Here is a 57,671-nt window from a genome sequence, read left to right as displayed (position 1 = left end):
AGGGGCTAGGATTGTATGAAAATCTGTACATAGCCGCAGTCATTGAAAATTGCGGCACTCGAATAGAAGCCTACAGCGATATGAGGGAAGCCCTGGAAAAATACGGTTCTTCCATTGATGCCATTTTTGCCCATAATGACCGGCTAGGACTGGGGGTCCAGGATGCCTTGCTGGAAGTAGGGTATAAGATTCCCATTATTTCAATTGGCGGATCAACGGATGCAGCCAAAGCCATTTTATCCACTTCCTATTACGGAACGGTTTATAGAGAAGACGGTATTTCCCCTCTTTTCAGTATGATTCGGAAGCATATAGAGAATAAGAGTGATTTTGATTCTATAGTTCTGAAGAGCACTTTCATTTCAGCAGAGAATGCCCGGGATCTGATACCATGAAAATGGGAAGAGTCTCCAGGCACTTTAAAATCTCAAAGCTGGCGAACAGGGTTTTAAAGTATTTTTCAGCCTTCTCTATCATCCCTATTTTACTTTTCGGAATCCCTTTGTGTATTTATCTATTGAACAATACAGTCCGCGGTCTGAGAGTTGATACAGTTTCAATGATAGAACAGGTTTCCACTGAAATGGATCTTCTCCTGGAAGATGCCTATCAAATCGGAAACACCATCAGCAGAAATCCATTGATCAATGAAATCCTGTCTCATACCTATGACAGTCCGACTGAACAGTACCTGGATGAAACCATTTTGAACTCTGAACTGACTCAAATGCTCCAATATACATCCAATATGATTGAAGTCTACATCATTGCTGAAAACGGAGGGCTCTTTAAGAGTGCGGATAAGATGTTCATAGACAGTGCATTTAAAGAGGAAGAGTGGTACAGGAATGGCAGAAAACAGAGTCGTTTCAGTTGGTACCGTCCCCAGTCAGGATCTCTTGTGGTAGAAACCCTTCCCGAGAATCATGTTCCTCTTCTCATTCCTATCCGACAAGTCCTGAATAAGGAAGTTCTGGGTCTTATCGTTGTGGACATCAGGCTTCCTTCTCATCTGAACCAATCTGAAGAGGAGAAATTCTCCACTTTGTATCTGGTGGATGAAGAGGATACCTATGTCTTCGAAAAAACAGGGATCAGCCGCTATCAGGAAAAAGATCTTCTTCCCGAACTTGTCCGTGTCAGCCGTCCGGGAATCAAATATTGGGATACCGCAGCAGGTGCAGGAAAAATTAATATCAAGGAGGGGAGATCATCCATCACTGCCTATAAACGCTCAACAATCAGCGACTGGATCTACTGCAGCACCGTGTCCAAGAAAAGCCTGTTTAAGAATCTGATCATCATCCTGGTATTCTCTTTTTTTATTTTGCTGGTACTGATATTAATTTCCTCTCTTATGGCTTACCGTGTTTCGAGGTCTCTCACAAATCCGATCATAGAACTCTCCCAGACAATGGCGCTGGTTCGAAAAGGCGATTTCTCGGCCAGGGTCCACAATTCGGCGGAGGATGAAATCGGAGTCCTGGGTAGAGATTTCAATAAAATGATCTTTGATATTACCAAACTAATGGATAAAATCTATGAGGAGCAGAATAAGCTGAAACAGTATGAATTGATGCTGCTTCAGGCTCAGATCAACCCTCACTTTCTGTATAATACCCTGGATTCCATCATCTGGCTTATCAGGATGAAAGAGTCTGAGGATTCTATCAGGATGATTCAGGCGTTGACAGTCTTTCTTAGAACCGGTCTAAGCAAAGGAAAAGACATCATCAGTCTGCAGCAGGAGATTGAGAATGTTACCAGTTATCTGACTATCCAGCAGTTGCGGTACAAGAACAAATTGTCCTATGAGATAGATCTTCCCGATGATATAATGACCCAGCCCCTTCCCAAGCTTATTTTGCAGCCTCTGGTGGAGAATGCCATCTACCATGGCATCAAAAACCTCCAGGAGGGCGGGTTCATCCATATATACGGTTATGAAGAAAAGAAAGATGTGGTCATCATCATCTCTGACAACGGTGCCGGGATGAGTCCTGAACAGCTGGAACCACTGTGTGGAGGCGATCCGGTGATGGACGACCAGGACGATTTAAGTTCTTACGGGTTTAAGAATGTGAAGGAGAGGCTGTCTCTTTTTTTTAAGGACAAGTGCTCCCTGGGTATAGAGAGCCAGATCGGAGAAGGAACAAAAATCACTTTGAGAATCAGGGGAGATCTTTGATTTGTATACAATAGTTATTGCCGATGATGATGAAATCCTGTTACGGGGGTTATCTGAGAATTTTGACTGGGTTCGGCTGGGCATTGAGATTGCGGCTACGGCAGATGATGGGAAGATCGCATTGGATGCTGTGAAAACATTTCACCCGGATATCCTTTTGACGGATATCAGAATGCCCCACCTGGATGGCCTGGAACTGATCAGCAAGGTGAAAAACTTTGATTCTGAAATCGCCACTGTCATCATCAGTGCCCATGATGATTTTTCTTATGCCCATAAGGCCATAAAACAGGGTGCGGAAGATTATATTCTAAAACCCATCAATCTGGAGAGCCTTGAATCTGTTATGCAGAAAATTGTGAAGGACAAGGATCTGAAGAGTCATATGTCCCGGAAAATCAGCAGTATTGACAGGCTTGAGGATGAAAAGAGGAGTCATGATACAATCAGTATGTACAATCAGGTTCTATCGGGTATTCCGGGGTATCCTGATCTGCTTCGGGAGTATAAGACTCTTCTTCCTGTTGAAAAGTACAAGGCTTTTTCTGTCACAATAATCAGGACAAGGTCAGAGAATCTGAATCAGATCCGCCAGGCCCTTCACAAAAAACCGGTTCCGGGAATTGAAATTCTTTCTCACTTTGGAAAAATCCTGATCCTCTCCATCTCTGAAAGCCGAGTGACTCTTAAAGAGAATTTGGACCAGGTTAAAAAGAATCTGCTGGATGATTTCTCCGATTTAAACGGGTCATCTCTGTTCTTTGAAAATGGAAGTACGGTCAATCAATTTCTCAACTTGTCACAGTCCTACCAGGAGGCTCTCCGGGTTGAAGATTTGTTTTTTATACATGGACCCAAAAGAGACCTTTATCTGAGTGATTTTAAAGCAGAGAGTGACGGGTATGATTTCAGGTCAGAAGCGGCTGCGGATAAACTGGCCCAGCTGACAATGCTGGGAAATTTTAAAGCTGTGCCACAGTGTATGGATGAGTACGGGCTTTGTATCCGGAATTGCGGTCAGAAAGCCAGAATCGTATTTATTTTTACTTTGAGCAAAATATTTGCTGCTATAGAACGTGAAGCATTGAAACTGTCCATACATACTGCGGATGTAATGGGAGATAGTAAGGATCTTCTTGATAAAATCCTGGCAGCAGAAACCTGTTCTGAGAGCCTGGATCTTCTCAAGGAGAAACTCTGTCCTCTCTCAGAGTTTCTTAATCTGAAAAGTGACCACTCCCTGGATCAGCTGATGATCAACGCCTTCACCTTCATTGAGGAAAACTATACAAATCCGGAGCTGAGGATCAATATGGTGGCCTCAGAGGTCGGGTTGAGTAAAAGCTATTTCAGCATTGTTTTCAAAGAGGCTGCAGGTTCGAGTTTTACTGATTATCTGACAGACTTCAGAATTGAAAAAGCCAAAACTCTGCTGTCCAATACTAATTACCGCAGTTATGAGATCAGCTATATGGTGGGGTACAATAATCCGACCTATTTCTCATCAGCCTTTAAAAAGCAAACCGGAATGACTCCCTCGGGATATATTAAAACTGTCCGGTAAATCAGATCATATTTAAAGATTATAGATTCATATTGTATTCACGTTTGAAAATTTGGGTGCTAAAGTCTTCATAGATCTTGTACTGATTTATGATTTTTTGGACTAATCCGGCGCCGGATTAATCCCGGGAACAGTCTCAGTCAATGATAAATATCAGGAGGACTTTTAAATGAGAAAATTACTATTGGTTTTATTATGTACCCTTATGACTTTCAGTGTTATGGCAAATGGACAGTCTGATGCATCTGCTTCGGGTGAGAAAAAACTGAAGATCGGTTATACCGTTCAGAGCATGGAAAATGCCTATTTCGTATCCGTTGTGGAAGGCATGAAAGTTGCCGCGAAAGATATGGGGATTGATCTTATAGTCGCCGATGCGGCAGCTGATGCTTCCAAGCATGTGGCTCATATTGAAAACTTTATTGCCCAGCAGGTTGATGTTATTCTCATCAGCCCTGTAGATGAAAAAGCACCCGAAGACGCCGTTGCAAATGCACAGGCTCAGGGCATTCCAGTTATCGGTATTAATCAGACAGTCAAGGGATCTTCTGCTTTTATCGGTACAAGTGAATATGACTTTGGGTACAATGGCGGGATCATTGCCGGACAGTGGCTCAATGAGAAAGAAGCTGCTGGAACAATTTCAGATGTTCTCAATAAGAAAGGTGAAATCGAAGTTGTTGTCATCCGCTATGATGTGATTGCCTCCCTAATAGATCGCGGTGACGGTCTGAAAGCCGGAATGGAAGAAACATATACAGGTTCTGCAAAGTTTGACTACGTATTTGAGCAGGATGCTGCCGATGCAGATACGGGTTATAAAGTGGCCGAAACTGCTCTGACTGCCAATCCAAATGTAGCTATCTTCCTGGGAATCAATGATTCATCTGCCCTTGGTGTGTACGAAGCCTGTCTGGCCCGTAAAAATCATACTATTAACAATACCTGTATCACAGGTCTGGATGCACTTCCCCAGGCCCTTGAGCTTATTGCCGGAGATACCATGTATCAGGGAACTGTCGATATTCAGCCTGCAAAACTGGGCCGGGACGCCCTTGAAATTGCAATGAAAGTTCTTGCTGACGGACCTATAAAAGAAAAAATCCTCATTGACATGAAAATTGTAACTGATGCCAATATCGGCGAATACATCAAATAATCTGTAATGAAGAGAGCAGGAGTGATCCCTTCCCCGGGCTCTATCCTCTCTCTCTCTTTTTATAATTGATCGTATGAAAGGACAAAGCATGGATGACTATTTATTAGAGCTCAAAGGGATTAGAAAAGAGTACCCCGGAGTTGTTGCGCTGAAGGGTGTTTCCCTGGGGTTCAGAGAAGGTGAAGTTCATGCCATTGTGGGAGAGAATGGAGCCGGGAAATCTACATTTATAAAAATAATTACAGGTGCTATCGAAGCCACTTCAGGGGATGTCTATTTTGAGGGGCAGAAGCTGAAAGACAGCAGCCCTGCAGAGAGGCTGCACCTGGGAATCACTGCCATCTACCAGGAGTTTAATCTATTTGATCATCTCTCTGTTGCAGAGAACATTTATTACAATCGATATGACAAAAAAAGAGGATTTATCGATTATAAATCCATAGAAAAGAAATCAAAAAAAGTCCTGGACAGTCTTGGTGTTCTGATCGATCCCAAAATGCTGGTCAAAGATTTGACTGTTGGATACCAGCAGCTGGTGGAGATTGCAAAATCTGTTTCCAGAACAGTCAAAATCATGATCATGGATGAACCCTCTGCCCCTCTGACCAACAATGAACTTGAATACTTATTCCGGATTGTTGAAAAACTGAAAATTGACGGCATCGCCATCATATACATTTCTCATAGACTGGAAGAGATCTTTGAAATCTGTGACAAGGTTTCCGTTTTCAGAGACGGTGAGTACATTTCTACATCCCTTGTGAAAGATACAAATAAAAATGAGCTGATCAAGCTGATGGTGAACCGGGATCTGGATCATTCTTTTCCGCAGATCGAAATGGAGAGAGGAGAAAAAGTCCTTGAGGTTAAAAACCTGAATACTTCTGTTTTGAAGGATGTTTCTTTCTCTGCATTTAAGGGTGAGAAACTGGGTTTTGCCGGTCTGGTGGGAGCAGGGAGAACCGAAGTGGCTAGAGTCCTCTTCGGAGCCGATCGTCTGACCAGCGGTGAGATCCTGATCGATGGAAAGAAGGTGGGGATTCACTCTCCAAAAGACGGTGTACAGAACGGGATCGGCTTGATTCCCGAGGATAGAAAACAGCAGGGTACCTTGCTGCATATGAATATAAAAGAGAATATCTCCTTTGCCTATATGAAGAATCTGACTGGAACCCTGGGCATCATCTCTGATGCAAAAGAGAACAAACTCAGTGCTGAACAGATCCGGTCTCTTAAAATAAAAACACCCTCCAGCGATCAACTTGTCAAAAACCTGTCCGGGGGAAACCAACAGAAGGTTGTGCTGGCTAAATGGCTTCTTATGGAGAGCAAAATCCTGATTTTTGATGAACCCACCAGGGGAATTGATGTAGGTGCCAAGCAGGAGATTTACAACCTGATCAATGAACTTGCTCTCATGGGAAAAGTCATCATTATGATCTCTTCCGAAATGCCTGAACTGATTGGTATGAGTGACAGAATCCTCGTCATGGCCGGCGGAAAAATCACCGGTGAATTATCTAAAGAAGAAACAACACAGGAAAAGATCCTGGAATTAGCATCGGTTGCCAGGGAGGTGGAAAATGCAAAATATTAATAAAAAGAATATAGATTGGTCCAGTGTGGGGATATTGCTATCCCTTTTGCTTATGTTTACCTTTTTTTCAATCAGGTCGGAAAATTTTTTAAGCACCAATAATATGCTCAATATACTCAGGCAAATCTCAATTACCGGAATCTGCGCCGTCGGTATGACCACGGTGATCCTGACCGGAGGGATTGACCTCTCCGTGGGGTCTGTCATTGGATTATCAGCCGTTTCCTGTGCCCTGATGCTCAGTAGTGGAGTTCCCATACTACTGGCTCTGCTTATTACTTTCATTATTGCCCTTGGTATCGGTGCCGTGATTGCGACTTTCATCAATTATGTCACCATACCCCCCCTCATCACGACCCTGGCTATGATGACCACTCTCCGAGGGGCCATATACCTCATCTGCGGGGGAATGCCTGTCTATGGTTTGCCTGTCTCTTTCAAGTTTCTGGGCCAGGGAAATCTTTTGGGAATCCCCGTGTCTGTCATCATAATGGTGTTCTTTTTCATTGCCGGTATTATTCTTCTCAATAAAACGGTCTTTGGACGCTGTGTGTATGGAATCGGTGGGAATGAGGAAGCTACCAGACTCTCCGGGGTCAACATCAAGGCTGTCATCTATAAGGTCTATATGCTGGAAGCCTTTCTGGCAGCCATGTCAGGACTTGTCCTTATGTCCCGTGTCAACAGTGGTCAGCCCAGTGCCGGAGACGGATACGAAATGGATATCATTACGGCGGTTGTATTGGGTGGTGTCAGTGTCAGCGGTGGAGAAGGGAAACTCTTCAAGGTTATCATAGGTGTTCTGTTTATGGGTGTTCTCGCCAATGGAATGCTGATGCTGAATATCAGCGAGTACTGGCAGCGGGTCGTGAAAGGACTTGTCCTGCTGCTGGCTGTTTCCATTGATATCCTCTCTAAAAAACAGAAAATCAAGGCATAGGAGATTTTTTATGAATCAGGATTTTTATGATCTGGACCTGGAATATAAACCGGACTTTGTAGAGTCTATGAAAAGGATTTATGCCTGGTATGAATGCGAAATAATAGACCGGGTACCCGTTCGATTTACGGCTCATAATCAAGAATACGAAACTGTTGAAGATACGGAGAACTGGAAGAGCCTCAAAGACCGGTGGTACGATGTTGAATATCAGATCAAGCATTTTGAAGCTTCATTGGATGGACCTTGTCTGGGAGAAACTTTCCCGGTTTATTGGCCGAATCTTGGACCTAATGTCTATGCTGCCATGCTGGGGGGAGAAATTGAGTTTGGGGATGTTACCTCCTGGGTCCATCCCATCCTTCATTCCCAGGGGGATGCAGATAAGATCAAATTTGATGAGGACAACGAGTCTCTGGCAAAGCTCATGGAGCTGACTGATCATTCCCTGGAAAGGTGTGAAAACAGATACATGGTGGGATACACCGACATGCACCCCAGCCTTGACTGTCTGGATGCTCTGAGAGGGACAACGGGATTATGCATGGATATGTACGATGATCCTGACAGGCTGCACAGGATGATTGAAAACTGTTACAAGCCCTTTGTGGGCATCATGGATATGATGCACAGGAAATTGAAAGCGAAGAAACAGCTCTCCGTTTCCTGGATGAATATTCCCTCTTTCAAGACCATGCATATCCCAAGCTGTGACTTGGGGTCCATGATCTCAAAGCCTAGTTTTGATGAGTTCTCATTGCCATATATCAAGAGGGAAGTGAAACACTTCGAGCACAATATCTTCCATCTGGACGGGAAGGGTGTTGCTAACCATATTGACTCTATCCTAGAGTTGGATGAGATCAATGCCATCCAATGGGTTCAAGGTGTCGGTAATGAAAAACCCATTATGCAGTGGCTGCCTCTGATCAAGAAGATTCAGAACGCCGGCAAGGGTGTCATCGTGGATCTGGAGCTGTCCGAACTGGAAGAGTTTATTTCCCAGATGTCTCCCAAAGGGATCTATCTCTGTATTTCTGAATCGGACAGGGGGATGCAGAAGACAATTCTGGACAGGCTTTTGAAGTGGTCCTGATGTTCTAATCAATGTGTGTCATACCGGCATGGCACACAATGAATAACCGTTTTTATAGAATATCATTATTTCCCTGTAGCATTGCAAAAAGCTTGAAAGACCTCATCAGATACTGCTGCTGGAATTTCGTAACCACCACTCAGGATGTATGGTAAACCTTTGGTTTCATTACATAGCATCTGTACTTTTTGAATAACAGTCTCGGGTTCGCTTTGCAATAATTCAGAAACGGGATACAGACTCCATTTGAAGGCAAGATCTTTTAAACAGATTACAGGTGGTTTGCCTGTCAATTACAGGGAGAAAAAGAATTATTTTTGAAATCACAAAATACACAAAGGACTTCTTTATAGTTGACATTCCGGTGAAAATCATGACCCAGTCACTTTCCTCAACTACTATTTTTTTACATCCTGGATGCAGGACTTAAAGTACCGCTGTGTATTGATTCAGATCTTATCATGTTTACTATCAATTCTTTTCCAGGTTGCAGATATCTTTCGATATCTTATGTCCTATAGATGTGATTTCATCAAGTAATTCTGCCTTCCTTTTCTGGGTAAATCGAACACCAGGAACGGTGATGCTGATGGCTGCAACTGTTTTCCCCTCTTTATCGACCAGAGGAACTGAAATACAGCAAACACCCTCCTCGTGTTCCTCATTATCATAAGATGTGCCTCTTTTCTGAATCGTCAGCAGTTCATGTCTAAAAGTATCCAATTCTGAAATCGTATTTTTTGTGAACCGTATCAATGTAAGCCTGGGAAGGATTTCCTTCAATTCCTGGCTATCCAGCCCTGATAGAAGCATTTTTCCTAAGCCTGTGCAGTGCAGAGGAGCAAAACCACCTGCTTTTGATTGGATGACGACTCTGAGGCTACGACTCGATTCCCATTTATTCAGATAGCAAAGCTCATTATTTTTAAGAACTGCCAGATGCAGTGTTTCATTCACCTTGCTGTGGAACTCTTCCATGTATGGACTCACAATCTCTGACAGCCAGGTGTAGGAGGATTTTGGGTGGAGAAGGTCTCCCATTTTTGAGGATAGACTATAGAAACCGCTCTCCTCCTGATGGTCCACAAACCCCAGCTGAACCAGAGATTTCAGCATCCGATAGGTGGTGCTTCTATGTACTTCCAGAGCCCTGGTTACTTCTGCGGCTGTACTTCGTTCATTTTCTGCAAGTGTCTGCAGCAGGAGCATTGTCTTTTCTATGGTCTGGGACGTTTCCATTATTTTATCCAATCCTATTTGTGTCTCTCTCAGAGAGACTGATGTCTCATATTATTGACAGGTTTTTGTTGTATGTCTATAGTGATCTTACAGAAAGGGAGGTTTTATTATGAAAACTATATTTACATCAGAATTGAAGGGGAAACTTTTTGCGTCAGGTGTTATCGCTGTGATTACAATCAATGATGCCGATCAGGCTGTTCCTCTGGCCAGGCTCCTTGTTGATGAAGGAATCAGAGCCATGGAGCTGACCTTGCGGACAGAGTGTGCCCTGAATGCTCTTGAAAGGATAACAAAGGAAGTACCGGAAATGAATGCCGGGGTAGGAACGGTCCTTCAGGCGTCTCAGCTTGATGAGATTATTAAAAGAAGGGCTCTTTTTGCAGTGGCCCCCGGGTGTAATCCCGATGTGATCGACGGAGCCCTGGAGAGACAGTTTCCTTTCGGCCCCGGAATCAGTACCGCATCAGATGTTGAGACGGCTGTATCAAAGGGATGTCAGGTCTTAAAAATATTCCCGGCGGAGCAGCTGGGCGGCATTAATTATCTGAAAGCCCTCAATGGACCCTATGGATTTCTTGATTTGCAATATATTCCCCTGGGAGGAGTGAATGCGGGGAATATGGCTTCCTGGCTTGAACGCCCGGAGATCCTGGCAATCGGTGGTTCCTGGATTGCTCCTCCTGGAATGATAGATAAAAAAGACTGGACCGGCATCGCTGCCAATGCCCGGGAGGCGGTCAAAATCACAAGAGAGGTAAGAGGATGAAAGACGTTATCGTAAGCTATGGAGAAATCATGGGACGTTTTTCTCCGGATAACAACAGACGGTTCAGGCAGACTATGCCTGGAAATCTGAATGTCACCTTTGCCGGGGCTGAATCCAGCGTTGTTGTCTCCCTCCAGCTGCTCGGCTGCCAAACCCGGTATGTAACAGCACTTCCCAAACATAGCATCGCCGATGCCTGTGAAGATTCAGTGAGACGTTTTGGTGTAGACACATCCTACATCCTCAGGACCGACAAGGGCCGTCTCGGTCTGTATTTCATGGAAACGGGAGCCAACCAGAGACCCAGCCAGGTTATTTATGACAGAGCCGACTCTTCTGTTTCCCTTACTCCAGGAGATTCTTACGACTGGAAAAATATATTCGCCGATGCCAAATGGTTTCATATCAGCGGTATTACCCAGGCCATCTCCAGAGAAGCTGCCGAAGCTTCCATTCTGGCGGCGAGACATGCAAAGGACGCCGGTGTGACTGTCTCTTGTGACTTGAACTTCAGAAAAAAATTATGGAACTGGGAGGCCGGGACCAATTCCAGGGATCTGGCAGAAAAAACCATGCGCCGTCTTTTGAAATACGTGGATGTTGTCATCGGAAATGAAGAAGATGCCCATGATGTTCTTGGCATCCAAGCGGGAGACACTGATGTGGAAGCAGGAGATCTGGATATCAACCGGTATCCAGATGTAGCCAGGCAGATTCAACAGCAGTTTTCCCATGTCAGCCATGTAGCGATCACACTGAGAGAAAGCATCTCTGCCAATCATAACAACTGGGGAGCCATGCTCTATACATGCAAAGACGGCTCTGCCCATTTCGCCCCCATGGATGGGGATGGGTACAAACCCTATGAGATTCGCAACATAGTAGACCGCCTGGGCGGGGGAGACTCCTTTTCTGCAGGTTTGATTTATGGACTCAGTGGAGAGTTCAAAGATTCTCCCGGGGATGCACTGGAATTCGCAGTTGCTTCTTCCTGCCTCTGCCACTCCATTGAAGGAGATTTCAATTACTCCAGTTATGAAGAAGTGACGGCCTTGAAGAACGGAAGCACTACGGGTCGGGTTAAGAGATAAGTTTACACTGTGAATATTAAAAAAGGGGGGGGCTTCCTCCCCTTTACCAGATTCTTCTGTAGCTGAACCAGTCATAGGCCTTTTGTTTTTCATCCAAATTATTCCCATTCTCTTTTCTCTATTTATATCTCATCATAAAAGCAATTATTACTATCGTTTGATCTTTCTATACCGGCAAATCTGTAAAGTGGTTCTACCAATTGTTGACAAGTCCACAAAGACAATGTATATTTAATTGGTCTAACCAATGGTTGGCTATAAGATGAAATAAGATAATGATAATTCAAAGATCTCCCAAATATTCCATTGGCTGGAGAGGGAGATCTGGAGGTCCGAATGGATTTAAAACTGAAAGGTAAAACGGCTCTCATTACAGGGGCCAGCGGAGGAATCGGTTCTGCTATTGCAGAAGGTTTAGCCGCAGAAGGGGTTCATACCTGTTTGAATTACAACAGTAATGACAAGGAAGTTCTTCGACTCAAAGATAAATTTACAGGAATGGGTTTGAAATCCGAGGTCTTCAAGGCTAATGTCAGTCAGGAAGAGGAAGTCAGGAATCTTGTGGATTTCACCATTGAGAAATTGGGCCACATTGATATCCTCATCAACAATGCAGGGATTTCCTATCATAAAAAATTCCTGGATATGGACATGTCCGACTGGGATACAGTCATTGACATCAACCTCAAGAGCTATTTTATGGTTTCTCAACTCTGTGCCCGTCATATGGCGGATCGGGGAGAAAGGGGCAAGATTATAAATAATTCATCCATGGTTGAAGCCATTGCCCGTCCAAACCTGACAACCTACTGTGTCTCTAAGGGTGGAATCGGTGCTCTGGCCCGATCTCTGGCGGTGGAGCTGGCCCCTTATAATATCCAGGTGAACAATGTAAACCCGGGAATTATTGAGACTAAAATCCTGGGAGATAAACTGGAGAAAGAGCCGGAATTTAAACAGCATCTAATCGATTTAATTCCTATGGGGCGCCTGGGGCAGGCTGATGAATGCGCAGATCTCTTTGTATTTCTGGCCAGTCAGAGGGCCAATTACATCACCGGAGCTTCCTACTATATTGACGGTGGTGTGACCATCGCTCAATTGTGACGAATAAATATTTTGGAGAACACTATGAGTAAAGAAATCAAGGGGATCTTACCGATTGCCCCTGCTGTGTATAATAATAAAGGGCAGGTGGACTATGAAGATTATGCCTCTGCTCTGAGCTGTATGTTTGACGAAGGCAGCCATGGGATTACCCTCTTCGGCATTGCCGGAGAGTATTATAAATTATCTTATGAAGAAGAATTAAAACTTATTGATGTGACTGTGGAATCTTCCAGGAAGCACGGTAAACCCTGTATCATTTCAAATACAAGACACTCCACAGAGGTTGCTATCGAGTGGGCTAAGCACATTGAGGCCAGCGGTGCCGACTGTATGATGGTTCTTCCCCCATTCTTTTTAAAGCCTGGTGGAGCCTCTCTGTATGAGCATATGAAGGCGGTTGGAAAGGCTGTGAAAATCCCGGTGATGGTGCAATATGCCCCTGAACAGACCGGTGTGGCCATCAGTCCTGATGTTCTTCTTAGGCTCAACGAAGAGTGCCCCAATATCATTTACTACAAGATTGAGTGCAAGCCCCCGGGACTCTATATCGACAATGTTGTCAAAAAGGCCCGGCCGGGAACCGAGGTCTTTGTCGGCAATGCGGGATACCAGATGATCGAAGGACTGGATAGAGGTGCCGCCGGTGTAATGCCCGGTCCCTCCATGTTTGATGTGTACAGGAGCATTTACGACCTGTATATGGATGGCAAACGCCAGGAAGCTTTCAAAGTTCATAAAGAACTGGTTTATTTTCTGAATCATATCCGGCAGAATGTGGAAATGATCATTGCCTTTGAGAAGAAAGTTATGAAGAAAAGAGGCTTTATCAAGTCGGATTACTGCCGCTCTCCCGGCTTTACCAGTGATAAAATATTTGATGATACATTTGAAGAACTCTATGAGGTTATTTCAGAGTATTTCACCGTATAATTAAGGAGACGCAAGTGAGTATGATTAAATCGGTAGAACCGATCATTATTTCAATACCCCGGGATACCCCTTATCTGGGGCCTCTTGAGGATGGAAACAAACCGACACCTCAGGGCTATTTTATCCGCCCCGGGAACAAGAGCATCTATCACCTGACTGATCAGAGCGTTCTTGTGAAGGTTACGATAGAAGACGGCACTGTCGGTTGGGGTGAATGTGTTGCTTTCTATGCGCCGGAGATTGTGAAAACCATAATTGAAGAACTGGTGGGACCGCTCCTGATTGGAAAGGATCCCCAGGATGTACTGATGATCTATGAAGATCTCTATGATGCCATGAGGGTTCGTGGTTTCTTCGGCGGCTTTTATCATGATGCTCTGGCGGGAATCGACATTGCCCTCTGGGACCTGAAAGGAAAAGAACTGAGGCAGCCTGTTGCGGCTCTTTTGGGATCAAAAAGATACAAGAAACTGCCGGGTTATGTTTCCGGTTTGCCAGAAAACACGATAGATAAAAGAGCCGATCTGGCAAAAAAGTGGATTGATAGCGGCTTTGATGCCTTTAAATTTGCTTCCGCCGTGTCCGCAGACGGCATCATGCCTGAAATGGAAGCCCTGAGAACTGCTGTGGGGTCCAAGCCGAAAATTCTCATAGACATGCACTGGAAATTCAACGCGGCCGAGGCGATTGCCATGATTCATAAACTGAATCAGTTTGATTTGTATGTGGCGGAAGCCCCGGTTAAACCTGAAGACATAGCTGGTCAGGCTCTTGTGGTCCGATCTGTACCAGTGCAAGTGGCAATAGGGGAGGAATTGAGAACCATATATGAGTATAGGCCACGATTTGAACAGCTTTGCATGCATGTGATTCAACCGGAGATGGGCCGAACTGGACTGACATCCATGTGGAATATCTGCCAGATGAGTCAGGCATTCAATATGACTGTTATGCCCCATGCCAGCATTGGTGTAGGTATTTTCCAGGCTGCCAGCCTGCAGGTTGCCGCAGCTTTGAACAATCTGGTTTACCATGAGTATCAACACTCCATTTTCGACAAGAATCTGAAGTATCTGAATACGACCATGAGCTGCTCTGAAGGATTCTTTATGGTTCCACAGGAACCAGGAATAGGGGCAGAACCCAATGAATCACTCTTTCAGTTTGTGAAGAAGTAGGCTGTATGCTCCATAAAAAACCCCACCGGGAAGGCGGGGTTTTTTTCTATAAAGAAGCAGTCAAAAGTTTAAAAGAACTGAAGCAGTCCCTTTTCAACACTCCTGAGGTGCTGTTTCATTGCCTTCTCAGCTTCTTTCTCATCATGATTGGCAATGGCATTGACAAGCATTTCATGCTCATCAATATGAGGACCAAGGTGATGGAGTAATCCTGTCGTTTTTTCCTTGGCAAAGCGCCAGAAATTATCAGACTTCATTCTGTCTGTAATGACTTTCATCACATCATAAAGGGATTTGTTCTGAGACATCTCAGCAATATAGAGGTGGAAATCTCCATCCAGGTCATAATTGATCTCTTTTTCCCCAGCGGGTATGTCATAACCTGAATAAAAATCCTTGAGATGAAGTATTTCGGATTCACCGGCATTTTTTGCCGCCAGTTTTGCCGAAAGGGGTTCAATTGTTTTACGGACAATGATCAGATTCAGGGGATTGTCATCTCTTTCCATCATTTTTGAAAGGTCTGTGGTCTTTTCGATAGGACCATTTACCTTGATGAAGCTGCCTGAACCGGTTTTTGTTTCAATAATTCCAATCATCTCCAGAGCGCGGAGGGCTTCTCTCAGAGCTCCTCTGCTGACACCCATCGTTTCCGACAGGTATCTCTCTGAGGGAAGTTTGTCTCCCCGTGTCAGATCCCTGGAGTTAATGAGACCGACGATTTGCTCACTGATAGCTTCTGTCTTTTTTTTAAAGCTTATCCGGCTGAAAGTGTCTTCCATTCTTATACTTTATGTTCTATTTTATGCATCTGTCAACTGGTTTAGCCAGTAAACCTGAATCCATAGAAGAAAGACGGCTATTTAATGAAATAATTTCATTTTTATGGAATACTATTTAAAGTATTTCCATGTAATAAAATATTGAAATAATTTCCCTCCATCTGATACTTGATCAGCATTCGGAATTGCTTTTAAAAAGAATTGAATTGGTTTGATTATAAATTGGTACTACCACTTGACAGCTGGGCAAACCAGGGTTACAATTTTTATATCTTATAGCCAATGGAAATCAAATTACTTCATGTCGAAAAATAAAGAGAGGAGATTTTATTTTATGAAAAAACTAATGTTATTGTCACTTGCATTACTAGTATCTTTATCCCTATATGCCGCCGGTCAGGGAGAAAAGTCTGCAGCAGCAGATGGTCCTGTAAATCTGGATTTTGTATCCTGGGGTGCCGCAGAGGGTCAGGGAAAAGCGGCTTTTGAAGCCATGGCAGATGCTTTTGCTGCAACAAAACCGGGACTGACCATCACGCATGTTCCTTTTCCCTATAACAATGTGAAAGACCAGCTTCTTATTATGTCAGCTGCCGGAAGTGCACCGGATCTGGCTCAGGTTAAAACAGAATGGGTTCCTGCGCTGCATAAAGCCGGTGTATTGGCTCCACTAAATGACTTGCTTCCCCAGAGCACAATCGATGACTTTCTTCCTGCCGCACTGGAAGGCACCACCTATGATGGACAGATCATGGCCGCTCCCTGGTGTCCCAGCCCCATCGGACTATGGTACAACAAAGAACTTGTGGCTAAAGCCGGATTCGACGGGCCGCCCGCAACCTGGGCGGAACTTCAGGAACAGTCCAGAGCCATTGCTTCTTTAGGTAAGGATGCCAGAGGCAATACGATCTATGGTCTGGGTATTTCATCGAAAAAACTGACCGGTACAGGTTACTTTTTTCTCCTTTACTTCTGGAATTACGGTGGGCAGTTTGTGGACAGCAAAGGGAATGTCATGTTGAACTCTGCTGAAAATATCAAAACCTTTGAAGATACAAGAGCCCTCTTTGAGGAAGGTGTTTCACCATTGGGTGTCGAAATTAAGGACCTGAGAAACCTGTTTGCACAGGGACAGCTGGGGTTCCACCTTGATATTGAAGCCGGTCCCGCAATTTTTGGCGGAGCCGCTCCCGAAGGCGCAGCCTTCAATGAAAAAGTTGGATTGGCAGAGATTCCTGGAATGAACGGTCGAAAGGGTGTAACTGCTTTTGTTGAACATGATCTGGTTGTTTTTAAGGATTCTAAGGATCCCAAATTAGCCGCTGAATTTGTTGATTTTATGTCAGGTCCTGAGGGGATGGCTATTTACACTAAAATCCTACCCAAATACACAGCTCGAAAATCATCATCACAGATTGATTTCTACAAAGCATCAACGGATCCTTACATGGCAACATTTCTAAAGATTCTTGATAATGCCCTGCCTCTGCCCTGTAAAAACCCAAGCTTCCTTGAAGCCATGGAATCAGTGGCTGTTGGTATTCAGAAAGTTGCCCTGACAGATGAGCCCATTAAGCAAATCGTTGCGGAAATGGATAAAGAAGTTAAAGCAATCTATGCAGAATAATTAGAATATATTCAATCCGGTATGTTAAAATCAATATGCCGGATTAATTATTTCCGGGGCTGGTTATTGGCTGTCAGTCTTAATTAAACAGATTTAAATAGGTAAGTAATTATGATTTCAACTAGAGAAAAAAGAGACCGGATCTTCGCTATCAATTTATTGGTCCCTGCATTTCTTGTCTTTTCCATTGTGATATTTGTTCCCATTATTAAGGGAATAATAATGAGTTTTATGGATCACACCATATACAATATGGCCCATCCTGTTTTTAACGGGTTGGATAACTATATCAAGCTCTTCAAGAGCGGGATCATCCTCACATATTTTAAAAATACTTTTTTTTATGTATTTTTTGAAGTGGGAATACAGTTCCTGCTGGCTTTTATGCTGGCTTTAGCCTTGAGCTTTAATCTGAAGGGTCGGGAAGTTTACAGGGGATTGTTTCTGATTGCCTGGACGATACCGTCTGTAGCTGTTGCTATGCTCTGGACGCTGATGTTCCAGTCTCAGTACGGTATTATAAACTATCTGCTAAGCAGCGTCGGATGGATCAGCGATTCCAATTTGTTATGGACTCAGAGTCCTGAGAGGGCCATGATTACAGTGATAGTGGCTGTCATGTGGCGCCAGTTGCCTTATATGGTAACAATGCTGGTTGCCGGTTTATTATCCGTTTCCAGAGAATTGATAGAAGCGGCTACCATTGATGGCTGTAATAGACTGAGAGTACTGCAGCATGTTATTTTCCCCTCAATTTCCACGGTGCTGGTAACGACAATCACCATCTCAATCATCAACAACTTCCAGATGTTTACGATCATCTACAATATGACTGGCGGCGGCCCCATGGATAAAACCATGACCCTTTCTGTCGGAGCCTATCACGCTGCGTTCGTACAGCATGATTTAGGAAGCGGTTCTGCAATCGGTGTCTTATGGCTGATCGTTCTCAGTGTTTTTTCAGTGATTAATATTAGAGCTTCTGAAAAGAAGAACTCCGGTTATATTTAAGGACTCCAGGAATGAAACAATTTTTAAATAGACATGGTTTGAATATTACCAAATATGCCTTTGTGAATCTGATGCTAGTCATCGTTCTCTTTCCCATTTACTGGATGCTTCTGTCATCTTTTAAAACAAATAATCAGTTGCTGACACTGCCTCCAGAGTTTATACCAAGCTCTGTCACATTGGCAAATTACATTGAAATCCTGGGAACCCCCAAGTATCTGATCTATTATAAAAACAGTCTAATAGTCACTTCAATCACTGTCGTACTGACCATTATCATCTCCATTCTGGCGGGTTACTCTTTCTCCAGGTATACCTTCAAGGGAAAGAAAGTTGCCATGCTTCTTGTGCTTTCCGTGCAGATGTTTCCCCTGGTGGCCATTCTGATCTCTCTGTATACCTTCTATGCCAAGCTTCACCTGTTGAATACATTCACGGGGCTGATCCTCACGGATATTACCCTGTCTCTTCCCTTTGCTATCTGGTTTTTATGGGCCTATTTCAATACGGTACCCCGTTCTCTGGATGAAGCGGCCTATATTGATGGATGCAGCAGGATGAGAACTCTTTTTACAATTATTGTTCCCCTTGTTAAGCCCGGTCTGCTCTCTGTGGCTATCTATACCACCTTGAAAACCTGGGATGACTTTCTATTCTCTCTCGTCATTATCACAAGAGATGCCATGAGAACCCTTCCTGTCGGAATTGCCGTCAGTTTCCTGGGAGAATATGTGCATAATTATGTGGGTATGATGACTGTCTCCGTTGCCGCATCTGCCCCTTTGGTTATTCTCTTTATTCTTCTTCAGAAGAATATGGTTTCCGGTCTGACCACCGGATCTGTAAAGGGTTAATTCTAATGCTGGAAAAAAAACAGAACATACTGGTTTTGTTTCCTGATCAGCTGAGAGCTGATGCGCTCAGCTGTAATGGATGTAAGGCCATATCTACTCCCCACTTAGACCGTCTGGCTGCGGAAGGTGTTAACTATAAAAGGGCCCTCAGTCCCACTCCTCTTTGTGTTCCCGCCAGGGCTTCCATGCTGACAGGACAGAATGCTTTAGTGACAGGAGTTCTGAATAACGGGTCCTGGCTCCGTACGGACCGTGAGGTTCTGGGTATGAAGTCCTGGCCGGAAATCCTGAATAAAGCAGGGTATAGAACAGCTGCCATTGGTAAGATGCACTTTTATCCCTGGGACAGTCCTGAAGGGTTTCAGGACCGTATCATCAGTGAAGATAAACGGCACACCCATATTCAGGATGACTACCAGAACTATCTTAAATCAAAAGGGATGCACAAATATCACGGGATGGATCACAAAGACTATCTGGTACAGAAAGGAGCGGTCGTCAGCCGTATTCCTCTGGAAGATCAAGTGGATACCTGGGTGGCTGATCAGACGATATCTTACCTGGCTGCCCTTGACCAGGATCAGTCCTTTGCGGTGATTGCAGGATTTCCGGGACCTCATTGTCCTTATGATCCTCCAGCGGAACACCTGGATCAGGTTGATCTCTCTCAAATCAAAGCTCCCGTCGGGAATCCTGTTGATTGGATGAAATCCGATGCAGACCGCATCAACAGGATGCCCTGGAATGGTGTGGATTATTCTGATGCTTCCCAGGAAGACTATCTCCGCATTCGTCATCACTATCTGGCTCTTGTGAAACAGATCGATGATGCGGTGGGACTCATTTTGAACTATCTGGATCAGAGCGGTCTTGCAGAGACAACCACCGTTCTTTTCACATCAGATCATGGTGATTTTCTGGGAGATCATGATCTCATCGGTAAACGTTACTTTTTGGATCAGGCTGTGTCAGTTCCTCTTCTTATCAGAGGAGCCGGTTTTACACCCGGCACTCAGGTGGACAGTCTGGTCAATCTGACGGATGTATACAACACTATTTTTAGCATTGCCGGAATAGAATCATCCCCTTCAGAAGACTGTCAGATTCTTGACGGGTCTGAAAATCCGGAAAGGTACATTTTCGGAGCCTTGGATACGGGATTTTTTGCAGCCTGGAAAAATTGGCGGTTGTCACGGTATTACAATGGGGAAGCCTACCTTTTTAACCTAGAGGCTGATCCTCTGGAGAATAACAATCTGATACTTGATAAGACCTGTTCGGAGATCCTGAACCAGCTGGACCGCCGGCTGAGTGTCTGGATTCTGGAGTCCTCCAGGACAGCTCATCTGGATAAGAAAGTTGTTCCAGCTACGGATAATGCCGAAGACCCTTTCAATCAGGCGGGATGGACACGGCCCTATCCTTTTCCGCATCAGGGATAGTCATTATGCATATCAATAATAAGACTCCCTACTTTTCCGAAGGATTATCCGGAGCCGCTCTGGGGGGACCTGAGGGTGTGGTACTCAGACTTCCTGTACCTCTAAATTGTGAAGACATCTGCCGGTGCAGGGTCTTCGCCGGTTCGGAATTCCATTCCAGGGGAAGCCTGGTTTTGAAGGATGTGAAATCCGGCCTGGAATTGGGCCGTTGTGAAGTCAGTTATACCTGTCAGTTCCAGCCATTCTATATCGATTTTAAAAATGCTCCCTCTGGAGACATCGAGGTCAGCCTGGTTCTGAAGGAGGATTCTGATCGTCTCTCATCTCAATCCTCCTTCTGGGTTTTTACGGGAGATCCCTTTGAGAACTGCTTTGCCCCTGCCTTTTTAACCGGTGCAGAAGAAACGCGTTCTGAACAAAACCTTCTGGAAGCTCATACCGGCCCTTGGGGACTTCAGCCCTTCAATTGGATTTACGGTTGTGTTGTTGACGGGCTGAGTGATCAAATGCTGGTTCAGCCATCGGAAAGCCTGTTTTCCGGAATCAGGAAACAAATTTCCTGGTTTTTCAGTGAAAAGGGGAGTTTAGAGTATACGGGACCTCACAGTGAAAAGCGGGAAAATGAGCTTTTCGGTATTGAACAGCTCCTCTGTTTCATCCCTCTTCTTCGCTTTATTCCCGACCATCCGGGAATCAGGATTTTTGATGAATTCTGCAAGAAACATCTGGGTCCAGATGGATTGATCATGGATAGGGGAGTGGATGCTGAGGGACTGATTCTGGAGGATTATTTTGTTTCTGTAGAGGGGTTCTATACCCTGGCTTATCCGCTTGCTCTGCGAGCTGGACAGTTGAATGATCTCTCTTTAATGAAAACCGCCGTGGATCAGATCCGCCTCAGGCTTCCCTATGTGCTGAAGGAGGGAATTGTGTATCAAAAATCCTCCATTTCCGGACACTTTTATCAACCATACTGGGCCAGGGCGTATTGCTGGTTCCTTTTAGGCTTAGTGAAAACCATTGCACTTGCCCGGAAAGACATGGGTTGTCAGTATTTGATTGAAGCCTTCCAGTCAGTTGCCGCATCAGTTTTGGATACCTTCAAGGAGGATGGCCTTTTTCCGGTGTATTTTTATGAACCTGAGACTCTTGCAGATACCTCCGGCTGTGCCGGAATCGGAGCGGCCTTTGCACTGGGATACAGGGAAGGACTCTTGGGCAAAGAATATCTTGATTGTGCCCGGCTGGTAGAGAGGGCATTATCAAAACAAATTAATCAAGATGGTTTTTTATGCGGTGCTTCCCAGCTGAACAGAGGGACGCCGGATTTTCAAAAAGAAGAGTTTCGGGTTTGTGCCCAGTTTGGGGGCGGATTGTATCTGCAGCTTACTGCCGCCTTAAGCGGAATTAGAATAAAGGAGAATCAGAATGACGGGACGTGAAAGGTTTCTAAAAGTAATTAACAAGGAGTTGCCTGATGCTCCCCCGGCCACTCTATTCAGCAGCTCTATCCGGAGATTTCTCCTTTAGACGGTGCCGCTCTGGATAAAGCGGTTGCCGCATTTCAGAGAGAGATGGGGCTTGATATATTTGTCCGTATTCTTTTTGATATGGAAGAATTTTCGGCAATGCCCCGGCAAGGAGTTGAATTCCACAAGGAAACTGACTCCCGGAAAGAGACTGTCACAAAAACCAGGTATACCATCCAGACCCCGGATGGAGAATTGACTCAGGAACTCTCTGTCAATGAGCCTTATCCGGGGACTTTCCTCCATGCCTGTACCGAGAAACCGATCAAATCGATGAAAGACCTGAAAATGGCGGTTGCCTATGAACCGGGGTGTTCCTCTGAGTTTTTTGATCCTGTAAAACAAAGGGTGACATCCGCCCAGGCTTCCGTGGGTGAAGACGGGATTGTCGGTGTCTGGTGTCCTAATGGCGTGTTTAATAATGCCTCTCGTCTGTTAGAACTGGAAGAATTATATTGTCTGTTTCTGACGGAACCTGATTTCTTCAGTGAACTAATGGAATTTTCACTGAAAAGGATCTCCACATACGCCAGGGCCATCGCAGAATCCGGAGCGGATGTCATGATTGTCGGTGGTAATGTAGCCGGTGGATTTCTGGGTAAAGAGATGTTTGACAAGTACATCCTGCCCTATGAAAAACGTTTTTTTGCTTCCTGCCGTGAGATCGGAATCAAGACGCTTTATCACAATTGCGGTGAGATCATGAATCTGGTGGAATCCTATGTGGCAGCAGAAGCAGATTGGGTGGAACCTTTTTCTCCGCCCCCACTGGGTGATGCTGCTCTGGCTGACGCCCTGGCAACAGTAAAGGGCCGTTATACCATCACCGGAGGTGTGGACCAGATCAATGTGCTGCAGAATGGAAGGGTGGAGGATGTGATCAAGGCTACCGAGGCCGCCCTGAAAACTGGGATGGACTCGGGATTTCCTTTTGTGCTCCAGTCAGCGGACTTTCTGGAGAGGGATACCCCCCTTGAGAATATCAGGGCCTATGCACGGACGGTGAGGCGGATTATATCATAGTAAAAAGATGGAGTAGAATCATTTTTTTACCCTTTCGTTTGATCGTGAATTTTCAACCTTGAAGATCTGAAATACTTTGCATTCCCAATATTATGGTTTATCATGTGAACATGCAATTTCAATTTGATTATGCCACTCTCAGTTTTATAATCATACCTATATCAATTGTATATAGCATCTTAATACTTTTAATAAAAATCCATTTTAGAAATCAGTTTCAGGGGACTATGCTCTGGTTTCTATCTATGATTCTACCAGTCGTCGCCTATAATTATATTTTTCTAAAATATTCTATGATTCCCATAATACCCTTAGTACAGCCGGAATCCTTGTCTATGCCTGCCGTCATCACTATTGTAAGCTTTTTCCTGGGGAATCTTTTCCTTGAAGTGGGGTGGCGACGTTTCTTCGAGGTACCTGCACAAATTATTTACAAAGCAATACTGTTTCTAATGGCTCTTGTCTTTGCAGTAACCTCAAAGCATCTGAATGTCTCTCCCTTGCTCATTTTCGGTTTTTTTAATTGTCTTGTCTTGTTTCTGCTTCTAATTTTTTTGATAAGAATGAAATTGCAAAATCATAAATATGCTTCCATTTCTCTTGTTTTTTTAATTTTTCTGGGACTTGTTGCCACTGCCCTTCCTATCTTCACGGGGAACATGATGGAGGCCGATTCCATTTCCCAGTCTTTACGAGTTGATTTATCTTTTTCACTGATCTGGAGAAATACCTTTGTCCTTTTTTCCATCTATGTTGCTGTCATGCACAAGTTCAAAGTTGATCTGATGGACGAAATGGTGGAAAAGGAGCGCCTGATGAAAGAATTGGAGAGGCTTTCCCTGACGGATGCTTTGACTAATCTTCAAAACCGGAGAGGATTCAACCAATTTATGGAGTATGAATTTAAACAGATCCAACGGAGTGGAGAGTCCTTTGCCGTTACCCTTTGCGATATCGATTTCTTCAAGAAGGTAAATGACCGTTACGGTCATGATTGTGGGGATCTTGTTCTTAAAGAAATCGCTGCTGCACTCCGCAGGAATGTGAGAGATCAGGATTGCCTGGCCCGATGGGGTGGAGAAGAATTTATACTTCTCCAAAAGATGGATCTCTCACAGGCGGCGCTTTCAGCAGATCGTATCAGAAAGGAAATTGAGGGGTTGAATTTTGATTATGAAAATGAAGGTTTTTCAATTACCATGAGTTTCGGAATTGCCGGTATGCTACCCAGAGATAAAGACTTTGAAGAGTCTATCCTTGCTGCAGATCGGAATCTTTATAAGGCGAAGGACGCGGGAAGAAACTGTGTTGTTGTATAGCCGTTGTCTGGAATATCATCTTTACCATACTAATTTAACGGCTATACAACCCAGAAAAGGTCTAGATCAGGAATTGAATTCCCTCACCGTCTCAAATTGAGGACAATGGCTGCGGTATTGACGATGCCATTAAAGAGCGAATTCTAAATCCTTTCTTCAGCACTAAAATTACAAAGAGTAATATAGGATTGGGCCTGACAATCTCCAATAAAATCATAGAAGAATTCAATGGAACCCTCAGCTTTATGAGTGAGACGTGTAAAGGTACTACCTTTATCGTTGATTTGCCAGAGAAAGATCCTCCCCGGGTTTGAGGCTTTTTTTTCATTCAATGGTTCTATGATTTCTATGCCTTTGTGTGGTCTTACCAGTTGACAAGTAAGATATCTGTGGTATAGTTTCATAATGCCCGGGATGAGGGCTCTGAATCATATGATTAACACAAGGAATAATAATCTATGGATATAACAGTCTGTATAAAACAGGTTCCTGGTACCTCTGAAGTCAAGGTCGATCCTGAAACTGGAGTGCTCCAGAGAGATGGAATCGACTCCAAGATGAACCCTTACGATTTATATGCCATCGAAACAGCCTTGAGGCTGAAAGAATCCAAAGGCGGGAAGGTGAGAGCTGTTACAATGGGCCCTCCCCAGGCAGAACAGATTCTTCGGGAAGCCTTTATGATGGGCGCTGATGAGGCTTTTCTCATCTCTGACAGGCAGTTTGCCGGCTCTGATGTTCTGGCTACAGCCTACACCCTGAGTCAGGGAATCATGAAATCAGGATCTTCCGATCTGATTATCTGCGGCAAGCAGACCACCGATGGTGATACCGCTCAGGTGGGTGCGGAAATCGCCGAGTTCCTGAATATCCCTCATGTAACCAATGTCCGCTCTATTCTGAAAACGGATGAAGAATCCATCACTGTCGAGATGGACATGCCCCATACCGTAGAAATTGCCAGAGTCCTCTATCCCTGCCTTATCTCTGTTGAAAAGGGTATCTACCAGTCCAGGCTTCCCTCCTATGTAAAAAAGAAAGAAACAGTGGGCAAACCCATTACTGTACTGTCTCTGAAGGACCTTCCTGATCAGGGCGTCTCCCGCTATGGTCTCAAAGGTTCTCCCACTCAGGTGGAGAGGATCTTCCCCCCGGAAACCCGTGATGATCATGAAGTATGGTCCGGCAGTTCTAAAGAATTGACCCGGAGACTTTTTGAGAAGCTCCGGGATGAAAAGCTTTTGGTTCAATAGGAGGACCGCAATATGAAAGAATTAGTAATACATCAGAGCATGTCAAAAGGCTTGAATAAACAAACACTGGAAGACCTCTGTCCCTTTGCTGCTATAGCCTGCGGTCCAGCTTCCGAAGATTACATTGAAATAACCGCTGCCTGTAAAATGTGTGGTCTCTGCGTGAAAAACGGACCTGCGGGTGTTTTTGAACTGATCGAGATAGATGACTCTCACCCAGGGAAAAAGCCGCTGAACAAAGAGGATTGGAAGGGCATCGCCGTCTATATAGACCAGGTGGAGGGAGAAGTCCATCCTGTCAGCTTTGAACTCATCGGCAAGGCCCGGGAGCTGGCGGCCAAGGTGAATGCTCCTGTTTATGCCCTCTGCATGGGTTCCGGGATAGCTTCCATGGCCCGGCAGACCCTGCTTTACGGTGTGGATAAAGTCTTTGTGTATGATCAGAAAGAGCTGGAGCATTTCAGGATTGAGCCCTACACAGCAGTCTTTGAAGATTTTATTAATGAAGTCAAACCCTCTGTCTGTCTGGTAGGAGGTACTACTGTGGGACGCTCCCTGGCTCCGAGGACCGCCGCCCGGTTCCGAACAGGACTGACCGCCGACTGCACTTTCCTGGATATCAAAGAGAATACAGATCTGGATCAGATCAGGCCGGCCTTCGGCGGGAATATCATGGCACACATCCATACCCCCGCTCACAGACCCCAGTTTGCCACGGTCCGGTATAAGATCTTTTCCGCTCCCGAGGCTCTTCTGGAGTCAGAGGTCAGGGGAGTGGTTGAGGAGAGACAGCTCCCTGTAGAAAAACTGTCTTCCAGGATTGAAGTCCTGGAGGTAAAACCCAAGGTTCTGGATGTGGGTATTGAAGAAGCCGAGGTCATTGTTGTGGCCGGACGGGGTGTCAAAAAACAGGAAGACCTTAAGATGCTGGAAGAACTCGCTTCTTCCCTGGGAGGACAACTGGCGGCAACCCGTTCCCTGATTGAAGCCGGCTGGGCGGACCCCCGCAAGCAGATCGGTCTTTCGGGAAGAACCGTCAAGCCGAGACTGATCATCACCTGCGGTGTTTCCGGGGCCATACAGTTTGTGGCCGGGATGAATTCTTCCGAGCTCATCATCGCCATTAATACCGATGCGGCGGCGCCCATCATGAAGGTGGCCCATATTGCTCTTGAAGGGGACCTGTATGAGATACTGCCCTTCCTTTTGGAAGATATTAAATCCAGGGCCGATGCCGCTGTTTTGCAGGTTTAAAGGAGAGAATGAAAATGACGACGACAGATGCAAAAATATACAAAAAGATAAGTTCTGAGGATATCCGGGCTCTTATCGGCATGACCGAAGAGAGCCGGGTTTTTACAGGAACGTCAATTCATGAAGACTACAGCCATGATGAACTGGCGGGGATACATGCCTATCCTGAGGTCCTGATTGAAGCCCTCAGCAGCCGTGAAGTTTCTGCCATTTTACAGTATGCCTATGAACGGGATATCCCTGTGACTCCCCGGGGGCAGGGAACCGGACTTGTAGGCGGTTCTGTGAGTATTCACGGGGGCATCATGCTGAGCCTCCAGAAGATGAATAAGATCATCGAACTGGATGAGGATAACCTGACCCTGACGGTGGAACCGGGTGTACTCCTGATGGAAATCTCCAAATATGTGGAAGATCACGACCTGTTCTATCCGCCCGACCCGGGAGAGAAGAGTGCCACCATCGGCGGGAATATCAATACCAATGCCGGGGGAATGAGGGCCGTAAAATACGGGGTCACCCGGGATTTTGTCCGGGGCCTGGAAGTGGTGCTGCCTGACGGCCGTATTATTGAAACCGGCGGTAAAGTGGTGAAAAACTCCTCAGGATACAGCATCAAGGATCTGATTGTCGGTTCCGAGGGGACTCTGGGAATCGTGACCCGGGCCATCCTTCGCCTTTTGCCTCTGCCCCCTGTAGCCGTGAGTCTGCTGATTCCCTTCCGGGATATCCGCTCTGCCATTGAAACGGTTCCTACCATCATCAAGTCAAAAAGCACACCCACAGCCATCGAGTTTATGGAACGGGATGTTATTGTTTCCTCTGAAGAATTTCTGGGAAAGCACTTTCCCGATAAGTCGGCCGACGCCTATCTGCTTCTGACCTTTGACGGAAACAGCAGGGAAGACATCGAAAAAGCCTATGAACCGGTGGCGGAGATCTGCCTGGCCAACGGTGCCAGCGATGTATTTATATCGGATACCCAGGAGAGGCAGGAGTCCATCTGGTCGGCCCGGGGGGCTTTTCTGGAGGCCATCAAAGCCTCTACCACAGAAATGGATGAGTGCGATGTGGTGGTTCCCCGCAAGAGTGTGGCCGATTTTATCCTCTATACCCATGAGCTGAAGGAAAAGCACAATATCCGCATCAAGAGTTTTGGCCATGCGGGAGACGGGAACCTTCATATCTACGTCCTGAAGGACGATCTGGATGAAGAGACCTGGAATCTGAAGCTGGAAGCTGTTTTTGAAGATATGTATAACAAGGCCGAAGAGTTCGGTGGGAAGGTTTCTGGAGAGCATGGTATCGGATTTGCTAAACGGCCTTACCTTCAAAAAAGCATGGGAGATGACTCGATGGAGCTGATCTACAGGATCAAGCAGGCATTTGATCCCAAGATGCTCCTGAATCCCGGAAAAGTAGTGAACAGCTGATTAAAGGTTTTTCTGGTAGATCTCTTTGACATTCATCAGGTGGCGGCTCATAGATTCCCGGGCCCCTGCGGGATCATTAGCCTTGATGGCGTCAAAGATATTTCTGTGTTCTTTGTAGAGGAGGCTGACATTTCCTTTATTCTGAAGGACCAGGGCCCGGCCTCCTTTGATGGAAATTTCCAGGAGAGAGTTTACGAACTCCGAAGCTTTTTTCAGGATGTAATTGCCGGATTTTTCAGAGATTCGTTTGTGAAACAGAAGGTCTCCCGCCAAACCTTCGGCACCGTCTCCGCTTTGTATGGAGGCTTCCATCCGGAGGATGGGCTCTTCCAGGTAGTCCGCAATTTCGGGAGTGCAGTGTTCTGCAGCCAGTTCGGCAGAGCGGATCTCCAGGAGTTCTCTTAAATCAAGGAGTTCCAGCTCAAAGTTTTCGTGTTTTGTGAGGAGTGGTGCAAAGGTATTGAAAAAGGGTGCCAGATTGAGGTCGGTCACATAGGCACCCCCACCGGCTCTGATTTCAACCATTCCGATGGTTTCCATAGCCCTGAGGGCTTCTCTTACCGAAGGCCGGGAAACCTGAAACATTTCTGCCAGTATCCGTTCGGCCGGTAGTTTTTCTCCGGCTTTAATTCTATCGGTGCGGATCATCTCTACAAATTGAGAAATGATTTCCTGGTAGACTCTCTTCGTAACAATCGGTTTCACATCCATGATGGAGTATTATAGGCTGTGATGGCCTTCAGAGACAAGATAAATAATAACTTATTATACTGGTAAGACCAATAAGAGCTGAAAGAGAATCGGAAAGTATTCTGAAAAAAGCCAGACTGAGATTCTAATTGATGGCGTTTATGATTATGATATCTTAAACGTTGAGGAGGAATGAAATGTCATTAAAAGTAGCGAATAAACTGGTTGTAACCATACACTATAAATTATCAGATGATGAAGGAAATCTACTGGACAGCACAGAAGGGGATGAAACTCTGGCTTATATTCATGGAACAGATAGTCTGGTTCCGGGATTGGAAAAGGTCCTGAATGATAAAAGTATCGGGGATTCACTGAAAGTAAGAGTGGATGCTGCTGATGCCTATGGAGATATTCTCCCTGATCTTGTCGAGGAAGTGGATAGAAAAGAACTTGCAGAATTGGAACCAATTGAAGTGGGCATGGAATTTGAATCCGAGGATGAAGAGGGGGAATTGACTCTCGTCGAAATAAAAAAAATAGAAAAAGATAAGGTGACGATTGATGCCAATCATCCCTTAGCAGGAATGAATCTTAATTTTGAAGTTGATATAGTTGATATCCGTAAAGCCACTAAAGAAGAGCTCAGTCATGGTCATGTTCATGAGGGGGGCCATCATCATCATTAGATCAGAACGTCCCTGAAGGGGTTGGGTGTGTTTTGGAACAGGAGAGCTGAACATAATGAATAAGATAATATTTGCATCCGGTTGCTACACGGAGAAGTCCGTAAATATCCCCGGCGCCTGCGGTGAGGGCATTGTACTGCTGACTTTTGAAGAAGAGACGGGTGTACTGTCAAAATTGACAGTAACAGGAGGAGTTACAAATCCTTCTTATCTGGACTGGGATGGTGATCTACAGAAGCTTTATGCCATCACAGAGAATCCCCGGGGGGAAGGGGAGGTTCGCTCTTTCACTCTTGAATCTAATTTTACTTTGACTCTAGGGTCACTTCAAACCGGACCCGGCCCCGCAGGATGTCATATCCGAGCTGTGAAGGATATGGAGAGGATCTTTGCTGCTTCCTACCGGGGCGGCTGTTTAAAGTCCTATGGTCTTGAAGAGGGCGATGTTGGCAAGTCCATCAAATCCTTTGAATATTCAGGAAGCGGGCCCAATGCTGTCCGTCAGGAGTCGCCCCATGCTCATCAGGTTCTTCCCGGCACTGATAAAAAACACATCTATGTCTGCGACCTGGGGAGTGACAAGGTCTGGATTCACGATGCTGCGGATGATGAACTGCCTGTTGTTTCATCCCTCTCGGTCCCACCCGGGTACGGTCCCCGGCATCTGGCATTCGACCCGGAAGGGAAGTCTGTGTATATCCTCTGTGAGCTTGTGCCCCGATTGCTGGTAGCCCGGTTAAACCGTAACGACGGCAGTCTGACCCTGGAACAGGATCTACCCTCAGTGGGAGACAATTCTCCCGGCGGAGCGGCTCCCGCCGCCGTCAAGGTACATCCTTCCGGGCGGAGCCTTGTCGTTTCCAACCGCTTTGACGATACGGTCACCGTTTTCTGTATTCACCGGAATGGGAAGGATGGTTCTGTGTCTTTAGAGGCTTTTGATACATTCAGCACCAGGGGGAAGGTACCCCGGGATATCTGTTTTTCACCATCGGGGAAATGGCTTCTTATGGCTCATCAGGACTCGGATGATGTGCAGATCAGGGCATTCGATCCGGCAACTGGTTTACCTGGGGAAAAGTGGGCAGAACCACTGAACTTGGGGTCTCCTGTCTGTCTGATTACTTTGGTATAAAGATATTCTGAGAACAATTTACCCAGTCCTGTAGTTTTTTTCGTGGAACTCCATTTCATGCACTGCAACGGAAATAATGATGAATACCTCCTAATATTATCTTCTTTTTGATTACACCATGTCTTCAAACAATGAATCCGTTTGGTATGAGATCTTTCAGTGATTGAGATATTGCTTTTGGGGTAAAACTATGAGTAATAATTTAAGTAGATCTCTACTGAAAATGAATATGATATAGTCTCTCATAACCGATCTGACTCTCAGAAACTGCATAAAACGCAAATCAACCGAATTAAAACATCGGCTCCTTCCGCTTGATCAGCTGCAGACCCAGTCCGAAGGGATCACGCATCATGATCAATTCATCCCCTGCTCCTGTGATTTTGTAGGGATCTACAGTCACAGCTCCAGCTTTCTGAAGTTGAGCTTCCGTTTCTTTAGGAGTTTCAGTCAGAACCGCCAGGTGGAGGGTCAGAAAGTGTGTGGCACCCAGATCCAGCATGGGTGCTGATTCGTTCGAGTATATTTCCAGAATGACACGACCCGTGGGGTCTGCCAGAAAGTGCATGGCACCAGGGACACTGCGGACGATCCTCATATTCAGGTTCTTTTCATACCAGGCGGCCGTTGCGTCTCTGTCTTTTACATTCAGCCCGGTGTGGGCAAAGGTGAATTCAGGTTGTTTACTCATATTATTTCTCCATGTACTATTCTATTTCATCCAGGACTGCCCACAGTTGGGCAAAAAGACCCAGGGCAAAAGGTTCCACTGTTCTGAGATGTGTGTGTTGTTCTTTTTCTCCGCGCTTGTTGTTCGGGGCTACCGAGGATAACCAGCCGTCGGGTTCTAGTAGAGAACAAAGACCGTCGAAACATCTTTTCGCCGCCTCCAGTGCCTCTTCACCGAGTAGGCCCTTCCTGTAAGCCCCCGCCAGTGCCGCGGCAATCCCTGCTGATCCTGAGCTGTCTGGTGGGAACCCCTCTTCATCCAGAAAGTTATCCCAGAGTCCGTCGGGTCTCTGCTTAGAAATAATCCAGCTGCACCTTTCCTTGAAATGATTCATCAGATCATCCGGATAGGAATCCCCCAGAAGAGACAGGCATCTGTAGTTGCCAAGGATATACCAGCAGATTCCCCGGGTCCAATTTTCAAAACTCAGGGTCTCTTCTTTGTTCCTCAGGTACAGCTTGCCCTTTCGAAAGAGCTTCTCTTTTCTCGTCCTCAGCTGAGTGAGAACAGAATCGATCAGGGCTTTATTTCCCTCTCTGACAGCCAGAGTCGCCATGGGGTAGGCGATAGTGTAGCACCCTTCTGCCGTGCTTTCTCCGTCTGTCACGGCTCCATCCTCTCCAGTTCTTTCATCCCACATCTGGCGTGCATAGAATCCGATTGCCTCGAACCCGGGCTGACCTGCAAGACTGGCAACAGGGAGTGTGGATTCGATATTTATAAATTTGTTTCTGACTTCTGTGCCTCTGGGATTTTGATAGAGCAGCTGGCCTTCGGGGCCGATGAAATGGGATGCCCAGCTTGTCAGCGCTATTTTCCAGCCCTGATCCGGGTACACACGGTGCATCTCTGATAAACCGTTCAGCACGCATCCCCCCATCCAGCTGAACTGTGCCAGGGCGTTCTCTTTCAGCCTGGTTTCGGCTTCCTCCAGGCGGGTGTTTCTATCGGCAGAATAGGGGCAGAAGGACGGGGCAATGGGTGCTTCTAATGCGATCCAGAGCTCTCCGTCTCCCTCTGCCGCAGTCACAACAAAACTGCTAATGCGGTTACCCATTGGGATTCTGAGCTTCTGACCATGTGAGGCGAAGGATGCATCCAGCTGCATTTTCCAGTCTCCTGATGTGAGGGTGAGCACACAGTTCTGTCTCAAATCGCAGGCGACGGTCAGACTGAGAAGGGCCTTCTCATTTCCCGGCTCCCAGGAAACCCGGACTCCCTTCTGTATTCTGAAAGCCCTCATCCCTCCCAGAGGAATCTGGCCGGGGGTACCCCCTTGGATGAGAGGATTTACTTCTATGTTCATATTATGTCTTTATCCTCAGGATTCACTCATGTATTGGAGCCGTTCCGCGTTGAGGGCTGATTCAGGCCGGTTTCCCCCGGCAAATAGCTCCAGTTCGTCAGCCAGGCACTGCCAGCGTTCCTCAAATTCCATAGAATTGTTGGCTCTATGAGGTGTCATAAGGACCTTGTCCGACTGCCTTAAGGGGCTGTCATCAGGGAGTGGTTCTTCTTCATAAACATCCAGGGCCAGATAAAAGTCATCCCGCTCTTTAAGGGCTTTAACCATCCCTTTTTCATCAACCATTTTTCCTCTGGCAATATTTATAAAGTGAGCATCACTCTGCATCTTCATAAAATGTTCATACCGGATCATATGATGGGTCTTTTCGGTGTACCCTCCCGCCAGGATGATGATATCACAACTTTCGAATACCTGATCAACACTCTTCAATTGTACTCCCAGATCCTGTGCTTCTTGAGGGGACATGTGTCCTGACTGGATGCTGATTTCGGATGTAAACAAGCGAAAGATGTCGAATATCCCTCTGCCGATTCGCCCAAATCCGATTATCCCGACCTTTCTATCCTGTAGTATCCGGCTTCTTCCCAGACGGAAACGGGGCCAGGGATCTTCCCCTTTCATGTAATGATGATAGCTGTGTATCTGCAACAGGGAGGAAAGAGCCAGTCCCAGTGTATATTCCGCCATAGGCCTGGGGCGTGTGGCACCGGTATGAATGACTGTCAATCTTTTTGCCACAGCATAGGCATCGGCTATTCCCTGGCGGGTTCCTCCATAGGTTGTCCCTATGATTTTAAGGTTTTTGCCTTTATCGATGACTTTTTCTGTCAGGATGACATCTTTCGTGAAGGGGATGATGATTCCCTCTACCTGGTCTGCGTACTGGAGGAGGGCCGCTTCATCGGCTGTCTCGATTTCGATCAGATCAAATGTTTCTTCTATTCTGGCTTTGGCCTGTTCATCTGCAATTTTGCAGGCAAAGAGGATTTTCATTTTATCGCTCATTCACTTCTCCTATGCTGAGGTTTCGCAGGCCGCCCTTATACCAGGAGACCTGATTCTGCCTGACTCCCAAAGAGAGTCCGGGAAAGGGCAGGGGGCGGAAAGGGACTTCTTCGCTCCTGCACTCTATCTTACCATCGATATATCCGCTGATCCCCTTCTCTGTTACATCAATTTCAAGGGTATACCACTGACCATGGGGATAAAGCCTGTTTTCATCAATCAGAGCCTGCCCTTTTTCTCCGTTGGAGTAATACACATCCAGGTACCAGAATCCGTCTGTCTTGCTTCGCAGTTCTATCATCAGCCTTGAGTTGGCTGCACCATCGCCGGGATGACCCAGATGAAAGAATCTCTGTTCGAATCCTCCTCCACTTTCGGGCTTTATATCCAGTTGAATCTTGATGGATCTTTTACAGTTCGGACTGTACTCAGCCTGGAATAATCCATCCCTGAAACCGTCAAAAAGGGCTTCACACTTTGTCACATCCGGGAATCCGATCTTGTTGAACTCTGTTAAATCCATTTTTTTCATGTTCTGATCATCCTGATAATTCATATTACGGAGATTGTTTCCCCCTGAATTAAAAAGGAAAAACGGAAAGAGGAATAGAGGGCCCTCAATCCGTTTTTCCAGGAAATAATTATTTGATTAGAAATATCCGCCCTTGTCGATGACTTCTTTTGCGGTCATGCCGCTGTCCACCCATTTAGCAATTTCTACTTCTTCTTTTTGTATCTCCTCGGCCCTGAGCAGGGATTCCCAGGCTTGCTCCCGGGGGATGATGAGGACACCGTCAATATCTGCCAGCACCACATCTCCCGGATAGCAGAAGGCTGTTCCAATTTTAATGGGAACCTGCCAGTCGATAATCCGGAAACGGCCCATCATGGCATTGGATGTCTTATATTTTGTCCAGAGAGGAAAATTCAGACCCTTAACCTGTCTGGTGTCGCGCAGGCCACCATCCACCGCGGCACCGCGGCAGCCTTTCTGTTTGGCTGCTTTGGTCATCATTTCTCCCCACTGGGCAGATTCTGTATCTCCGGAAGTGTCCCAGACTATGAAAGAGTTTTTAGGAATTTCATCCAGCATGACGCCCCGGCGGGCCATGTCGTTGGGATCGACCTGGATGTCTGCCAATCCTTTAATCGTAAAAGCGATACCGCAGCTTACTTTCTCATCATCCAAGGGAGTTATGTTTGAGGGCAGAGACTGATAGAGGAACATGTTTTCTCTCAGCACATCATTCACCGCGGCAGTCCATAATTTTTCATAGCGTTGGATTAACTCTTCATCAGATACAGGAAAGGGTTTGATCTCCCTTCCGTCTTTTTTCCGCTGGGCAACCAGCTTCTCTACTTTCATGGGCATAAGCATTTTTCCTTTTCAAATTATTAAACCAATCATACGCTCCCATCCCTGAAGCGGGCCATGTCGGATGTGAGTAAAATTTACATGAAACGGTTCCCATCATGTCAGTATGAAGTCAGGATGAGGGTAGTAAGCAGGGAGGATGATCGAATCGTTTAAATTTTTAACCCTTTTGAAAATTGCGGGATCATGGAACCTGCCATTAAGATGGACTCATGAGCATATTACTGACTGACAAAGAATACGAATCCCTGAGAGTATTGGAAGATCCGGGGTATAAGAAACTGGAAGCCGCCCTCCTGCGGCGCTGTTTGAAAAGAAGCCGGACTCCCGGTCTCGGAGACGACGAAACAACAACCGAGTGGTATTACCATGTCTGTGAGTATCTGAGTGATGGTGCCATGGCGTACCGTTTGACTGGAAATGAACAGATCGGTCGTTGGGTGAAGGCCATCACCTTGGACCTTATTGCCAAGACTGAGGATGAATGGATCGGCCCCTGGTACAGGGATCATCTGACAAAACCATCTCTGGGACATCTGGAAACGGCCCATCTCTCCATCGGAGTTGTGGCCGCCGCCGACCTGGGAGCCGATCTGTTTTCAGAGGATGAAATGAAAAGCATACGTGCTTTTTTGAAAAATACGGCCATGCCCCTCTGTTTGAACTGGCTGAACTTTGCAGAAAGGCTGAACAACTGGCGCTGTATCCTCAGCGGTGGCCTCGCCTTCTGTGCCGCTTATCTGGATGACCGGGACATGATGGAACGGGCCTGTCTGGAATTCAATGTCTGCATCGAGCAGTTCCAGCCCGATGGGACTTCCGCAGAGTCCTTGCAGTATGGAAATTATGCCGCCTGGGGATTGATGATGGTCTATGAAGCCCTTGTTCGGAAGGATCCGGCCTATAAAACAAGAATGTCTCCCGACCGTTATGGAAAAAAAGTAAAATGGGATGCCTACAGCCATCTTTATCACAAACCACTATCGGGATTTGGCCCTTATGACCGTCCTCGTGCTGTCAATTTCAACGATTGTGCTTCTACCTACAGACCCACTGGGGACATGCTCCTGCATATCTCCACCAGGTGCGGTGAGTCCATGCCTGTGGAAGCAGCTTTGGCTTCCAGTCTGTTTGATCTTCACTATAGAAATATTGAAAACCTGGATCTGGCACCCCATGATCTGGCCTGCTTTGGTATGTATAATGATTTTGGATTCCTCAGCTTTCCTCTCTATCTGGGAAAAGCATCCGCCAGGGCTCTGAAAGACTGCGGCTGGGAGAGCGATATGTACTTTTCCAATGGGGATATGATTGTCAGAGAGTCCTTTGACAGCCCCACGGTTCTGGCTATCCGATCTTCGGGAGAAGAGTTGTACGGACCCTCCCATATCCATGCAGATCTGAATCATTTCATGCTGGTCTATGGCAAGGAGCGTTTCCTGGCCGATCCCGGGCACAGCTGTTACCGCAATACTATCCACGAACTGGATATTGCCACCGCTTTTCATAATACCTGTACCTTCCTGGTTCCTGATGCCGCATTTGATAATCAAAAGGATGTACGCCAGGAAGACATGTTTAAACTCAAGATCTTAAGCCAGGATGCATCATTGCTGCGAGGATTCTCCAAGGGAAAACCCGAGCCTCCGGTTAAACGCCCTGGTGGAAAACTGGTGCAGGAACGCCGCGGGAATACCTTTGTTTATACAAGTGAAGCCGGGGGTGTTTACGGAGCCCCCATAAAGAGTTTTAAACGGACCTGGATCCTCTGTGGAACTCAAATGCTGTTTGTTGTTGATGATATCGAGAGCGTCAGTCCTGTGAAAACCATCTGGAACTGGCAGTTCAACAACCGAGACGGAGCCCTTGATTTTACAGTGGATACGCCCAACAGCTTTACTGCCTATAGGGGTGACAGCGGAATGCGGATGTTTCACTGCTCCGAAGATGCGGGATTGATGGGACCCTATTATGCCCACATTCATGATTTTTATCACCCTTCTCCTGCTCAGGAAGCTGAGGGGAAATCCGGGTCGGGTCAGCTTTACCGCTGGACCGAAAAGTCATCAAAGACCAGCCGTCGCAGAGTGCATGCCATAGCCATGGCTCCTGCCGGAGAAGTGACGGACTGGTCTCTGGACGTTAAGGGAGACCAGTTTTCTCTTCTAGAGAAAGGGGCGGTCCGTTCCTCCCTTCAGCTCTCAGGAGGCAGCATGCTGTTCAGATGGGATAGGGAGGAGTGGTCTCTTTAATTCGTTCTCTGAAGATCATAGAGGAATCGGCATGGGACTGGTTCCTTTTTTTGACTTTGAACCATCCATGATATAATCTGATTTCAAAAGCAACTTTCAGGAGGACGGTCTGATTATTGATTTTTCCATTGATTCTTTTGATTTTGTCGTTTCCCGTGAACCCGATAGGGAATGGAAGATTGAAAGCCTGTCTCATTCGGAACTCTGGGTCATCGCCTATGCCATCGAAGGGAAAGCCCATTACCGTGTCGGTGATGAAGCTTTTACCGTGAGTCAAGGTGATATGGTCTGTTTTGCTCCCGGCTGTCTGCATGATGCCTGGAGTGATCCGGAAGATCCCTGGCGCTTCAGTTCCGTCGGGTTCAGCCTGAAAGGAATGAATGAAGAAAGTGCCGCCTACCTGGCGGGGATTCCCCATTTCTTCCGGCTGCCCAATCCCTTTCAGGTTGCCGCCCTGATGGAAGAACTTTCCCATGAATGGTCCGGAAAACGCCTGGCCTATACCCTCCGCTGCCGCTCCATTGTTGAAGAGATTCTCTTCTCCATGATCCGGTCCCTGGATCAGGAGGTTCAACAGAAATCAGTCCCTCATGTGCATGCTATTCAGGAGATTTGCCGTCTCATCGAAAACCGGCCTGAGAAAAGCTGGGCCGTCAGTGACCTCTCCGGCAGGGCCGGTCTCAGCGCTCCCTATTTCCGCCGGCTCTTCAAGCAGGTCACCGATCTGACTCCCGTACAATACCAGCATTGGGTGAAAATTAACAAAGCCAAGGACCTCCTTCTCTCGGGGGAGTGCAATGTCAGCGAGGCAGCGGATCAGCTGGGATTCGAAAACGTCTACTATTTCAGCCGTCTTTTTAAAAGAGTGGCTCATGTTAATCCTTCGGAATTCCTGCGGCGCTGATTTATGATCAAATCGTATAAACATTGACTCCTTCGTTAATGGTCTGTCCCCTCAAGGGAGTCTACAATTGACTTAACAAAATCAAGTAGGGACCGATCTTGTTTAATCTAACAGTGATATGCCGTCCCTCTCAAGGATATAATGTATGAAAAAATTGAACGGAGAAGTACTTGTACTCATAGGATCAACCGGCGGTATCGGATCGGCCATTTTAGAAGAAGTAGCGGGAGATTCTGTAAAACTGGCCCTCGCTTCCAACCAGCCGGATCTTTTAAAAGAACAGGCTGCCGCCGAAGAAGCCAGGGGACACAAGGTCTTTGCCCGTGAACTGGATGTTACAGACGAAGCCGCTGTTAAATCATTTCTCTCAGATGCCAAGGCGCAGCTGGGATCTCTTGATACACTCATCAACCTGGCAGGTCTCAGCATTCCCGGCAAGGTTCAGGACCTGGATGTGGAAAAATTTGATCTCATGATGGATGTCAATGTGAAAGGAACCTTTCTTACTTCCAAGCATTTTATGAACCTGGTGGATGTAGAAAAGGGTGGAGCCATCATCAACTTTGCTTCCATGGCTTCCAAAAGAGCCAATGGGGGAGCGCCCCTCTACTGTGCGGCAAAAGCGGCAGTCACCATGATGAGCCAGGCCACACAGATCAATGCCATCGAAAAGAATGTCAAGGTCAGCAATGTCTGTCCTGGTGCTGCAGACAGCCCCTTTTGGGGAGACCGCAAGGTGCCCCGTGAGCTGTTTTTGAAGACCAAAAATGTCGCCGAGGTCATCTATTTTATCCTCACAAGAGAAAGCAATGTTGTGATTCAGGATATAGAGTTCGAAAGCTTTGACAAGATGAAATAATTCCCTCAGGTAAGTAAAAATATCAGCCCTCATTCTACGGCCTTTGAATAAGGTATGGGGAGGGTGGGCTTTATTAAAAAGGAGAACCCCATGGTAAAAAGTGAGATTTCGGGACGGCATGAACTTTGCCTCCATGACCCCACACCCGGATATGAACGAATCAAAAAAACAGCCCTGGCTTATGTTGATAAAATGAAAATAGGAGATGCTCCTGGTCAGTATGCCAAGGAAGAAGGGGAGGGAGAGAGCCTCTACGGCTCGTATCACGGCTTTCATATCCTGGACTTATTCGGCGAGGCTCCCACAGACAGGGCTGTCCTGAAACACTGGGCAGAGCAGTATAAAAAACACCAGACCAAGTGGGGACACTTTGCTCATGATCCAGAGAATGATAGGCAGCGTAGCCCCGAAGAGATGGACCCTTTGTGGCATTACACAAGGGGGAATACCTGGTCTCTGTACCTCTTGGGAGAAAAACCCGATTACCCTTACAACTTCCTGGAGCCCTTTTTTGACAAGGGTTACATGTATAATTATATCAAGCGTTATAACTGGAAAAACTCCTGGGCTGCGGGAAACCAGATCTGTGCCGTGGCCACGGCCATGATGGGAGCCAGAGACTTCTTTGGCGAATCCCGGGTGGATGAGATTCTGGAAAAGGAAATGTATCCGGCTCTGGAGGAACTGCAGGATCCAAAGACAGGTTACTGGGGGACTCAGCTGGGAGCGGATATCTGGAACGGTCAGTTCGGTACCATCCATGTGCTGCCCATGTATTTTGCCCAGGGCTGGCCTGTCCGGTATCTTAATGAAAGTGTGGATACCACCTTTGAAACCCAATTGAAAGACGGTTCCTTCTGGGCGGGTGGTTCTGACTGTCCCGACTTTGACGGAGCCTATATGCTCCTGAATCTGGCCCGTATGACTGACTATAAAAGTGATGAAATACGAAAGGCGGCCCGTTTGTATCTGGACCATGCACTGATGCATGAAGATGAAAAGGGCGTCGGATTCCGCTTGCACCGGCGAGGCAGCAAATATGCTGAATGGAAACCAAGACCCCACTGGATCTGGAAAGAGGGAGAATCGGAGGTCAGTGCTGAACATAGAGATGATGATATCAACAGGACCCACATTATGCTGGGCAGCTGGTTCTATCCCCTGTCCATAGCTTTAGTCTCTATGATTCTGGGGGACAGCGGCTACGAAGGTCCCTACAGACTGAACCGCAAGTCTCTGCATCAGTGCAATTTTATGAGCTGATTGTATTTTCTATCCCGGTATCAATATATTGCCGGGGATAATCAAGTTTTTACACAAGGAGAAGGTATGAAATCCCTCGTTTATAACAATGCGAAATTACTGACTGTAGTAGATAAAGAGATCCCGGAGGCTGGTTCCAGTGAAGTTGTCATCAAGATTGCCTATTGCGGAATCTGCGGAACTGACCGCCATATCTATCATGGCATAATGGATGAAAGAGTGAAGCCTCCCATGACATTCGGTCATGAAATGTCCGGAACTATTCATGAACTGGGTGCCGGTGTGACAGGCTATGAAAAAGGACAGAAGGTGACCGTCCGTCCATTAGATCCCGATAAGGATTGTATTGCCTGTAGGATGGGATACTCCCATATCTGCCAGAACCTTAATTTTATTGGTGTCGATTCGGAAGGAGCCTTTCAGCAGTACTGGAAAGTAAAAGCTGACATTCTTCATGCACTTCCAGAGGATATGGATCTGGAAGTGGCTGCTCTGACGGAACCTCTGGCCGTAGCCTGCCATGATGTATCACGTTCAGGTTTAAAGAAAGGCGACCGGGTAGCCATAATCGGGGGAGGACCTATCGGTCTGCTAATCGCCCTTCTGGCTCAGTTGGACGGTGCTGATGTCAGGCTTTTGGAAATCAGTAAGGAGAGAAGGGATGTTGCTGAGGACATGGGTATCAAGACTATAGATTCCCTTACTGTGAATCCTGTAGAAGCAGTATTCCAATGGACTGGAGGGGATGGAGCAGATATTGTTTTTGAAGTATCCGGTTCAAAGCCCGGTGCTGCTTTGATGACCGGCCTTGCCCGTCCCCGTGGTGTCATTGTTTTGGTGGGAATCTTCGGAGCTCCAGCTGAGGTTGTGCTTAAGGAAATCTTTCTCAGAGAACTTGATATCCGTGGAGCCAGGGTGTATCAGTCAGAAGATTTTGACAGGGCCATCAAGTTGCTGCATGAAAATAAGGCTCCCTGGAGAAAGGTTATTTCGAAAGTTGCATCACTGGAAGATGCACAATCCTGCTTTGAATCTCTGGATGAACAGGCAGATCTTATGAAAATACTCATTAAGGGTAATTAAAATTTTAGTGTATTCAATCATGTTCTGGAATTCATCAGGGTTCCGGTTCTGTAGAAGGAGAAAAAGATGTTTAATGAACTAAGCTTTGATTTGTCAGGAAAGGTGGCCCTGGTCACCGGTGGTTCCTATGGTATTGGATTTGCTATCGCCAAGGGACTGGCTACATTCGGTGCCAAGGTTGCTTTCAATGATATCAATCAGGATCTGGTAGACAAGGGATTGGCAGCATACAAGGAAGCAGGAATTCCCGTAAAAGGGTATGTCGCAGATGTGACTGATGAAGATCAGATGGTCGACCTGGTGAAACAGATTGAATCAGATCTGGCTCCTATTGATATCCTTGTGAATAATGCAGGTATCATATAACGTATCCCCATGCATGAAATGACAGCAGAAGAGTTTCGCCAGGTCATAGACATCGACCTGACTGGCCCGTTTATTGTGTCTAAAGCTGTTTTACCTTCCATGATGAAAAGAAACTCAGGAAAAATTATCAATATCTGTTCCATGATGAGTGAATTAGGGCGGGAAACTGTATCCGCTTATGCTGCGGCAAAGGGAGGTCTGAAAATGCTAACCCGTAATATCTGCAGTGAATACGGGGAGTATAATATTCAGTGTAACGGTATTGGTCCAGGATACTTTGAGACTCCTCAGACTGCTCCTTTGAGGACTCCCGAACATCCTTTTAACAAATTCATTCTTTCCAAGACTCCCGCGGCCAGATGGGGAAAGACTGATGACCTGATGGGGCCTGCTGTATTCCTGGCATCCAGTTCATCTGACTTTGTTAATGGTCATGTCCTGTATGTTGACGGGGGAATCCTGGCTTATATCGGGAAGAATCCCATAGCTTAAATTAACCTTTGTTTGAAGATAGTACCGGAACAGCTGGGTCGTTGACAATCTGATCCGGCGCTCAGGTTTCAGTTCTCCAGGACCTTCCGGATTCCTGATCATAAGTTAGATCCCCGTTCTGCTGTAGCGTCTTCATCCATATAGATCCCCGGATGGGGACGCATTTCAAAATGAGATCCTCAGCCCGGAATATCTTTTTTCTTGGGGACAATGTGCATGTGGTAGTGTTCCTGTTTATCACCGTAGGCGGCATAATTGATATTGTCAGGGGAGTTGAAGTGGGGTAACAATCGGGGGTCACTCCGGCGCTTCAGGAGCAAACTCATCTGGTCTTCATCAAAATACAAACCTAGCAATGGGGTTCTCTTGTTCTTTAGGGTGCTCATTCTTTCCTCTATATTGAGAATCTAATTATTCCATCCTTAGCTTCAGAACACCATGGTGCAAACAGAATTTTATTTGGACTTTTCGATTATTGTTTTTACTACTTTTGCAGTCATTGACTTTTTGAATCAAGTGAATAAGCATTGGTTAATAAGGGATTGTAAAATGGTTAAATGGGGAATGATTGGTGCTGGAGATGTGTGTGAGCGGAAATCGGGACCGCCTTTGTATTTACTGTATAATTCTGATCTGATTCTCGTTCACAGACGAAACAGGGATGCCGGGGAAGACTTTGTGCAGCGCCACGGTCATGGCCGCTATGTCTCTTCCTTTGATGAATTGATTTCTTCTCCTGAAATTAATGCCATCTATGTGGCGAGCCCCCATCCTCTTCACCGGGAACATACAATGAAGGCCCTGGAAGCTGGTAAGCATGTTCTGGTTGAAAAGCCCATGTCTATCGACAGTAAAGGTTGTGATTCCATGATTGCCGCTGCGGATAAATCAGGCTGCTCCCTGGGAGTGGCATATTATAGACGGGGCTATCCATCGATCCGCTACATTGCCGATAAGCTCAGAGAAGGGATTATCGGGACCCCGGAAGCTCTTTATTTTTGTAATGAATTTCCAACTTCCCACCGCCTTGATCTGGTACATTATTTTTTTGGAGAGATTGCCAGCGCCGGGATCGGCGGCAGCACGGATGATCCCTTCCTCCCGGCACGGAGGATTCCCTATATTGAAGCTTTGACTCATTCCGGTGTTACTGTCCGCATGGCCATGGGCTGGTTAGAGACAGGCATGCCCGAAAGCCTGATCATTCAGGGGAGTAAGGGAAGGATTTACCTCCATGATTTAAAAGCGGGACAGATGATCTTTCAGGTAGACGGTCAAGAGCGCTCTGTTCATGTGGGTGGGCTGCGCTATACCCATTGGGGACTGATAGATAATTTCAATAAAGCCGTAGAAGGAAAAGAAGAGTTGCTCTGTGACGGGATAGAAGGACGGAAATCCTCGGTCATTCTTGATCATCTGGCGACCTGTATTGACGGGGAAGGGATGAAAAAGGTCAGCTACGGCTGAATTAATAGGAGTCGATTCTGCATAAGGGCGTATCCTTTCAAAAAAGAAAGCTGTCTTTCCTGGGGACTAGTCACTGATTCCATCCAGAATTTTTCTGACCTCCAATGACAGAAATTCCCCCTGCCTTCTCCGCACGGGCAGGGAAAAGTGGATATGATCGTCGAATATCTCATCACCTTCCAGTGACGCTGTAAATCTTCTCAGGTCTATGACCGGCAGCTCTGCCTGATGCATTACATCCAGGGCAATACTGTTGAAGAGTTCTCCATCGGCTTCATGTCGTTTAAATTCTTTTTGAAGAGTGTTGTGCCGGATCTCATCAAATCCCGTAGTTGTAATCCAGATCAGTGTCATTCCACTATCTTTACAAAGTTTTGTGATGGCTGTCAGATTCTTTTTATACTCATCAGTTGTTACCTGATACCCCGACTGACTCTCATACCGTTTTATATCATGTAGCCCGCAATTGAGGAGAAGGGTTTTCGTCTGGGAAAAGGGGAGCTCGTTTTTCAGGTATTCGAGAACCATGGCCGAATCTCCACCATTGGCTCCTCTGGGGAAATCAAGATCTTCCAGATCCCTGGCAGTTCCGTCTTTTCCAAAAATAGTCCAGGACGATCCAAGATGGTGGATTAGAAAAGGTCTGTAATGGATTGATATGGAGTCTCCCAGGAGAAAGAAGGATTTTTTTTCTTGCTTCATAATTAATTCTATCATCAAAATGGCAGGAAGGAATGAGTAATCTATAGGGATATGGATTGCTAAAGCCAGGTCTGGCTCGATTATTACCCTTTTCAGTTGTAACAAAGTGGATATACCATTTACTTACTAAATTAAAGGAGTATTCTAATGAAAAAGTTAATGACCATCTTATTGGCCGTCCTGCTCTCTTCCGCTGTATTTGCTGCAGGTCAGCAGGAAGCCGCACCAGCAAAAGTTGTTAAACAGTCTACCGAACCTATCACACTGCGTTTTGGTGCTGTTAACCCAACAAACCACCCCTTCCTGCAGGGCGCACAGTTCTTTGCTGATGAAGTAAAGAAGAACTCAGGGGGTAGAATTACCATAGATCTGTATCCCTCCAGCCAGCTGGGTGGAGTAAGCGAAATGGTACAGGCCGTACAGGTCGGAGCCCTGGACTTTACTTTTTCAAAGCCCGGAACCATCGCGGATATGGGCGTCAAAGAGGTCTATGTCTATGAGCTTCCTTATGTTTTCAGAGACGAAGACCATCTTAACAAAGTTATGCTTGGTGAAGTGGGAGAAAAAATTCTGGCCAGCGTTCAGGCCGGTGGTACAAAGCTGGTTTCCCTGGCATACCATTCAGACGGTGCCAGAAGCTTCTTTACAACAAAAAAACCCATTAAGAGTCTGGATGACATGAAAGGTCTGAAAGTAAGGGTTCAAAACATTCAGATGTTTGTGGATCTCATGGAAGGCTTCGGTGCTTCTGCCACACCCATCGCCTACAGCGAACTGTATTCAGCACTTCAGACCGGCGTTGTTGATGCTGCTGAAAACCCCGTTGCTGGTTACTACACAAACAACTTTTTTGAAGTGGCTCCCTACTTTACCTTCGATACACATACCATGGCACCCAGTCTCATTCACATGTCTGAAATCTCTTGGAACAAGCTGAGTTCTGCAGATCAGAAGATCATCAAAGATGCTGCTGTGGCCAGTACAGGTTTCGTTAAGGAATTTGTAGAAAGGAAAAACAAAGAGTATATTGCCGATATGGAGTCCAAAGGGGCAACGTTTTATGAACTGAGTGACAAGGACGCATGGATTGAAGCCGCGACCCCCGTATTCTATCAGTACGGCGCCGGTCTGACAGATCTGATCAAAGAGATTCAGGCTGTAAAATAATTTAATAAACTGAAGGACAATATAGTACCGGCCGGAGCTGCGGCTCCTGCCGGTTTTTTTGTCGGGAGAACAAAATGACAACCAACAGCAAACTGCCCCGCAGTCTGATGAAGGTAATGGAGGGCATGTATGAGTCGATCAATGCCCTCTGCAGTGCCTTGATGACTATGCAGATAATCGTAATTACGATCGTCGTATTCGGACGTTTTGTCCTGAATAAAAGCCCCGCCTGGGGAGAAGGGATTTCCCTTCTCTGTATGGTCTGGTTTTCAATGCTCAGCATTGCCATCGGGATCAGGAATGAAAATCATATCCGTATCACCTTGCTGGAACAGTACCTTCCTTCCAAGTGGAAGAACGGCATTGCTATCTTTAATGACTTGACAATCATCGCCTTTGCCATCTTTCTCTGTGTGGAAGGATTTAAAGTTGTTGAACTGAATAAAAACTGGATTGATTCAGCTATTGGCATATCAAAAGGCTGGTTGTATCTCTCTGTTCCCGTAGGGGGCATCCTGCTGGCGGCCATGCTCAGCTTCAAACTGATTTTTGAAATATCCACAGGAATTTCTCCCAAGGAGGCTAGAAATGCCTGATCCAAATATTGCCATTGCCATATTACTGGGGAGCTTTCTGCTCATGATGTTTCTCGGGCAGAGAATTGCCCTGGCAATGGGAATCTCAGCAGTACTCACTACTCTTTATCTCGAAATGCCGGTGCAGATGATTGCCATCAATCTCGTAAAAGGAGCCCATGTTTTTGTTCTTCAGGCGGTCCCTTTTTTTGTTATTGCCGGTGCCCTTATGGGTGAAGGTGGAATTTCCAACCGACTCATTGTTCTCTCCAAGGCTCTCATCGGCTGGATGCGGGGAGGCCTGGCTATGGTGAACATCCTGGCCAGTATGTTTTTTGGGGGAATCTCAGGATCTGCCTCAGCCGATACGTCTTCTATCGGTTCTATCATGATTCCTATGATGAAAAAAGATGGGTACGACGGTGAATTCGCCACTACTGTTACCATGGCGAGCTCCATACAGGGGCTTCTTGTTCCTCCCAGCCATAATTTTGTCATCTTTGCCATGGCTGCCGGAGGTGTGAGTATCGGTAAGCTCTTTATGGGAGGCCTGGTTCCGGGAATCTTCCTGGGTATCGCCCTTATGGTCTACTGTTATGTTTTCAGTGTTCTGCGGAAGTATCCCAAGGGTGACAAGTTTGATCTGAGATTCGCCTTGAAATCAACATATGACTCTTCCTGGGGGCTTCTGACGGTCCTCATCGTTGTTGTTGGAGTTGTCGGCGGGATCTTTACGGCAACAGAAGCCGCGGCAATTGCTGTCATCTGGTCACTCTTCGTCACATTTGTGATATACAGGGAAATCCCTTTAAGGTCATTCTTCAAGATCTTGCGGACCTCTCTGGAAACCCTGTCCATCGTGATGATATTGATTGCCTCAGCCGGTGCTTTCGGCTGGCTTGTTGCTTTTCTGAAGATACCGGCACTTTTTGCCAGCGGAATCATGGCTTTAACCAGCAGCAAGTTTGTTATCTTAATTCTGATTAACCTCCTGCTCCTCTTTCTGGGGACATTGACTGGTATGTCGGCACTTATTGTTATTATGACCCCCATTCTTCTGCCTATCGTTCTGGAAATGGGAATGGATCCTGTGCATTTTGGTGTAGTCATGATTCTGAATCTGGGTATCGGTTTGATTACACCTCCTGTCGGAGGGGTTCTGTTTATCGGCAGTGCTATATCCCGCATCCCCATTGAGAAATTGTCCAGGGCGATGATTCCCTTTTACCTGGTCATGGTGAGCGTTTTACTGGCCATAACCTATATTCCGCAGATCGTAATGACTCTGCCGAATCTCTTCTATCAATAAAGTCTCCTTCTCCACCGGGGATAGTTGTTATCCGCTATCCCCGGAGGTATGGCGGGTGTTATACTTGTTCCACAATGGCATTTAAAACAAAGATCCGATCAATCAGAAATCAATTTCTCATTAAACTCCTGTTCTTATTGTTTACTGTTTTTGCAGGATACGGAGCCTCCTTCGGGGCCTATGTCCTGGTCATCAAGGAGTACAGGATCATGATGGAACGCCACTCCCGTATGGCCCGGTTACCCATTGAGCTCGGCCATATGATCGATGTGTTCGAATCTTATATCCTCCAGAGGGACCCCTCTCTAATAGAGCGATATGACCAGGGATTAGACCGGGTGAATGAGCTTTTGAGGGCTGAACACTTTTACGCTATCACGCCTCCGGGCACTCCTGCCTATTCCATTTACAGGCGCAGTCTGCTGGGCATGGTGGAATATTATGATAATTCCGCCCGTACCATTATGAGTCTTGAAAAATTCGACGATGCTACATTTCTGGAAATGAGTTATTTGAAGACCCAGGCTGTCTATATTGTTGTCAGGGCCCAGGAACTTGTTGTGGCCTATCTGGATGCCTCCAATGAGGCTCATGAGTCCTTTTTATTGAAATGGCAACGGACACAGGGGCGGCTTTTCGCAGTTCTGGCTATCCTGCTGCTTCTCGACTTTGGTACTGTCCTATTCTTTATAAGGGATTTGTCATCCCATCTGTTTTCTGTGGAAAATGCAGCAAGGGAACTCTCTCTTAAAAACTGGTTGATTCCAGATTTAAGAGAAACCCGTTACAGCGAGCTGAAATCTGTTGGAGATGCCTTCAATGACATGAAGAAGAATATCATCGGCTTCGTTGAAGACATCGAGCATAATGCCCAATTGGATGCTCTCTTGAATAAGGAAAAACTGGCTGCTTCCGAAAGGGAAAAGACGCACAGAGAAACCCAACTCCGGGCACTGCAGCTGCAGATCAATCCTCACTTTCTGTTCAATACCCTGAATATGGTTGGACGGAGCGCCATGTTTTTGGATTCTGATGTGACAGTGTCACTTGTGGAATCTATTTCGAGTATCCTCCGCTACAGTCTGGATAATGAAGGAAAAGAGGTCTTCTTCAGCAAAGAGCTGGGCGTACTGAAAGCCTACATCCTGATTCAGGAAGTTCGTCATGGAGACAGAATTCGTTTTCTCCTTGATATTGATGAGGCGGGACAGGATGTTTCGGTTCCTCCCATGATCTTACAGCCCCTTGTCGAAAATTCCATTACTCACGGATTAAAGGATGTCACTGAAAATGGTTTACTCCAAGTTTCCACGGTGATACAGGAAGGATTCCTGAATATTGAAGTCCGGGATAACGGATGCGGCATTTCAGAAGAATCCTTGGCGAATCTCTGGAATAGGAGAGGGGATGAATCCCGTAAGGGAATCGGTGTCACCAATGTCCGGGACAGACTGGAGCTGTCATTTTCCGAGCGTGCCGGCTTTGCCATTACCAATGCCCCCGAGGGAGGCACCATTGTGAGTCTCAGGATTCCCTGCAAAGAGCGGCTGGCATGATACGCTTGATAATTGCAGAGGATGAGGCCCTTGAAAGAAAGGCACTCCGCAGTTTAGTGGAAGCTGAGTTCTCTAAATCCATAGAGATCATTGCCGAATGCGCTACAGGCCGTACTTTTCTTGAGACCGCTCTGGAGTTGGACCCTGACCTGATGCTGGTGGATATTGAAATGCCCGAAATGTCGGGTCTGGAGGCTTTGAATCTTCTCAGGGAGAATGGTCTCTCCGGGGAAGCCCTGATATTAACGGCCTATAGTGAGTTTGATTATGCCCGATTGGCTGTCAAATATCAGGCCGCCGATTACCTCCTCAAACCGATTTCACGAAGAAATTTTTCCGAATCCATCAGAAAAAGCATGGAGAGGATCGATAAAAAAAAGCAGGAGGTCCCTGGCCGGAATCAACGGTCCCAGGAACGGGAACTTATCTGGCGTCTCCGGCATCCCGGACCGGAATTCAGAACCAATCTGAATGAGTTGTCACAAATCCTTAAAATGAAAAACACCCCCTTCTATTTTCATTCTCTGCCCCTGGCCCGCAGAAGCGGCAGACCTTTGTTGCTCTCCCTGAAAACACGGTTTGACGGAATGGGCTGTGATTGTTTTGGAGCCTGTATTGCCGGTGCGGCAGAACTCATTATTCAGAGCCGGGAAGGAGAGATCTCCCCGGGGAAGATCCTGAATGCCCTTGAAGACAACAATCAGGATTCTACCCTTCTTCCTGAGCCTCTGCTATTGGGTCCTCATACGGACTTTGGAGATTTAGTCCGTGAAATAAACGAGAAATCGCTCCGGGAACGAGAATCCCCCTGGGTTCCCGGCTCCCTGAGCCGTGTGAGTCTGGAACGTTCCCTGGGGGATGATCTGGTTGAGGGACGGCTTCATCTGATTCATGGAAAGCTGGCGAATCTTTTTCAATACAAAAAAGCTGTCGCAGGTCCGGGAGAAGCAAGAAGCTATGCATTGGAACTTATCACCGTCATCGACAGGCGTCTGATCTCTCTCTTTGCGGTGCGGTTCGACTCCCTCGATCCGGAAGTTCTCACACCCCGCTTGAATGACTTTAGCGAGACTGGCGAAGTTCTGGAGATTCTGGACAGCCTCTTCTGCGATGTGTCCCGGCAGATCAGACAGACCCACCGCACACGGGAGCAGCGCCTGGTCGGAGAAATCCGGGCATTTCTGGAAGATCACAGTGGAGAACCACCTTCTCTGCAGGAGGTTTCAGACCGATTGAAAAAGAGTCCCAGTTACATCAGCCGCTGTTTCAGGCGGGTCACGGGGCTGAGCTACAAGGAATTTCAAATCATGCACCGCATGGAAATGGCGAAAGAACTCCTTCTGACCCCGGGCATGACCGTCGCCGATGCCGCCGCCGCCACGGGTTTTGCTGATCCCAATTATTTCAGTAAGGCCTTTAAGAGGGAGACCGGCCTGTCTCCCCGAGCCTATGCGGATGGCGAATCGTATAAATAATCGCTGTATTGTGAATGGTTTTCTGTCCCAGGGGCAGGCTATGATGGTCCCATGAATAGTGCCATATACTTCCTGCCTATCGGGGCTGCGTTTATCATGTCCATAGGTATGTTGATGGCCAAGTCTGTTCTGAAGCAGACAAACTCAATCACCTTTATGTTTTTCAGGTCATTTGCCGGTCTGGCAGTTGCTCTGTTTTTCATTCCTTTAGTCTCTCTGGCAGAAGTTCCACATTCATCACTCCTGCTCCTGCTCCTGTCGGTCGTTCTTGTACCATTTTCAATGAATCTTCTCTTTTTTAATGGAGTTGAACGGGGTGATATCGGTGCCCAGAATGCACTGCTCCAGATCACCCCTGCCTTTGTTGTCATATCAGATATTCTTATACTCTCACATCGTCCCGGAATGCTTTCCTGGACAGGATTGGGGCTTATCATTTTTGCTGTAATGATTCTGGCTGGTTTTTTGTTCAGGCGAGGCTCTTCCCCGGGAACTACTCCTCTCTCCGTATTCTTCGGAGTCGCTTCCGCGGCTGTGAACGGTGTAAATTTGGTGATCCTTTCCATCATCCTGCCGGATCTGGGGAGGCCTGCTCTATTGATTGCCCAGAATCTTGCCAATGCTCTTCTCGCTGGCATCCTGTTTTTCCGACTGGGTGGGTTCAGCACTCTCAAGCCGATGAAGAATCGGGGGAGGATTATACTTCTTTCCCTCCTCAATGGGATACTCGTCCGGGTGGTCTATTTCAATTTCAGACTGATTTCGCTGGAGACGCTGGGGCCTGTTGTGACATCAGCCCTCCTGTTGACACAGGTCTTGTTTACTTTGATCCTTTCGGCATTAATCCTGAAAGAGAAAGCGACTGCCCCCAAGATCTGGGGAGTGTTCCTTATTGTCGCCGGTGCACTTGTGGTCACTTTGGGCAGTTTCTGATCCTATCCCGGAATCAGGATTTCCCTAATGAACCATAACCTGATGGGGGCGGCCAATGGCCACCTCTCTGATTGTAGAGACTGTAATCGGGGGACCTTTGATATTCCTTGTCAGGAAGCCCCTGTAGGGACGCATCTTGAATCCATTGGCTGTCCTCTTTATACAGGCGGGACATGAGCTCTTTTTGTAACTCTTTGAGCTTGTCCGCGTGGTCCGCTTCTCCTGATAGATTATGCAGCTCTGTCGGATCTTCCTGTAAATCAAAGAGCTGACTGTAGTTTCCCAGAGGATAATAGATCAGTTTGAAACGTCCATCATGGATCATGCGGCTGGCCGTGTCCCCTTCGCCGATCTCTCCATACAGATAGGATCTTTTTTCATCCCTGACAGCACTCAAGCCCTCCACAGAATCGGGTATTATTAGGCCGCAGAGATCCAGAAGGGTCGGCATAACATCAGCCAGACAGACCAGTCTGTTGTCAATTTGTCCGCGTAATTTTTCAACAGGTTTTCCTGAAATAAGGCAGGGTATATTGGCCGATCCTTCATAAAAAACTCGTTTTGCAAGCATCTTGTGATTAAAGAGCATATCTCCATGGTCGCTGATAAACATGATGATTGTGTTCTCTAATAAGCTCATCTCCCGGAGGGTTCCTATAACCAGACGGATCTGATGGTCTATATGGGTACAGAGGCCGTAGAAAGCCCTGAGGGCATCAGTTTTTTCCTTCGGGGAGTAATGGTCCGTCTTGTCGGTGAGAGCTTTCAAGGCATAACAGTTATCCCCGTTCCAGTCTCCAGTCAGGGGTTCGGGAATCTCTTCCTTGCTGTAAAGGTCAAAATAGTGCTGCAGGGGAACCAGAGGAGGATGAGGGGCCGGGTAGGAGAGGTAGTAAAAGCCCGGTTTTCCGGGATCTCTCCTTTTGAGAACCTTAATCATTTCCCGGGTGATCCAGTTTGTCTGATGAGTTTCCTCAGGCAGGTGCCAGGGACGGCTCTGGTAGTTGTTATTGCCCATCCCGTGCATGAATTCCTGCCCCGTATACCCCTGCTCTCCCAGCCATATCTGATAATCATCCACCACGCCGAAATCGTAACGGGCTTCTTCAGTTATAAGAGCATCATCGAAACCTATGCGGTTGCGCTGAGGGTATACATGGAGTTTTCCTACGGCAAATGTCTGGTATCCGTTGTTTCCGAAGGTTTCTGCCAGTGTGGGTACATCGGGCATCTCCATTGTATCGGTGTAGACCCTGTCCCCATGTGTCCGGGGACTGGTTCCTGTCATCAGGCTGCGCCGGGCGGGAATACAGACTGGGCATTCCGAGTAGGCATTCTGGAATCGAATTCCGTCCCTTGCCAATGAATTCAGAGTGGGAGTCAGTAGGGAAGGATGACCGGTGATTCCCATGAGAGACGCAGGCCAGTGATCCGTATTGATAAGGAGGACATTAGGTTTATAGGACATGAATATTCCTTTTGTGTATCTTTCTGTCTTATTTTACTCTTTTTCGGGATGATCCTGTAGGGTAATTTTCGTTCGGTAAGAGTAATATCCATACTTGGGTCTTAATTTTTATTGTGAACCAGGCATGAACTGGCGGACAGAGACAACAGGCTCAGAAACGACTATTCTTTAATTGCGATAAAGATCACCAGACTGTGATCTATTACCTTATTAACCGCCCCGGACTCTTATCACTGACTTCCAGGCCCTTCTCTATCATCACCCGGCCATTGACGATCACCTTGTCGATGCCGGTGGGCGGGAGGGGAATTCCCTTTTCTTCTCTGTCTGAGATACTCTGTTCATCCAGCACCACAAGGTCGGCGAAGTAACCCTCTTTGAGGTATCCCCGTTCGGCAATTCCCATCCTGTCGGCGGGAGCCCCGGTCATTTTTCTGACGATCTCTTCCACCGGGAGCAGATTGTTTTCTCGATTGAGCCTGAAAATACGGGGGAGCGAACCGTAGATGGCCGGATTGTTCACACCCTCCCGTTCTACCCAGGCATCCGTTTGAAAATGGGACAGGGGGTGGGCAATCATTTTGTTCATAATCTCAGGGTTGGAGTAGCGTTCCATCAGGACCCCGGCCGTTCCGTCACTCACCCGTAGCAGGTCGCAGAGGGTCTTGAATTGACTGGACTTTCTCTGCCGGGCTATGTGAGAAAGGTACATTCCATTGTATTTTTTCCAGTCGGGATGAACAGCATTGGTCACCCGGATATGTTCATAGCCAAAGCCTAAAACCAGTTCCATCGCCATAGTCTCTAACCGGAGCCGCTGGATTGCCCAGGGGTTTTTAAGGTTTTTCCCGAGATGGGTGCGGAACCATTCGGGAAGGATGACATTAATCCGGCTGGCCCCCAGGGAATATCCAAAAGTATCAAAGGCAATATCGACGCCTCTGTTCCAGGCATCATCGAATAGTTTAAGGGCTTTATCAGCACTTTTCCAGCTGAGGGAGCCCACAAAAATGAGATGGGAAAACTGGAGTCTTACCCCTGTTTCTTCTGCCAGATCTATCATATCCTGAATGGCCAGCAGGTGGTGGGCTGTACCAAATGGTTTAATAGGATACTTACCCGAGACAGCAGAAGCTGCCCGGGGATGAACGGCCAGCACTTTCTTATGGGAGGCGACCAGTGCGGCTACGGCCTTAAGCTCTTTTTTGTCGGCAAAAATTCCCGGTTCATACTGCAGACCCAATGAGACTCCGGCGGCCCCCATATTCAGGTTGTCTTCCAGCAATCCAAGCATCTGTGTCAGTTCTTCATCAGTCAGAGGGTTGGCATCATAGCCCCTTATTGAGGTTCGGACAGTGCCGTGTCCCACATAGCAGAGCAGGTTCAGAGAGCTTCCGTTTGTCTGGATATGATCGGCAAACTCGTCTATATCTTTCCAGCAGAGAGTTGACTTTCCTGAACGAAAGAGGTTATTGGTCAAGAGTTCTCTGTAGGGGTGGGAGACGGGGAATCCGAAAACGCTGTAACCGCAGTTTCCTCCCACAGCCGTGGTGATTCCCTGCTGCAGGAAGGGCAGGATCAGGGGGCTGCTGCCTTCATTCCCGGTGAACCAGTCCAGATGGGAGTGGATATCGATAAATCCCGGAGTAATCAGGGCGCCCTTGCAGTCATACTGAAACACATCCCTCTCGGGAGGCTGGGTCTGAATCTTTATGATTCTGTCCTCTTGTATCAGAATATGCCCGGCATAGATCTCAGACCCGGTTCCGTCTGCGATTCTTCCCCCGGTCAGCCAATACTGTTTCATAGCTGTTCTTTAACCTTTAGTATGCTGTAAAGGGTTTCATTGACCGGTACGGGTATCCCCTGTTTTCCGGCTCTGCGGATCAGCTCTCCGGCAAAGGAATCCAGCTCTGTTTTCCTTCCGGCTTCTATGTCCTGGAGCATGGAGGTCTTGCCATCCGGACCCAGAGTCTCCAGCAGTTTGTACCAGCGTTCCAGGTCTGATGTTCCGAGTTGAATCCCCTCGGCTCCGGCGACTTCGATCGTTTCCAGCATTGCCTTGTTCATTAACTCTCTTAGCTGAGGCTCTTTTTGAAACAAGCCGTAAGTCGCGGAGCATACCGCCGATACCTGATTCACCCCGATGTTGATCATCCACTTGAACCAGAGTTCTCTATGAATATCCTGTGGGATCTGATATTCTATGTCACAGGAGTTCAGGAAGTTTGCCACCCGCAGAAGCTCCTCTGTTTCACTGTTGTCTTTGCTGCCCAGCAGGATCTTTCCTTTGACTGAAAAGTTCAAATCAGGGCCGATCTTGACCGCATCCATTCCCAGGGCGGCAGCATAAAGCACGGTAGACCCGGGCAGTGCCGCTTCCAGAATCCCCTCACTGCTGATGCCGTTTAAGACAGACAGGATGATGGTGGATGGACCTGAGGCCGCCTGGAGCAGGGGAAGGATGGAATCCATATGATAGTTCTTGACGGCTATCAGGATCAGATCGGGTTTGAGCTCCTCCAGGAGAGGATTTCGTGTATGAAAGCGGATGCCCTTTGAGTTGATTTTGAATTCTGTCCTATTGAGTGAGTCGAAACGTTCGGGACCGGCCAGAAAGTAGCAGGCCTCCCCCAACTGTTTTTGAATGGATTGTAAATAGAGGAGACCCAGGGCTCCGGCTCCCAGGACTGCTGCCGACCGAATGGTTTTCATGATGAATCCTAACAGTGATTTCTAGTCAATAGCATACCCTGTGTTCCAGCTGCTGACCAGTGCTTTTACACTCCCAGTTCACTCCAGGCTTCCCTGAAGAGTCTGAGGGTCCTCCCAGGGTGTTTCGATTGCCGTGTTACAGCTGGCTGACAGGATAAAACGGTGACGATAGGGTTTCATCCGGGCAAATAAATTGTTCATAGATATGACTGCAGGAATATTGCGGATTCAATTTTCTTCATGAACCGGGGTCTCTTCCAGCCCGGTCAGACGTTGAGCTCTGATTCTGCGAGTCTGACCAGTGAGAACATACTGGAAGAATTGTATATACTGATTCAACAAATATATTTAGGAGGAACTAGTCTATGTCTTATCTTGAATTAGCAAAAAAGCGGTATTCCGCTAGGAATTTTACAGAAAGATCCGTTGAATCCAAAGATCTTGAAATGATCCTTGAAGCCGGAAGAGTGGCGCCCACAGCAAGTAATAATCAGCCCCAGAGGCTTTTAGTGATTCAGAGCGAAGAGGGTCTCAATAAATTACGTAGGGCTGCCAGGTTTTTTAAGGCTCCCACCATGATTGTGGTCTGCGCTGATAAAAGGGAAGCCTGGGTACGGGAGTATGATCAAAAAGACACAAGTGATATTGATGCTTCAATTGTGACGGACCATATGATGATGGCCGCAACCGATCTGGGGCTGAATACCCTCTGGATGACATGGTTCAATCCAGCGGTCATCAAAAAGGAGTTTAAGATTCCTTCACATCTGGAGCCCATCAATTTACTGGCCATCGGGTATAACGGGGCAGATCCAAAGTCTTCGGACAGGCATAGTGAAACACGAAAACCCCTGTCTGAAACTGTTTTTTTTGAAAATTTTTAAGACTGAAATAAAATATCTATCCTGTAGAGTGACTTTAGTCTTCCACTATTGAATCATCAAGAAAAAGGTTGTGATCACCACACTTGTATGGTAGTATTTTTATGTATCATGTCAAATGAGTTTTGTAGTGGAAAAAATTATTATTTTACTTTCTCTTTCTACTCTTCCCGTTGTCAACCTCTTTGCTGCAGAAGTCAAGATTCTTGCTGTGATGGATGACAGTGGCGATGTTCTGGATGTATTCCTGGAAGATTTTATCAAGGAAACCAGACCCTTCTATCTCGCCATAATCGTCCTGGTTATTGTGTTGATATTCATCCAGAATATGGTTATGTATCTTCCTAACCCTGTATATTAAAAGGAATAATAAATTTATGAAAATGAGTCTAAGGTGGTTCGGGAAAGGGTATGACAGCATTACCCTGGAACAAATTCGTCAAATTCCCGGTGTGGGTGGGATTGTCACAACCCTTTACGATCAGGCACCCGGTTCGGATTGGCCTGTAGAGGATATCCGGAAGATTAAAAAAGATGTCAGCGATGCAGGTTTGTCCATCTATGGAATGGAGAGCGTTAATATTTCCGATGAGATCAAGGTGGCTCATGGAGACCGGGATCGGCATATAGAAAATTATATCAGCACTCTGAAAAAACTCTCAAACGAGGGTATCAATATGGTGTGCTACAATTTTATGCCCGTCTTTGACTGGACCCGGTCCGAACTGGCCAAGGTCCGTCCCGACGGTTCTACTGTTCTGGCCTACGACCAGGAAAAAGTAGATAAAATACATCCCAAAGAGATGTTTCACAGGATGGATGGTGAATCCCAGGGATTCAAGATGCCCGGTTGGGAACCCGAACGGATGGCCAAGGTAGAAGA

Annotated in this window: 55 protein-coding genes and 1 pseudogene (1 of these 56 running past the window's edge); 41 read left to right on the top strand and 15 right to left on the bottom strand. The window is 46.6% G+C overall.

Annotation, left to right across the window (positions count from 1 at the left end):
- From PF479_RS00350 to PF479_RS00320, 7 genes are all read left to right on the top strand, one after another.
- On the top strand, positions 1–395 hold the 3' end of the coding sequence (locus tag PF479_RS00350) for a substrate-binding domain-containing protein (protein ID WP_298001075.1). It extends 574 nt beyond the left edge of the window; the window shows 395 of its 969 coding nt (coding positions 575–969); the start codon falls outside the window, past its left edge; it ends in the stop codon at positions 393–395.
- Positions 392–2,188 carry a sensor histidine kinase gene (locus tag PF479_RS00345; RefSeq protein WP_298001073.1) on the top strand — a complete coding sequence of 599 codons (1,797 nt, stop codon included), beginning with the start codon at positions 392–394 and terminating at the stop codon, positions 2,186–2,188. The genes PF479_RS00350 and PF479_RS00345 overlap by 4 nt, the downstream gene beginning before the upstream one ends.
- A 1-nt stretch (position 2,189) precedes the next feature.
- Positions 2,190–3,752 (top strand): response regulator, encoded by a 1,563-nt coding sequence (locus PF479_RS00340; RefSeq protein ID WP_298001071.1) that lies wholly within the window; start codon positions 2,190–2,192, stop codon positions 3,750–3,752.
- Positions 3,753–3,921: 169 nt separating this feature from the next.
- On the top strand, positions 3,922–4,911 hold the full coding sequence (locus PF479_RS00335) for a sugar ABC transporter substrate-binding protein (protein ID WP_298001069.1): 990 nt from the start codon (positions 3,922–3,924) through the stop codon (positions 4,909–4,911).
- Between the two features lie 88 nt (positions 4,912–4,999).
- Positions 5,000–6,508, top strand: coding sequence for a sugar ABC transporter ATP-binding protein (locus tag PF479_RS00330; RefSeq protein WP_298001067.1), 1,509 nt, complete (start codon positions 5,000–5,002; stop codon positions 6,506–6,508).
- Complete coding sequence (locus PF479_RS00325; protein ID WP_298001065.1) at positions 6,495–7,448, top strand: ABC transporter permease; 954 nt, start codon at positions 6,495–6,497, stop codon at positions 7,446–7,448. Before PF479_RS00330 ends, PF479_RS00325 begins: the two co-directional genes overlap by 14 nt.
- Before the next feature lie 10 nt (positions 7,449–7,458).
- The gene (locus tag PF479_RS00320) at positions 7,459–8,544 is read left to right on the top strand and encodes a uroporphyrinogen decarboxylase family protein (protein ID WP_298001063.1); all 1,086 of its coding nucleotides are present in this window, start codon (positions 7,459–7,461) and stop codon (positions 8,542–8,544) included.
- A gap of 471 nt (positions 8,545–9,015) precedes the next feature.
- On the opposite strand, the gene PF479_RS00315 is transcribed toward PF479_RS00320, so the two are convergent.
- The gene (locus tag PF479_RS00315) at positions 9,016–9,783 is read right to left on the bottom strand and encodes an IclR family transcriptional regulator (protein ID WP_298001061.1); all 768 of its coding nucleotides are present in this window, start codon (positions 9,781–9,783) and stop codon (positions 9,016–9,018) included.
- Positions 9,784–9,892: 109 nt separating this feature from the next.
- Between PF479_RS00315 and PF479_RS00310 the strand changes: the two genes are divergently transcribed.
- The 5 genes from PF479_RS00310 to PF479_RS00290 all read left to right on the top strand — a co-directional run bounded on the left by PF479_RS00310 (position 9,893) and on the right by PF479_RS00290 (position 14,861).
- A complete protein-coding gene (locus PF479_RS00310) occupies positions 9,893–10,552 on the top strand; it encodes a bifunctional 4-hydroxy-2-oxoglutarate aldolase/2-dehydro-3-deoxy-phosphogluconate aldolase (RefSeq protein ID WP_298001059.1) in 660 nt (219 codons plus the stop codon).
- On the top strand, positions 10,549–11,643 hold the full coding sequence (locus tag PF479_RS00305) for a sugar kinase (protein WP_298001057.1): 1,095 nt from the start codon (positions 10,549–10,551) through the stop codon (positions 11,641–11,643). The genes PF479_RS00310 and PF479_RS00305 overlap by 4 nt, the downstream gene beginning before the upstream one ends.
- 336 nt (positions 11,644–11,979) lie before the next feature.
- Positions 11,980–12,750 (top strand): SDR family NAD(P)-dependent oxidoreductase, encoded by a 771-nt coding sequence (locus PF479_RS00300; RefSeq protein ID WP_298001055.1) that lies wholly within the window; start codon positions 11,980–11,982, stop codon positions 12,748–12,750.
- A 24-nt stretch (positions 12,751–12,774) separates the two neighbouring features.
- The gene (locus PF479_RS00295; protein ID WP_298001053.1) at positions 12,775–13,683 is read left to right on the top strand and encodes a dihydrodipicolinate synthase family protein; all 909 of its coding nucleotides are present in this window, start codon (positions 12,775–12,777) and stop codon (positions 13,681–13,683) included.
- 20 nt (positions 13,684–13,703) lie between these two features.
- The gene (locus PF479_RS00290; RefSeq protein WP_298001082.1) at positions 13,704–14,861 is read left to right on the top strand and encodes a mandelate racemase/muconate lactonizing enzyme family protein; all 1,158 of its coding nucleotides are present in this window, start codon (positions 13,704–13,706) and stop codon (positions 14,859–14,861) included.
- A gap of 68 nt (positions 14,862–14,929) precedes the next feature.
- On the opposite strand, the gene PF479_RS00285 is transcribed toward PF479_RS00290, so the two are convergent.
- The gene (locus tag PF479_RS00285; protein ID WP_298001051.1) at positions 14,930–15,643 is read right to left on the bottom strand and encodes a FadR/GntR family transcriptional regulator; all 714 of its coding nucleotides are present in this window, start codon (positions 15,641–15,643) and stop codon (positions 14,930–14,932) included.
- Between the two features lie 334 nt (positions 15,644–15,977).
- Between PF479_RS00285 and PF479_RS00280 the strand changes: the two genes are divergently transcribed.
- The 11 genes from PF479_RS00280 (at position 15,978) to PF479_RS00235 (ending at position 28,388) form a co-directional block, all read left to right on the top strand.
- Positions 15,978–17,270 carry a sugar ABC transporter substrate-binding protein gene (locus PF479_RS00280; RefSeq protein ID WP_298001049.1) on the top strand — a complete coding sequence of 431 codons (1,293 nt, stop codon included), beginning with the start codon at positions 15,978–15,980 and terminating at the stop codon, positions 17,268–17,270.
- A gap of 222 nt (positions 17,271–17,492) precedes the next feature.
- On the top strand, positions 17,493–18,281 hold the full coding sequence (locus PF479_RS00275; RefSeq protein WP_298001048.1) for a carbohydrate ABC transporter permease: 789 nt from the start codon (positions 17,493–17,495) through the stop codon (positions 18,279–18,281).
- A gap of 11 nt (positions 18,282–18,292) precedes the next feature.
- A complete protein-coding gene (locus PF479_RS00270; RefSeq protein WP_298001046.1) occupies positions 18,293–19,135 on the top strand; it encodes a carbohydrate ABC transporter permease in 843 nt (280 codons plus the stop codon).
- Between the two features lie 5 nt (positions 19,136–19,140).
- Positions 19,141–20,577, top strand: a complete 1,437-nt coding sequence (locus tag PF479_RS00265; RefSeq protein ID WP_298001044.1) for a sulfatase-like hydrolase/transferase — start codon at positions 19,141–19,143, stop codon at positions 20,575–20,577.
- A gap of 5 nt (positions 20,578–20,582) precedes the next feature.
- Complete coding sequence (locus tag PF479_RS00260; protein ID WP_298001042.1) at positions 20,583–22,019, top strand: glycoside hydrolase family 88 protein; 1,437 nt, start codon at positions 20,583–20,585, stop codon at positions 22,017–22,019.
- A gap of 132 nt (positions 22,020–22,151) precedes the next feature.
- Entirely contained in the window at positions 22,152–23,129 is a 978-nt protein-coding gene (locus PF479_RS00255; protein WP_298001040.1) for a uroporphyrinogen decarboxylase family protein, read from the top strand.
- A gap of 569 nt (positions 23,130–23,698) precedes the next feature.
- Positions 23,699–24,448, top strand: a complete 750-nt coding sequence (locus PF479_RS00250) for a GGDEF domain-containing protein (protein ID WP_298001038.1) — start codon at positions 23,699–23,701, stop codon at positions 24,446–24,448.
- A gap of 77 nt (positions 24,449–24,525) precedes the next feature.
- Positions 24,526–24,762: an ATP-binding protein gene (locus PF479_RS20675; RefSeq protein ID WP_367277187.1), complete on the top strand. Its 237-nt coding sequence runs from the start codon at positions 24,526–24,528 to the stop codon at positions 24,760–24,762.
- A gap of 144 nt (positions 24,763–24,906) precedes the next feature.
- A complete protein-coding gene (locus tag PF479_RS00245) occupies positions 24,907–25,701 on the top strand; it encodes an electron transfer flavoprotein subunit beta/FixA family protein (RefSeq protein ID WP_298001036.1) in 795 nt (264 codons plus the stop codon).
- Positions 25,702–25,713: 12 nt separating this feature from the next.
- Entirely contained in the window at positions 25,714–26,955 is a 1,242-nt protein-coding gene (locus PF479_RS00240) for an electron transfer flavoprotein subunit alpha/FixB family protein (protein WP_298001034.1), read from the top strand.
- Between the two features lie 14 nt (positions 26,956–26,969).
- Positions 26,970–28,388: an FAD-linked oxidase C-terminal domain-containing protein gene (locus PF479_RS00235; RefSeq protein ID WP_298001032.1), complete on the top strand. Its 1,419-nt coding sequence runs from the start codon at positions 26,970–26,972 to the stop codon at positions 28,386–28,388.
- On the opposite strand, the gene PF479_RS00230 is transcribed toward PF479_RS00235, so the two are convergent.
- A complete protein-coding gene (locus PF479_RS00230) occupies positions 28,389–29,099 on the bottom strand; it encodes a FadR/GntR family transcriptional regulator (RefSeq protein WP_298001031.1) in 711 nt (236 codons plus the stop codon).
- A gap of 176 nt (positions 29,100–29,275) precedes the next feature.
- Here PF479_RS00230 and PF479_RS00225 point away from each other — a divergent pair, with 176 nt between their 5' ends.
- Entirely contained in the window at positions 29,276–29,767 is a 492-nt protein-coding gene (locus PF479_RS00225; RefSeq protein ID WP_298001029.1) for a peptidylprolyl isomerase, read from the top strand.
- A gap of 55 nt (positions 29,768–29,822) precedes the next feature.
- On the top strand, positions 29,823–30,902 hold the full coding sequence (locus PF479_RS00220; protein ID WP_298001028.1) for a lactonase family protein: 1,080 nt from the start codon (positions 29,823–29,825) through the stop codon (positions 30,900–30,902).
- A 292-nt stretch (positions 30,903–31,194) separates the two neighbouring features.
- On the opposite strand, the gene PF479_RS00215 is transcribed toward PF479_RS00220, so the two are convergent.
- From PF479_RS00215 to PF479_RS00195, 5 genes are all read right to left on the bottom strand, one after another.
- Positions 31,195–31,593 carry a VOC family protein gene (locus PF479_RS00215; RefSeq protein ID WP_298001025.1) on the bottom strand — a complete coding sequence of 133 codons (399 nt, stop codon included), beginning with the start codon at positions 31,591–31,593 and terminating at the stop codon, positions 31,195–31,197.
- Positions 31,594–31,609: 16 nt separating this feature from the next.
- The gene (locus PF479_RS00210) at positions 31,610–32,938 is read right to left on the bottom strand and encodes a glycoside hydrolase family 88 protein (protein WP_298001023.1); all 1,329 of its coding nucleotides are present in this window, start codon (positions 32,936–32,938) and stop codon (positions 31,610–31,612) included.
- 15 nt (positions 32,939–32,953) lie between these two features.
- Positions 32,954–33,946: a D-isomer specific 2-hydroxyacid dehydrogenase family protein gene (locus PF479_RS00205; protein WP_298001021.1), complete on the bottom strand. Its 993-nt coding sequence runs from the start codon at positions 33,944–33,946 to the stop codon at positions 32,954–32,956.
- Entirely contained in the window at positions 33,936–34,478 is a 543-nt protein-coding gene (locus PF479_RS00200) for a hypothetical protein (protein ID WP_298001019.1), read from the bottom strand. The genes PF479_RS00205 and PF479_RS00200 overlap by 11 nt, the downstream gene beginning before the upstream one ends.
- A gap of 117 nt (positions 34,479–34,595) precedes the next feature.
- Positions 34,596–35,318, bottom strand: coding sequence for an RraA family protein (locus PF479_RS00195; RefSeq protein WP_298001017.1), 723 nt, complete (start codon positions 35,316–35,318; stop codon positions 34,596–34,598).
- 215 nt (positions 35,319–35,533) lie between these two features.
- Here PF479_RS00195 and PF479_RS00190 point away from each other — a divergent pair, with 215 nt between their 5' ends.
- Positions 35,534–37,573 (top strand): heparinase II/III family protein, encoded by a 2,040-nt coding sequence (locus tag PF479_RS00190; RefSeq protein WP_298001015.1) that lies wholly within the window; start codon positions 35,534–35,536, stop codon positions 37,571–37,573.
- Here the strand turns inward: PF479_RS00190 and PF479_RS00185 are convergent.
- Positions 37,542–37,769, bottom strand: coding sequence for a hypothetical protein (locus tag PF479_RS00185; protein ID WP_298001014.1), 228 nt, complete (start codon positions 37,767–37,769; stop codon positions 37,542–37,544). The two genes, PF479_RS00190 and PF479_RS00185, sit on opposite strands and share 32 nt — an antisense overlap.
- Between PF479_RS00185 and PF479_RS00180 the strand changes: the two genes are divergently transcribed.
- From PF479_RS00180 to PF479_RS00160, 5 genes and pseudogenes are all read left to right on the top strand, one after another.
- The gene (locus PF479_RS00180) at positions 37,683–38,477 is read left to right on the top strand and encodes an AraC family transcriptional regulator (RefSeq protein ID WP_367277186.1); all 795 of its coding nucleotides are present in this window, start codon (positions 37,683–37,685) and stop codon (positions 38,475–38,477) included. The genes PF479_RS00185 and PF479_RS00180 overlap by 87 nt on opposite strands.
- A 145-nt stretch (positions 38,478–38,622) precedes the next feature.
- Complete coding sequence (locus tag PF479_RS00175) at positions 38,623–39,336, top strand: SDR family oxidoreductase (RefSeq protein ID WP_298001012.1); 714 nt, start codon at positions 38,623–38,625, stop codon at positions 39,334–39,336.
- A gap of 90 nt (positions 39,337–39,426) precedes the next feature.
- The gene (locus PF479_RS00170; RefSeq protein WP_298001011.1) at positions 39,427–40,599 is read left to right on the top strand and encodes a hypothetical protein; all 1,173 of its coding nucleotides are present in this window, start codon (positions 39,427–39,429) and stop codon (positions 40,597–40,599) included.
- A 66-nt stretch (positions 40,600–40,665) separates the two neighbouring features.
- The gene (locus tag PF479_RS00165; protein ID WP_298001009.1) at positions 40,666–41,682 is read left to right on the top strand and encodes an alcohol dehydrogenase catalytic domain-containing protein; all 1,017 of its coding nucleotides are present in this window, start codon (positions 40,666–40,668) and stop codon (positions 41,680–41,682) included.
- Between the two features lie 66 nt (positions 41,683–41,748).
- A pseudogene (locus PF479_RS00160) lies at positions 41,749–42,540 on the top strand (gluconate 5-dehydrogenase).
- A gap of 179 nt (positions 42,541–42,719) precedes the next feature.
- Here the strand turns inward: PF479_RS00160 and PF479_RS00155 are convergent.
- Positions 42,720–42,926, bottom strand: coding sequence for a hypothetical protein (locus PF479_RS00155; protein ID WP_298001008.1), 207 nt, complete (start codon positions 42,924–42,926; stop codon positions 42,720–42,722).
- A gap of 163 nt (positions 42,927–43,089) precedes the next feature.
- On the opposite strand from PF479_RS00155, the gene PF479_RS00150 reads away from it, so the two are divergent.
- Positions 43,090–44,007, top strand: coding sequence for a Gfo/Idh/MocA family oxidoreductase (locus PF479_RS00150; protein WP_298001006.1), 918 nt, complete (start codon positions 43,090–43,092; stop codon positions 44,005–44,007).
- 66 nt (positions 44,008–44,073) lie between these two features.
- Here the strand turns inward: PF479_RS00150 and PF479_RS00145 are convergent, their stop codons facing one another.
- Entirely contained in the window at positions 44,074–44,709 is a 636-nt protein-coding gene (locus PF479_RS00145; RefSeq protein ID WP_298001004.1) for an SGNH/GDSL hydrolase family protein, read from the bottom strand.
- A gap of 147 nt (positions 44,710–44,856) precedes the next feature.
- Between PF479_RS00145 and PF479_RS00140 the strand changes: the two genes are divergently transcribed.
- From PF479_RS00140 to PF479_RS00115, 6 genes are all read left to right on the top strand, one after another.
- Entirely contained in the window at positions 44,857–45,876 is a 1,020-nt protein-coding gene (locus tag PF479_RS00140) for a TRAP transporter substrate-binding protein (RefSeq protein ID WP_298001002.1), read from the top strand.
- Between the two features lie 74 nt (positions 45,877–45,950).
- The gene (locus PF479_RS00135) at positions 45,951–46,472 is read left to right on the top strand and encodes a TRAP transporter small permease (protein ID WP_298001000.1); all 522 of its coding nucleotides are present in this window, start codon (positions 45,951–45,953) and stop codon (positions 46,470–46,472) included.
- Positions 46,465–47,760, top strand: a complete 1,296-nt coding sequence (locus tag PF479_RS00130) for a TRAP transporter large permease (RefSeq protein WP_298000998.1) — start codon at positions 46,465–46,467, stop codon at positions 47,758–47,760. Before PF479_RS00135 ends, PF479_RS00130 begins: the two co-directional genes overlap by 8 nt.
- 74 nt (positions 47,761–47,834) lie before the next feature.
- Positions 47,835–49,316, top strand: coding sequence for a sensor histidine kinase (locus PF479_RS00125; protein ID WP_298000997.1), 1,482 nt, complete (start codon positions 47,835–47,837; stop codon positions 49,314–49,316).
- Positions 49,313–50,791: a helix-turn-helix domain-containing protein gene (locus PF479_RS00120; protein WP_298000995.1), complete on the top strand. Its 1,479-nt coding sequence runs from the start codon at positions 49,313–49,315 to the stop codon at positions 50,789–50,791. The genes PF479_RS00125 and PF479_RS00120 overlap by 4 nt, the downstream gene beginning before the upstream one ends.
- A 51-nt stretch (positions 50,792–50,842) precedes the next feature.
- The gene (locus tag PF479_RS00115; protein ID WP_298000994.1) at positions 50,843–51,724 is read left to right on the top strand and encodes a DMT family transporter; all 882 of its coding nucleotides are present in this window, start codon (positions 50,843–50,845) and stop codon (positions 51,722–51,724) included.
- 13 nt (positions 51,725–51,737) lie between these two features.
- Here PF479_RS00115 and PF479_RS00110 read toward each other — a convergent pair whose 3' ends face one another.
- The 4 genes from PF479_RS00110 to PF479_RS00095 form a co-directional block, all read right to left on the bottom strand.
- Positions 51,738–53,192, bottom strand: coding sequence for a sulfatase-like hydrolase/transferase (locus PF479_RS00110; RefSeq protein ID WP_298000992.1), 1,455 nt, complete (start codon positions 53,190–53,192; stop codon positions 51,738–51,740).
- A gap of 202 nt (positions 53,193–53,394) precedes the next feature.
- The gene (locus tag PF479_RS00105; protein ID WP_298000990.1) at positions 53,395–54,999 is read right to left on the bottom strand and encodes an amidohydrolase family protein; all 1,605 of its coding nucleotides are present in this window, start codon (positions 54,997–54,999) and stop codon (positions 53,395–53,397) included.
- Positions 54,996–55,907 carry a ketopantoate reductase family protein gene (locus PF479_RS00100; RefSeq protein WP_298000989.1) on the bottom strand — a complete coding sequence of 304 codons (912 nt, stop codon included), beginning with the start codon at positions 55,905–55,907 and terminating at the stop codon, positions 54,996–54,998. The genes PF479_RS00105 and PF479_RS00100 overlap by 4 nt, the downstream gene beginning before the upstream one ends.
- A 78-nt stretch (positions 55,908–55,985) precedes the next feature.
- On the bottom strand, positions 55,986–56,108 hold the full coding sequence (locus PF479_RS00095; RefSeq protein WP_298000987.1) for a hypothetical protein: 123 nt from the start codon (positions 56,106–56,108) through the stop codon (positions 55,986–55,988).
- A gap of 164 nt (positions 56,109–56,272) precedes the next feature.
- Between PF479_RS00095 and PF479_RS00090 the strand changes: the two genes are divergently transcribed.
- From PF479_RS00090 to PF479_RS00080, 3 genes are all read left to right on the top strand, one after another.
- Positions 56,273–56,791 carry a nitroreductase family protein gene (locus PF479_RS00090; protein WP_298000985.1) on the top strand — a complete coding sequence of 173 codons (519 nt, stop codon included), beginning with the start codon at positions 56,273–56,275 and terminating at the stop codon, positions 56,789–56,791.
- Between the two features lie 127 nt (positions 56,792–56,918).
- A complete protein-coding gene (locus PF479_RS00085; protein ID WP_298000983.1) occupies positions 56,919–57,149 on the top strand; it encodes a hypothetical protein in 231 nt (76 codons plus the stop codon).
- A gap of 16 nt (positions 57,150–57,165) precedes the next feature.
- On the top strand, positions 57,166–57,671 hold a 506-nt coding region (locus PF479_RS00080; RefSeq protein ID WP_298000981.1), incomplete at its 3' end, for a mannonate dehydratase.

Source organism: Oceanispirochaeta sp. (assembly GCF_027859075.1).
Taxonomy (GTDB): Bacteria; Spirochaetota; Spirochaetia; order DSM-2461; family DSM-2461; genus Oceanispirochaeta.
Note: the sequence above shows the minus strand (reverse complement) of the source record. Positions and strands in the feature narration are given on the sequence as shown.

Excerpts from the sequence above, each read along its gene's own strand:
- PF479_RS00345 (WP_298001073.1), top strand. The coding sequence starts at position 392 with ATGAAAATGGGAAGAGTCTCCAGGCACTTTAAAATCTCAAAGCTGGCG.
- PF479_RS00335 (WP_298001069.1), top strand. The coding sequence starts at position 3,922 with ATGAGAAAATTACTATTGGTTTTATTATGTACCCTTATGACTTTCAGT.
- PF479_RS00330 (WP_298001067.1), top strand. The coding sequence starts at position 5,000 with ATGGATGACTATTTATTAGAGCTCAAAGGGATTAGAAAAGAGTACCCC.
- PF479_RS00325 (WP_298001065.1), top strand. The coding sequence starts at position 6,495 with ATGCAAAATATTAATAAAAAGAATATAGATTGGTCCAGTGTGGGGATA.
- PF479_RS00320 (WP_298001063.1), top strand. The coding sequence starts at position 7,459 with ATGAATCAGGATTTTTATGATCTGGACCTGGAATATAAACCGGACTTT.
- PF479_RS00315 (WP_298001061.1), bottom strand. The coding sequence starts at position 9,783 with ATGGAAACGTCCCAGACCATAGAAAAGACAATGCTCCTGCTGCAGACA.
- PF479_RS00310 (WP_298001059.1), top strand. The coding sequence starts at position 9,893 with ATGAAAACTATATTTACATCAGAATTGAAGGGGAAACTTTTTGCGTCA.
- PF479_RS00305 (WP_298001057.1), top strand. The coding sequence starts at position 10,549 with ATGAAAGACGTTATCGTAAGCTATGGAGAAATCATGGGACGTTTTTCT.
- PF479_RS00300 (WP_298001055.1), top strand. The coding sequence starts at position 11,980 with ATGGATTTAAAACTGAAAGGTAAAACGGCTCTCATTACAGGGGCCAGC.
- PF479_RS00295 (WP_298001053.1), top strand. The coding sequence starts at position 12,775 with ATGAGTAAAGAAATCAAGGGGATCTTACCGATTGCCCCTGCTGTGTAT.
- PF479_RS00290 (WP_298001082.1), top strand. The coding sequence starts at position 13,704 with ATGATTAAATCGGTAGAACCGATCATTATTTCAATACCCCGGGATACC.
- PF479_RS00285 (WP_298001051.1), bottom strand. The coding sequence starts at position 15,643 with ATGGAAGACACTTTCAGCCGGATAAGCTTTAAAAAAAAGACAGAAGCT.
- PF479_RS00280 (WP_298001049.1), top strand. The coding sequence starts at position 15,978 with ATGAAAAAACTAATGTTATTGTCACTTGCATTACTAGTATCTTTATCC.
- PF479_RS00275 (WP_298001048.1), top strand. The coding sequence starts at position 17,493 with ATGAGTTTTATGGATCACACCATATACAATATGGCCCATCCTGTTTTT.
- PF479_RS00270 (WP_298001046.1), top strand. The coding sequence starts at position 18,293 with ATGAAACAATTTTTAAATAGACATGGTTTGAATATTACCAAATATGCC.
- PF479_RS00265 (WP_298001044.1), top strand. The coding sequence starts at position 19,141 with ATGCTGGAAAAAAAACAGAACATACTGGTTTTGTTTCCTGATCAGCTG.
- PF479_RS00260 (WP_298001042.1), top strand. The coding sequence starts at position 20,583 with ATGCATATCAATAATAAGACTCCCTACTTTTCCGAAGGATTATCCGGA.
- PF479_RS00255 (WP_298001040.1), top strand. The coding sequence starts at position 22,152 with ATGGGGCTTGATATATTTGTCCGTATTCTTTTTGATATGGAAGAATTT.
- PF479_RS00245 (WP_298001036.1), top strand. The coding sequence starts at position 24,907 with ATGGATATAACAGTCTGTATAAAACAGGTTCCTGGTACCTCTGAAGTC.
- PF479_RS00240 (WP_298001034.1), top strand. The coding sequence starts at position 25,714 with ATGAAAGAATTAGTAATACATCAGAGCATGTCAAAAGGCTTGAATAAA.
- PF479_RS00235 (WP_298001032.1), top strand. The coding sequence starts at position 26,970 with ATGACGACGACAGATGCAAAAATATACAAAAAGATAAGTTCTGAGGAT.
- PF479_RS00230 (WP_298001031.1), bottom strand. The coding sequence starts at position 29,099 with ATGGATGTGAAACCGATTGTTACGAAGAGAGTCTACCAGGAAATCATT.
- PF479_RS00225 (WP_298001029.1), top strand. The coding sequence starts at position 29,276 with ATGTCATTAAAAGTAGCGAATAAACTGGTTGTAACCATACACTATAAA.
- PF479_RS00220 (WP_298001028.1), top strand. The coding sequence starts at position 29,823 with ATGAATAAGATAATATTTGCATCCGGTTGCTACACGGAGAAGTCCGTA.
- PF479_RS00215 (WP_298001025.1), bottom strand. The coding sequence starts at position 31,593 with ATGAGTAAACAACCTGAATTCACCTTTGCCCACACCGGGCTGAATGTA.
- PF479_RS00210 (WP_298001023.1), bottom strand. The coding sequence starts at position 32,938 with ATGAACATAGAAGTAAATCCTCTCATCCAAGGGGGTACCCCCGGCCAG.
- PF479_RS00205 (WP_298001021.1), bottom strand. The coding sequence starts at position 33,946 with ATGAGCGATAAAATGAAAATCCTCTTTGCCTGCAAAATTGCAGATGAA.
- PF479_RS00200 (WP_298001019.1), bottom strand. The coding sequence starts at position 34,478 with ATGAAAAAAATGGATTTAACAGAGTTCAACAAGATCGGATTCCCGGAT.
- PF479_RS00195 (WP_298001017.1), bottom strand. The coding sequence starts at position 35,318 with ATGCCCATGAAAGTAGAGAAGCTGGTTGCCCAGCGGAAAAAAGACGGA.
- PF479_RS00190 (WP_298001015.1), top strand. The coding sequence starts at position 35,534 with ATGAGCATATTACTGACTGACAAAGAATACGAATCCCTGAGAGTATTG.
- PF479_RS00185 (WP_298001014.1), bottom strand. The coding sequence starts at position 37,769 with ATGAGACAGGCTTTCAATCTTCCATTCCCTATCGGGTTCACGGGAAAC.
- PF479_RS00175 (WP_298001012.1), top strand. The coding sequence starts at position 38,623 with ATGAAAAAATTGAACGGAGAAGTACTTGTACTCATAGGATCAACCGGC.
- PF479_RS00170 (WP_298001011.1), top strand. The coding sequence starts at position 39,427 with ATGGTAAAAAGTGAGATTTCGGGACGGCATGAACTTTGCCTCCATGAC.
- PF479_RS00165 (WP_298001009.1), top strand. The coding sequence starts at position 40,666 with ATGAAATCCCTCGTTTATAACAATGCGAAATTACTGACTGTAGTAGAT.
- PF479_RS00155 (WP_298001008.1), bottom strand. The coding sequence starts at position 42,926 with ATGAGCACCCTAAAGAACAAGAGAACCCCATTGCTAGGTTTGTATTTT.
- PF479_RS00150 (WP_298001006.1), top strand. The coding sequence starts at position 43,090 with ATGGTTAAATGGGGAATGATTGGTGCTGGAGATGTGTGTGAGCGGAAA.
- PF479_RS00145 (WP_298001004.1), bottom strand. The coding sequence starts at position 44,709 with ATGAAGCAAGAAAAAAAATCCTTCTTTCTCCTGGGAGACTCCATATCA.
- PF479_RS00140 (WP_298001002.1), top strand. The coding sequence starts at position 44,857 with ATGAAAAAGTTAATGACCATCTTATTGGCCGTCCTGCTCTCTTCCGCT.
- PF479_RS00135 (WP_298001000.1), top strand. The coding sequence starts at position 45,951 with ATGACAACCAACAGCAAACTGCCCCGCAGTCTGATGAAGGTAATGGAG.
- PF479_RS00130 (WP_298000998.1), top strand. The coding sequence starts at position 46,465 with ATGCCTGATCCAAATATTGCCATTGCCATATTACTGGGGAGCTTTCTG.
- PF479_RS00125 (WP_298000997.1), top strand. The coding sequence starts at position 47,835 with ATGGCATTTAAAACAAAGATCCGATCAATCAGAAATCAATTTCTCATT.
- PF479_RS00120 (WP_298000995.1), top strand. The coding sequence starts at position 49,313 with ATGATACGCTTGATAATTGCAGAGGATGAGGCCCTTGAAAGAAAGGCA.
- PF479_RS00115 (WP_298000994.1), top strand. The coding sequence starts at position 50,843 with ATGAATAGTGCCATATACTTCCTGCCTATCGGGGCTGCGTTTATCATG.
- PF479_RS00110 (WP_298000992.1), bottom strand. The coding sequence starts at position 53,192 with ATGTCCTATAAACCTAATGTCCTCCTTATCAATACGGATCACTGGCCT.
- PF479_RS00105 (WP_298000990.1), bottom strand. The coding sequence starts at position 54,999 with ATGAAACAGTATTGGCTGACCGGGGGAAGAATCGCAGACGGAACCGGG.
- PF479_RS00100 (WP_298000989.1), bottom strand. The coding sequence starts at position 55,907 with ATGAAAACCATTCGGTCGGCAGCAGTCCTGGGAGCCGGAGCCCTGGGT.
- PF479_RS00095 (WP_298000987.1), bottom strand. The coding sequence starts at position 56,108 with ATGAACAATTTATTTGCCCGGATGAAACCCTATCGTCACCGTTTTATC.
- PF479_RS00090 (WP_298000985.1), top strand. The coding sequence starts at position 56,273 with ATGTCTTATCTTGAATTAGCAAAAAAGCGGTATTCCGCTAGGAATTTT.